Annotated in this window: 43 protein-coding genes (1 of these 43 only partly in view); 42 read left to right on the forward strand and 1 reads right to left on the reverse strand. The window is 40.6% G+C overall.

The features are described from left to right. The 6 genes in view from G601_RS0105465 to G601_RS0105490 are tightly spaced (at most 57 nt apart) and all read left to right on the forward strand, a layout consistent with a single transcriptional unit that may run on beyond the window. On the forward strand, positions 1-312 hold the end of the coding sequence (locus G601_RS0105465; RefSeq protein ID WP_026664743.1) for an alpha-1,2-fucosyltransferase. The gene continues 603 nt to the left of window position 1, outside the view; the window shows 312 of its 915 coding nt (coding positions 604-915); the start codon falls outside the window, past its left edge; it ends in the stop codon at positions 310-312. Positions 313-357: 45 nt separating this feature from the next. Next, positions 358-1,167 (forward strand): DUF4422 domain-containing protein, encoded by an 810-nt coding sequence (locus G601_RS0105470; RefSeq protein WP_026491750.1) that lies wholly within the window; start codon positions 358-360, stop codon positions 1,165-1,167. A gap of 27 nt (positions 1,168-1,194) precedes the next feature. Continuing rightward, a complete protein-coding gene (locus G601_RS24735) occupies positions 1,195-3,960 on the forward strand; it encodes a sulfatase-like hydrolase/transferase (RefSeq protein WP_051205620.1) in 2,766 nt (921 codons plus the stop codon). Between the two features lie 57 nt (positions 3,961-4,017). Further along, complete coding sequence (locus G601_RS22055; protein ID WP_051205621.1) at positions 4,018-4,947, forward strand: LicD family protein; 930 nt, start codon at positions 4,018-4,020, stop codon at positions 4,945-4,947. A 24-nt stretch (positions 4,948-4,971) separates the two neighbouring features. Next, complete coding sequence (locus G601_RS0105485; protein ID WP_026491751.1) at positions 4,972-5,697, forward strand: IspD/TarI family cytidylyltransferase; 726 nt, start codon at positions 4,972-4,974, stop codon at positions 5,695-5,697. Then, complete coding sequence (locus G601_RS0105490) at positions 5,694-6,533, forward strand: LicD family protein (protein WP_026664744.1); 840 nt, start codon at positions 5,694-5,696, stop codon at positions 6,531-6,533. Before G601_RS0105485 ends, G601_RS0105490 begins: the two co-directional genes overlap by 4 nt. Positions 6,534-6,577: 44 nt before the next feature. Here G601_RS0105490 and G601_RS24740 read toward each other — a convergent pair whose 3' ends face one another. Then, positions 6,578-7,531: a glycosyltransferase family 2 protein gene (locus G601_RS24740; protein WP_051205622.1), complete on the reverse strand. Its 954-nt coding sequence runs from the start codon at positions 7,529-7,531 to the stop codon at positions 6,578-6,580. Between the two features lie 110 nt (positions 7,532-7,641). Between G601_RS24740 and G601_RS0105500 the strand changes: the two genes are divergently transcribed. From G601_RS0105500 to fliW (G601_RS0105680), 36 genes are all read left to right on the forward strand, one after another. Then, the gene (locus tag G601_RS0105500) at positions 7,642-9,357 is read left to right on the forward strand and encodes a CgeB family protein (RefSeq protein ID WP_026664745.1); all 1,716 of its coding nucleotides are present in this window, start codon (positions 7,642-7,644) and stop codon (positions 9,355-9,357) included. An 80-nt stretch (positions 9,358-9,437) separates the two neighbouring features. After that, positions 9,438-10,241 carry an ABC transporter permease gene (locus G601_RS0105505; protein ID WP_051200879.1) on the forward strand — a complete coding sequence of 268 codons (804 nt, stop codon included), beginning with the start codon at positions 9,438-9,440 and terminating at the stop codon, positions 10,239-10,241. 23 nt (positions 10,242-10,264) lie between these two features. Next, complete coding sequence (locus G601_RS22065; protein ID WP_081673397.1) at positions 10,265-11,206, forward strand: ABC transporter ATP-binding protein; 942 nt, start codon at positions 10,265-10,267, stop codon at positions 11,204-11,206. 1 nt (position 11,207) lies between these two features. Then, positions 11,208-12,308 carry a glycosyltransferase family 2 protein gene (locus G601_RS0105515; RefSeq protein ID WP_026664746.1) on the forward strand — a complete coding sequence of 367 codons (1,101 nt, stop codon included), beginning with the start codon at positions 11,208-11,210 and terminating at the stop codon, positions 12,306-12,308. Continuing rightward, positions 12,305-13,354: an NAD-dependent epimerase/dehydratase family protein gene (locus G601_RS0105520; protein ID WP_026664747.1), complete on the forward strand. Its 1,050-nt coding sequence runs from the start codon at positions 12,305-12,307 to the stop codon at positions 13,352-13,354. Before G601_RS0105515 ends, G601_RS0105520 begins: the two co-directional genes overlap by 4 nt. A gap of 22 nt (positions 13,355-13,376) precedes the next feature. Continuing rightward, positions 13,377-14,591, forward strand: a complete 1,215-nt coding sequence (locus G601_RS22070; RefSeq protein ID WP_051205623.1) for a CDP-glycerol glycerophosphotransferase family protein — start codon at positions 13,377-13,379, stop codon at positions 14,589-14,591. Then, on the forward strand, positions 14,591-16,588 hold the full coding sequence (locus tag G601_RS0105530; protein WP_026664748.1) for an LTA synthase family protein: 1,998 nt from the start codon (positions 14,591-14,593) through the stop codon (positions 16,586-16,588). The genes G601_RS22070 and G601_RS0105530 overlap by 1 nt, the downstream gene beginning before the upstream one ends. A gap of 9 nt (positions 16,589-16,597) precedes the next feature. After that, the gene (locus tag G601_RS24745) at positions 16,598-19,063 is read left to right on the forward strand and encodes a CDP-glycerol glycerophosphotransferase family protein (RefSeq protein ID WP_051205624.1); all 2,466 of its coding nucleotides are present in this window, start codon (positions 16,598-16,600) and stop codon (positions 19,061-19,063) included. A gap of 158 nt (positions 19,064-19,221) precedes the next feature. Beyond that, positions 19,222-20,268: an ATP-binding protein gene (locus tag G601_RS0105540; RefSeq protein WP_035790371.1), complete on the forward strand. Its 1,047-nt coding sequence runs from the start codon at positions 19,222-19,224 to the stop codon at positions 20,266-20,268. Between the two features lie 309 nt (positions 20,269-20,577). Continuing rightward, positions 20,578-21,987 (forward strand): hypothetical protein, encoded by a 1,410-nt coding sequence (locus G601_RS0105545; protein WP_026664750.1) that lies wholly within the window; start codon positions 20,578-20,580, stop codon positions 21,985-21,987. Between the two features lie 248 nt (positions 21,988-22,235). Continuing rightward, on the forward strand, positions 22,236-23,930 hold the full coding sequence (locus tag G601_RS22080) for a DUF6020 family protein (RefSeq protein ID WP_035790372.1): 1,695 nt from the start codon (positions 22,236-22,238) through the stop codon (positions 23,928-23,930). Between the two features lie 119 nt (positions 23,931-24,049). Next, positions 24,050-25,174, forward strand: coding sequence for a right-handed parallel beta-helix repeat-containing protein (locus tag G601_RS0105560; protein ID WP_026664752.1), 1,125 nt, complete (start codon positions 24,050-24,052; stop codon positions 25,172-25,174). A gap of 97 nt (positions 25,175-25,271) precedes the next feature. Further along, positions 25,272-26,069 carry a hypothetical protein gene (locus G601_RS0105565; protein WP_026664753.1) on the forward strand — a complete coding sequence of 266 codons (798 nt, stop codon included), beginning with the start codon at positions 25,272-25,274 and terminating at the stop codon, positions 26,067-26,069. Positions 26,070-26,097: 28 nt separating this feature from the next. Further along, a complete protein-coding gene (locus G601_RS0105570) occupies positions 26,098-27,975 on the forward strand; it encodes a DUF6020 family protein (RefSeq protein ID WP_026664754.1) in 1,878 nt (625 codons plus the stop codon). Positions 27,976-27,977: 2 nt separating this feature from the next. Continuing rightward, positions 27,978-29,594 carry a glucosyltransferase domain-containing protein gene (locus G601_RS0105575; protein ID WP_196808820.1) on the forward strand — a complete coding sequence of 539 codons (1,617 nt, stop codon included), beginning with the start codon at positions 27,978-27,980 and terminating at the stop codon, positions 29,592-29,594. 12 nt (positions 29,595-29,606) lie between these two features. Then, on the forward strand, positions 29,607-31,484 hold the full coding sequence (locus tag G601_RS0105580) for a hypothetical protein (protein ID WP_026664756.1): 1,878 nt from the start codon (positions 29,607-29,609) through the stop codon (positions 31,482-31,484). A 139-nt stretch (positions 31,485-31,623) separates the two neighbouring features. After that, complete coding sequence (locus G601_RS22085; RefSeq protein ID WP_035790373.1) at positions 31,624-32,598, forward strand: glycosyltransferase family 2 protein; 975 nt, start codon at positions 31,624-31,626, stop codon at positions 32,596-32,598. Then, on the forward strand, positions 32,591-33,025 hold the full coding sequence (locus tag G601_RS0105590) for a GtrA family protein (protein ID WP_026491764.1): 435 nt from the start codon (positions 32,591-32,593) through the stop codon (positions 33,023-33,025). The genes G601_RS22085 and G601_RS0105590 overlap by 8 nt, the downstream gene beginning before the upstream one ends. A 10-nt stretch (positions 33,026-33,035) precedes the next feature. Beyond that, positions 33,036-35,861: a right-handed parallel beta-helix repeat-containing protein gene (locus G601_RS0105595; RefSeq protein ID WP_026664757.1), complete on the forward strand. Its 2,826-nt coding sequence runs from the start codon at positions 33,036-33,038 to the stop codon at positions 35,859-35,861. A 28-nt stretch (positions 35,862-35,889) separates the two neighbouring features. Next, the gene (locus G601_RS0105600) at positions 35,890-37,737 is read left to right on the forward strand and encodes an aminotransferase class I/II-fold pyridoxal phosphate-dependent enzyme (protein ID WP_026664758.1); all 1,848 of its coding nucleotides are present in this window, start codon (positions 35,890-35,892) and stop codon (positions 37,735-37,737) included. Next, a complete protein-coding gene (locus G601_RS22090) occupies positions 37,734-38,981 on the forward strand; it encodes a CDP-glycerol glycerophosphotransferase family protein (protein WP_035786063.1) in 1,248 nt (415 codons plus the stop codon). The genes G601_RS0105600 and G601_RS22090 overlap by 4 nt, the downstream gene beginning before the upstream one ends. A 52-nt stretch (positions 38,982-39,033) precedes the next feature. Next, entirely contained in the window at positions 39,034-41,793 is a 2,760-nt protein-coding gene (locus G601_RS0105610) for a YidC/Oxa1 family membrane protein insertase (protein ID WP_026664759.1), read from the forward strand. A gap of 59 nt (positions 41,794-41,852) precedes the next feature. Continuing rightward, entirely contained in the window at positions 41,853-44,204 is a 2,352-nt protein-coding gene (locus G601_RS0105615; protein WP_026664760.1) for a YfhO family protein, read from the forward strand. A gap of 299 nt (positions 44,205-44,503) precedes the next feature. Then, positions 44,504-44,782 carry a flagellar biosynthesis anti-sigma factor FlgM gene (gene flgM / locus G601_RS0105620; RefSeq protein WP_026491769.1) on the forward strand — a complete coding sequence of 93 codons (279 nt, stop codon included), beginning with the start codon at positions 44,504-44,506 and terminating at the stop codon, positions 44,780-44,782. A 211-nt stretch (positions 44,783-44,993) separates the two neighbouring features. Beyond that, positions 44,994-45,515, forward strand: a complete 522-nt coding sequence (locus G601_RS0105625; RefSeq protein WP_155834471.1) for a flagellar protein FlgN — start codon at positions 44,994-44,996, stop codon at positions 45,513-45,515. 197 nt (positions 45,516-45,712) lie between these two features. Continuing rightward, complete coding sequence (gene flgK / locus G601_RS0105630) at positions 45,713-47,398, forward strand: flagellar hook-associated protein FlgK (protein ID WP_026664762.1); 1,686 nt, start codon at positions 45,713-45,715, stop codon at positions 47,396-47,398. Between the two features lie 101 nt (positions 47,399-47,499). Beyond that, a complete protein-coding gene (gene flgK, locus G601_RS0105635; RefSeq protein ID WP_026664763.1) occupies positions 47,500-49,356 on the forward strand; it encodes a flagellar hook-associated protein FlgK in 1,857 nt (618 codons plus the stop codon). 14 nt (positions 49,357-49,370) lie between these two features. After that, complete coding sequence (locus G601_RS24750) at positions 49,371-51,566, forward strand: flagellin N-terminal helical domain-containing protein (RefSeq protein WP_051205625.1); 2,196 nt, start codon at positions 49,371-49,373, stop codon at positions 51,564-51,566. A 146-nt stretch (positions 51,567-51,712) separates the two neighbouring features. After that, the gene (gene fliW / locus G601_RS0105645) at positions 51,713-52,174 is read left to right on the forward strand and encodes a flagellar assembly protein FliW (protein ID WP_026491773.1); all 462 of its coding nucleotides are present in this window, start codon (positions 51,713-51,715) and stop codon (positions 52,172-52,174) included. A gap of 52 nt (positions 52,175-52,226) precedes the next feature. Further along, positions 52,227-52,445, forward strand: coding sequence for a carbon storage regulator CsrA (csrA, locus tag G601_RS0105650; protein WP_026491774.1), 219 nt, complete (start codon positions 52,227-52,229; stop codon positions 52,443-52,445). 230 nt (positions 52,446-52,675) lie between these two features. Next, complete coding sequence (locus tag G601_RS24755) at positions 52,676-53,134, forward strand: flagellar protein FlaG (RefSeq protein WP_051205626.1); 459 nt, start codon at positions 52,676-52,678, stop codon at positions 53,132-53,134. A gap of 194 nt (positions 53,135-53,328) precedes the next feature. Then, the gene (fliD, locus tag G601_RS0105660) at positions 53,329-54,930 is read left to right on the forward strand and encodes a flagellar filament capping protein FliD (RefSeq protein ID WP_026664764.1); all 1,602 of its coding nucleotides are present in this window, start codon (positions 53,329-53,331) and stop codon (positions 54,928-54,930) included. A gap of 42 nt (positions 54,931-54,972) precedes the next feature. After that, complete coding sequence (fliS, locus tag G601_RS22105; protein ID WP_242834386.1) at positions 54,973-55,404, forward strand: flagellar export chaperone FliS; 432 nt, start codon at positions 54,973-54,975, stop codon at positions 55,402-55,404. Positions 55,405-55,559: 155 nt separating this feature from the next. Then, the gene (locus G601_RS0105670) at positions 55,560-56,018 is read left to right on the forward strand and encodes a flagellar protein FliT (RefSeq protein ID WP_207638025.1); all 459 of its coding nucleotides are present in this window, start codon (positions 55,560-55,562) and stop codon (positions 56,016-56,018) included. Between the two features lie 8 nt (positions 56,019-56,026). Beyond that, positions 56,027-57,025 carry a hypothetical protein gene (locus tag G601_RS0105675; protein ID WP_026664766.1) on the forward strand — a complete coding sequence of 333 codons (999 nt, stop codon included), beginning with the start codon at positions 56,027-56,029 and terminating at the stop codon, positions 57,023-57,025. Positions 57,026-57,064: 39 nt separating this feature from the next. Further along, positions 57,065-57,520 (forward strand): flagellar assembly protein FliW, encoded by a 456-nt coding sequence (gene fliW / locus G601_RS0105680; RefSeq protein ID WP_026664767.1) that lies wholly within the window; start codon positions 57,065-57,067, stop codon positions 57,518-57,520. Positions 57,521-57,671 lie beyond the last annotated feature (151 nt).

A 57,671-nucleotide genomic window follows, 5' to 3' on the forward strand; every position in this document is an offset into this window, starting at 1 on the left:
ACACATTTTTATATTTTTACAAATGACCCTGAGTATGCACGCCAAAAATATGCTGACCCGGAGAGATACACAATTGTGGATCACAACACGGGTAAGTATTCGCTTCTGGATATTCAGCTCATGAGTCACTGCATGGGAAATATCTGTGCAAACTCAACATTTTCCTTCTGGGGAGCAAGACTGAACCGCAGAAAGGATAAGAAGCTTGTAAGGACTCTGACCATGAGAAATAATCAGCCTGTAGACCCTGAACTTATGCATGATTATTGGGCTGGATGGGTGCTCATGGACAAAGATGGCAAAGTGCGCTAAAATAGTCATTTAGGTATTGATTATAGTAAGAAAAGGAACTGGCGAATGCCTGATATTAAGATCATTATTGCGACCACAAAAAAATACAGAATGCCTGATGATCCGGTCTATATGCCTTTGCAGGTGGGCGCGGTTAATAAGAAGGCCGCGAATACCCCTTATGAGAAGGATAACACGGGAGAGAACATTTCTGAGAAGAACAGCAGCTATTGCGAGCTGACAGGTCTCTACTGGGCTTGGAAGAATCTTAAGGCAGATTATATAGGTCTCGTACATTATAGAAGATATTTTGCTTCACCTGAGGCAAGGGGAGAGGATGATCCGTTCAATAAGATTATTGGCGGTGAGGAAGTTAAGAGACTTCTTGAGAAGAACTGTATCATAGTTCCCAAGAAGAGGAAGTATTATATAGAAACTCTTCAATCACACTATGCTCATACACATTACGTGGAGCAGCTGGATGAGACCGGCAAGGTAATTAAGGACCTTTGTCCTGAATATATGGAGTCCTTCGAGAGAGTTATGACTCAGACTTCAGGTCATATGTTTAATATGATGATAATGCGTAAGGACATACTGGATAAGTATTGCGAGTGGCTGTTCAAGATCCTTAATGAGGTTGAGATCAGATATCCCGAGAACAATCTCAGTGCTTATCAGGGCAGATATATAGGTAGAATTGCGGAACTCATATTCAATGTGTGGCTTGATTACCAGGTTACAACAGGAGCTATCCCGAGGTATCAGATTCAGGAGCTTCCATGTGTACACATTGAGAATGTCAACTGGTTTAAAAAGGGAGGAGCATTCCTTGCTGCAAAGCTCTTCCATAAGAAATATGATCACAGTTTCTGATCATTGAGAATTAGTGAGAAGTATAAAGTGGAAAGAAAATCAGGAAAAAGTGCTGCATTTGGCATAATATATTTAATATTTGTATTGATTGTTTCAGGTATTGCGTACAAGCACGTAACTGATTTCACCGGAAAAAGATATATTTTAATAAGTGCGCTGCTGTTTATATTCTCAGTCGCTGCACCTTTCACGTTGGGAAGGAAGAAATGGAAATCCTCTAAGGCAGTAACTGCTGTAGCGCTACTTATTTATCCGCTGTTATGCTTTTACTTCACTGAAAAAGCGTTAAGTACCGGATTTGGTTTCATAGAAGCCGGTAAAAAGATTCTTATTGGTAATTATGGACTGTATGCTCTGATCATATGGTTCATATTTGCTTTAACCTTATCTCTTGGCATATCGTTTTTCACAAGCGGTCTGCTGTTTATTTCTTTTGGACTCGCCAATTATTTTACAATTTTATACAGACAGGTTCCTATTCTTGCGGGAGATGTAGCTACTGCAGGAACAGCCCTTAACGTTGCAGGTCATTACACCTATGAGATGGAAATATGCCAGTTTATGGCGATTCAGTTTCTGCTTGCGACTTTGTCATTTGCTCTCTTTTATAAAGTTGAGCGTGAAAACAGGATAAGCATAGGGAAGAGAATTGCTGTAGCAGTCGTTGCTATTGTGATATTTGCAGGTGCTGCAAGATGCGTGGCATTTACTGATTTCCTTGAGAATCAGGGGATTTCCGTCCATGTATGGATTCCGATTAAGACCTACAGACAAAAGGGAGGACTGCTTACCTTCTGCAGAAGCATAAGGAATATGGTGGTTGATAAGCCTGAGAGCTATGATCCTGATAACATTAAGGGACTTATGGCGGAATATCCTTCAGATTCAATATCTGATGAAAAGGTAAGGCCAAACGTAATCGCCATTATGAATGAGGCATTTTCTGACCTTCAGGATGTTGGAGATCTTCCTACAAACATGGAAGTGATGCCCTTTTATGACAGCCTTACAGAAAATACCATTAAGGGCTGGAGCTATGTATCTGTTTTTGGCGGCCAGACAGCCAGCAGTGAGTATGAGTTTTTATCTGGAGATTCCATGGCATTTTTGCCCGCAGGAACTACTCCCTATCAGCTTTATATAAAGAGGTTTATGCCGACTCTTACAGGGAACCTTTTACTTGATCACTATTTTAGGGCTATTGCACTTCATCCCTATAAACCAAACGGATATAATCGCAATAACGTATACCCTATTCTTGGCTTTGATGAGTTTATTTCAGCTGAGGATTTTCCTGAAGGTACTCCCATGATGTCAGAGCATATCACTGACAGCGCGGATTATAGCAGGATTATCGAGGAATACGAGAAGGCGAAAGCAGAGAGTGATGAGCCCTTCTACGTATTTAATGTGACCATGCAAAATCACGGACCTTTTTCAAATGATATGGAAAATGTCCCGGATGAAGTAAAGATTACAGATGAAGAGCTTAACATGGACGGAGTTCAGGATTATCTGAACCTTATTCATGAGAGTGATAAGGCCTTAAAGGACCTGGTTGAGTACTTTGAAAAGGTGGATGAGCCCACAGTTATAGTGATGTTTGGCGATCATGAGCCCGGAGTTGGCAATGCCTTTTATAATAAGCTCGTAGGTGGTAACAAGAATAACCTTGAGGGAGAGGAGCTTTTAAACCTCTACCACACAAAGTTCGTTATCTGGGCTAATTACGATATTCCTGAGGCTGATTACTCTGAGGAAAACGGAATCAGTATCAACTATCTTCAGGCGCTTATGCTTGATGCGGCAGGCATGAAGATGAGCGGCTATAGCAAGTACCTTCTGGATACCATGAAGGAAGTTCCGATCCTTACTGCAAACGGTTATATCGGTGCAGATGGGAACTTTTATAACACAGATGACGAGAGCTCACCATATTATGAGAGACTGCAGCAGTACAGATCCATTGTGTATAACCATCTCTTTGATAAAAAGGGAAGAGTTGATGAATTCTTTGAATATTCAACAAAGAATACCGCTGAAACAGCGAAGGTCAGGGAAGAGCTTATAAAAGAAAAGCATATAGTTCATGCGGGAGGCTTTATAAATTCCGCTGATGGAACTGAGTATAATTATACAAGCAGCGTTGAAGCTATAGAAAATTGCTATAATAAAGGAAATAAGTTTTGCGAGCTGGATTTTTTGATGACAAAGGATAACCAGCTCGTCTGCGCTCATGCGTGGAAGCAGCTTTATAAAGACGGGACGCCTCTTGAGGATGCGGTAAGCCTTGATGAGGCTTTGTCCTGTAAAATGGAAAATGAGTTTACTCCCCTCTGGCTTGGAAGTCTGGTGGATTTTCTAAGGGGCCATGAAGGAATGTACATCGTTACTGATATAAAGCAGGACTATAACGCAGAGGGCGCAAAGCAGATAGCGGAGTATTGTCCTGATCTTATGGACAGATTCATAATACAGGTTTACCACGAGGAAGAGGCTACTGTCATGGAAGAGCTGGGATTTAATAACATAATCTTTACTCTTTACAGAACCGAGGAGGAGGAGAGAACTCCAGAGGCCCTTATGGAGGCAGCAGGTAAGCACGATTTCGTAGCATGGACAGCAAAGAAAGCCTTCATAAATGAAGATTTTGTGGCAAGTATTAAAGCCACAGGTGTTCCGCTTTATACGCACACCGTCAATGATCCACAGGAGATAAAGGATTTTATGGCACTTGGCGTTGATGGATTTTACAGCGATGTTGCTGATTTTGATACTGTGCTTAAGGATTGATGATCCGTAAGTATGCGGGATATGACACTAAAACAAAACAAGAAGGAAAATTGGTAAATGGGAAATAATAAGGCTATGGGAGCGGCTGATAAGCGGCACTTTTTCAAGACCGGCTTTCGCGGAGCCCCCGGTACCTTTGAGCTTAATAATGAACAGCTAAAGGAGCTTCAGCAGACACTTCTTGAGATGCTTAAGGATTTCATAGCGGTGTTTGACGAAGAGAACATATTCTATACACTAAGCGGCGGCTCTGTACTCGGCGCTATAAGGCATAAGGGCTTTATTCCCTGGGATGATGACATCGACATAAATATGCCAAGAAAAGATTTTGAGCATTTAAAGCGCATCTTTGATGAAAAGCTCGGAGATAAATATGTACTCTGCGGACCTGAGTTTGGCAGAGGCTATGGCATGAGCCATGTTCAGATAAAGAAAAAGGGCACTACCTACAAGGCCTTTAATGAGCTTACCATGAAGGATACCGGAATTTTCATAGATATATTTGTTCTGGAAAACACCTATGACAATAAGCTAAAAAGGGAGCTTCACGGAACCTGGTGCCTTATGCTTGGATATATTCTGACCTGCAGAAAAACGGCTGAGGATTGGAAGGCACTTGAGCCCTATCTGTCGGTGAATGAGGTGTTAAAGGAAGCTTTTGCAAAGAAGATGAAGATAGGAAGACTCTTTAAGTGGCAGAGCCTTGATAAAGTTGCCAAAAGGGTCATTTATTGGTATTCTTACTGTGGTTTGGAAGACTCGAAGCAGGTTTGTATCCCTAGCGGAAGAAAGCACTATTTTGGCGAGATGTACAATCGCGAGGATATGTGTAAGGCACGGGATGCGGTATTTGAAGGAGTTAATGTAAAGATTCCCAAGGGAACAGAGACTTATATGGAGATTCTCTATGGGCCTAATTACATGCAGATTCCGAAGGAAGAGGACCGCGAGATACATTCAGCTGTCGAGCTCAACTTTAATAAATAATGCGGGGGAAAGGGAGAAGTTAAAATGGCTAATATTGCAATAATTATCGCTGGCGGTTCAGGACACCGTATGCAGCAGGATATTCCGAAGCAGTTTATAAACGTATATGACAAGCCTGTTCTTATGTATACACTTGAGGGCTTCCAGAAGCACCCTCAGATCGATGCTATCGAGCTTGTGTGCATCGATGGCTGGCAGGATATGGTATGGGCTTATGCGAAGCAGTTCAATATAACAAAGCTTAAGTGGATCGTTCCCGGCGGCGAGAGTGGCCAGGAATCCATAAGAAACGGTGTATTTAACCTTGAGGGCAAGGCTGAGGATGATGACATTATCATAATCCACGACGGAATCAGACCTCTTGTGGATGAGATGGTTCTTTCCGACGTAATCGTTGTTTGTAAAAAACACGGCAATGCTGTTACATCCCTTCCTTATAACGAGCAGATCTTCGTGGTAAATGATGAGGAAGAGGGAACAACAAGGAAGTACATCCCAAGAGAGACACTTAGAAGAGTATCTACACCCCAGGCTTATAAGTTTGGCAAGCTTGATTGGGCATATCATGAGGCCTTTGAAAAGGGAATCGGTATCAAGGGAAGTGCATACACCAACACAATGATGGTTGATCTTGGCGAGAAGCTTTACTTTGCAGCAGGTTCCGATAAGAATATCAAGCTTACCACCAAGGATGACCTTGAGATGTTCAAGGCTTATCTTAAATCAGATAAGGACAACTGGTTAAAGTGAGAAATAAAGAGACTTTAGGGAAGAGACTTTCCCTTCAGGAAATAAAGGATACACAGCTTAATATCCTCCTTGAGTTTGAGAAGATATGTGATAAAAAGGGACTTACCTTTTATCTATGTGGAGGAAGCCTTCTGGGGGCAGTAAGGCATAAGGGCTTTATTCCCTGGGACGACGATATTGATATCTGCATGACAAGACCTGAGTACAACAGGCTTTGCGAGCTTGCAAGAAACGATGAGCTTGATGGTCCCGAGTGGCTGAAAATTGTCTGCTATGACAATGGAACCTCCAGATATCCCTTCATCAAGGTGCTTGATAAGAGAACTGTGGTATATAACGATTTCTTCAGGGAAGAGGAGTATGACAACCTTTGGATCGATCTTCTTCCGGTGGATGGACTTCCGGATGATGAGGACAAGGTTGCCGAGCTTTACAGGAAGGTTACTACCTATAGAAAGTATGTGCAGATGAAGCACATCAGACCCTTTGAGGGAAAAAGTCTTTCAAAGAAGCTGATAAAGCCATTTCTTTTCCTGTTTGCAAATATAATAAATACTGATAGATATAATGACAAACTGATCACTATTTCTACAGCTTTTCCCTATGAGAAGGCTAAGAACGTGGGAATCGTGACGGAAGGGCTTTACGGAATACATGAGGCTATACCGAGAGAAGCCTATGAAAAGGCCATAGAGGTGGAGTTCGAAGGACATACCTTCAAGGCAACCTCATATTGGCATGAATATCTGTGTAATCTTTTCGGGGATTATATGCAGCTTCCTCCCGAGGATAAAAGAAAGACACATGATATGAAAGCCTACAGGTTAAATGACTGATATATAACATACAATATAGAAAAGCAAAAAAATAGGAAACGAAATCATTCGTTTCCTATTAGTTCTTTAAAGGCTGACCATTTGCTCTTTTCTCCCTGAGCTTCGAAGTATTTAATGAGATCATCGGAGAAGAGCTCCTTTATGGCGAATTTGTGTTCCGGAAGTACGGTACCTTTTTCGTTGAAGATTTTGTACCAGCCGAATACATTTTTGAGCTCGTGCTCAAGGATTTCAAAGCGAACCTTATCGTTTACATTGTTATCGTTACAAAGTGCTTCGCAGAGCCTGAAGGAATTTAAGTCGCAGTCAAAATGAGCAGCTCTTTTTCCTACAAGGGAATCACCGTTGTTCTTTCTGTGGAAAACAAAGGAGGGTCTGGTGATCATAACACGCTTAGCCTTTATGCAGACTGCGACATAGAAGGATCTGTCATTTGCGCAGAACAGATCGTTGAATCTGATGTTCTTTTCCAAAAGAAAGCTGCGCTTGTATATACCGTTCCACGGAACTACGTTTATGCAGTAGAGATCCTCGGGTCTGTTATGGAAATCAAGAATTGTATCATAGAGCTCTGATTTGAATCTCGCAAAACGATACTGCTTTCTAAGAGGCAAGCCGTTTTTGGCATTAAATGCAATGCAGCGGGTCTTAAGCATATCAAGGTCATTAGCTACAGCTTTTTTATAGAGCTTTGCGTAGGAGCCGGGGATTACAAAATCATCGGAATCCATGAAGTGAACATACTCGCCCTTTGCAACTTCGAGACCGCGGTTTCTTGAAGGACCGGCGTACAGATTTTTATCATTTCTAAGTACAGTTACATTTGAGTGATTTTTGGCATACTCCTTAAGGATATCCGGTGTGGAATCCGTGGAGCAGTCGTCAACACAAATAACCTCCAGCGGGAAACGCTGAAGGAGAATGCTGTTCAAACATTTACGTATATATTTTTCCGCATTGTAAATCGGAATTATGACCGAAATTTTTGGATCGTTCATTTTAACCTCAAACCGTTTTTATAGTATAGTATATTCTACCAAAGTAATTTGATTATATCTATGCTTTGAATTAGAATTTGAAAAAAGGACATTATTAAGGATATTTTTTTATGCTTTCAAAGGTGAAAAGGGGAATACTGTCCCTGGAGGCGTATGCTGCCAGAGCTAGGGACAAAATGAAAATACAGGAGAGGCTAAGAGGCATACAGGATTTTTCCGGTATGTCTGTTTCTGTAATATATCTTCCGGTTGACAATGCTGATGTAAAACGAAGGTTTGATGAGAGTATTGCAAAGGCTAAGACGAATATTAAATACGAGATGGCAGCCGATGCAGAGACGGCAAAGGGTGAATATCTGGTATTTGTAAACGGTGTGGATGGCGTCTGTGACGGATGGCTGGATTTTCTTGCAGAAGCCTTCGTCAGGGATGAGAACACCGGAATAGCCGGTGGAGTCACCTATTATTCTCCGCAGATGCGAAAGGGAAAGGCCTATAAAACAAGATTTAAGGGTGTTCAGTATCTTCAGAACAATACAGAGACACACGGAATATCCTGTAAGCTTTTAAATGCGGATATAGATAGTGGTGAACAGGGCTTTTGTATCACAAAAACAGATATTCCTTCTATAAATATAATAATGATCAGAGCCGATTTTTATAAGAAGCTTGGAGGGCTGTGCGGTTTATACGAGAGTAACTCCTGGGATTTTGCTATTGCTGATCTGTGCTTCATGTCAAAAGCCTATGGAAAGGATAATTATCTTTGCGACTGCTGTCTTGTTTCTGTTTTCAGGGATAAGGCGATACGTAAGGCGAATAATGCAGGAAGACCGGTACTTCCGGGAAGATGGAGAAAAAATGCTCTGTCCGGAAAAAGACCAAAGCTCAATAATATGGAGATAGATATATGTGCCTCAATGCCGGGAAATGAGGATGGTAAGTACTGGGGTGATTATCATTACTCCTATGCTCTGCGTGCAGCTCTTGAGAGACAGGGATATATAGTCAATGTCCTGCCGGTAGATGACTGGTACAGAGAGAGCTCAGCCAGAACAGTGATCGTACTCAGAGGAAAACGAGGCTATTACAGGAAAGCGCTGGGAGACGGACAGAGGCTTATCTACTGGACAATATCCCATCCTGCGGATATAAGTGCACCTGAGCTTAACCAGGCTGATTACATTTTTTATGCCTCGGAAATAATGAAGCAGAAATTCTCTGAAAAGGTAGACGTTCCTTCAAGCGTTCTGATGCAGTGTACAGATCCTGAAGCTATGCTCTATAGCGAGGATATAGTTATTCCTACAGGCAATTATTCTCCGGAGCTTCTTTTTGTGGGAAACAGCAGAGGAGTGTTCAGGAAAATACTAAGAGATGTGCTTCCTACAGACCATGACCTTCATGTATATGGAAGACACTGGGAAAAATTCCCGGAGGTTCAGGAGCATGTGATTGCCAATTACATAGATAACGACAAGGTTGCCGGGGTATATCACAATGCAAGGATACTTCTTAATGATCACTGGGATGACATGAGGGAGTATGGCATAATATCCAACAGAATTTTTGATGCCATGTGTGCAGGAGCCTTCGTAATAAGTGATGATGTTCCGGGGCTTGAAGAAGCCTTTGGTGAATGTCTTGTGACCTATACTGACAGAAAGGACTTAAGCGATAAGATTGATTACTATCTCACTCATGAATTTGAGAGAATGAGAATTGCCAGGGCTGGAAGAAAGAGGGTGCTCAATAAGCACACCTTTGATGACAGGGCTGAGAAGATAGCAGAAGTCATAGAAGCTGATAAGTATGCGAAGCTGTAGTGAAGGTTGTAAATCGGAGGAATAATTGCTATTATAGTGGATTAGAATGCCAATAATAGTGATTAAAAAACAAGAGAATTATGAAAATTAGTACAAAAATCAAAAAGAAAATCAGAACAGCAAAGTCCTACAAGTTCTTATTTGAGGAGCTTGTGCAGAGAGACTTTAATCAGAAGTATAAGCGTACAATACTGGGAATGGCGTGGAGTATTCTATCTCCGCTCCTTCATCTTCTTGTAATGAAGGTTGTATTTACGCAGTTCTTTGGAAGAGGTAAGAATTCACTCTATTACACTACCTACCTTTTCTCAGGAAATATAATAATGTCCTTCTATAAGGAAGCTACCAAAAACGGTATGAGCTCCCTTTTCAAGGAGAGAAGGATTTTGCAGAAGATAAATGTACCAAAGTACCTGTTCCTTCTGTCCAAGAATGTGTCGGCATTTGTTAACTTCCTGTTGACGCTGGTAGTGTTCTTTGTATTCTGTTTCTTTGACAAGATACATTTTGGACCTCATATGATACTGATCATCTATCCTATATCAACACTTCTTGTGATGAACATTGGAATAGGAATGATCCTTTCAGCATTATATGTATTTTTCAGAGATATTCAGTATCTGTACGACGTATTCCTGACACTTTTGGGATATCTGTCAGCTATCTTCTATCATGTAGAGGATTTCAATAACATAATGGTACAGAGAGCATTTTTGCTTAACCCTGTTTATGTTGTAATAAAGTACATCAGAACCGTAGTTATTGATTGTCAGATTCCTTCTTTGGAATGTCATGTATTATGTGCTTTTTATGCACTGTTTTACCTGTCAATAGGCTTGTGGATCTACAAGAGATATAACCACGAGTTTGTTTACTACCTGTAATTTCAGGAATAATAGGAGTTTTCATGTCAGTTATTGAATGTAATGATGTCAGTATCCGCTATATCACCGGAGACTTAAAGGCAATCGGATTAAAAGAATTTGTGGTCCGCAAACTCACAGGCAATTATCATGTCGAGGAGTTTTGGGCTGACAGACATATATCCTTCAAGCTTGAGAAGGGAGATATGCTTGGAATCATCGGTTCAAATGGTGCAGGAAAAAGTACCATTCTCAAGGCTATATCTCAGATCCTTCTCCCGGTTGAGGGCTCTATTAAGGTTAATGGTACAATTGCAGCTCTTCTGGAGCTTACAAGTGGCTTTGATGAGGATATGACCGTAAAGGAAAATGCTTATCTTCGCGGAGCCATGCTTGGATATACCAGAGACTTCATGGATGAGAGATATGAAGAGATCATTCAGTTCGCCGAGCTTGAAAAGTTCGAGGACTATCAGTTTAAACAGTTATCAAGCGGTATGCGAAGCAGACTTGCTTTCTCTATTGCCTGCCTCGTTGATCCGGACGTACTCATCCTGGATGAGGTTTTGTCAGTAGGTGACGGAGCTTTCCGTGAGAAGAGCGGTAACAAGATGAGAGAGATCCTTAAAAAGGGTATCACAGCAATTCTCGTATCTCACTCAATTTCACAGGTAAGAGAGCTTTGCGACAAGATACTCTGGCTTGATCATGGTAAGCAGATAGCATTTGGATCTGACGTAGAGAGACTTTGTAATGCGTATGAGGAGTTCCTTCAGACTCAGAAGGTGCCTCAGTCAGAGGCTGAAATAGATAAGCTTGCCGCTGATTTCAAGATCCGCAAGGAGAAGGAGATCAAGGAGCAGACCTCTGAGCTTAGGAAGATGATGGGGACAGTTCCTGAGGATGAAGCTTACAGAGCAGCAATAGGATTCCTTAAGGAAAAATATCCCGAAACCCTCAGGGATATTGATAAGTTGAGAGATTAGTATGGAAAAGAAAGTTACGGTTGTTGTTCCTTCATATAATACGGAGAAGCAGATCGAAAAATGTCTCGATACTATCTGTGCACAGACACTTAGTGGTATAGAGATAATCGTAGTTGATGACGGTTCTACAGACAATACTGTTTCTGTTGCAGAGGAATATGCCAAAAAGGACAGCAGAATATCTGTTATAAAAAATCAGCATTCAAATGCCGGCGAGGCAAGAAACACAGGACTTGACAGGGCAGAAGGCGAATATATTGTTTTCTGGGATTCGGATGATTTTTTTGCTTTAACAGCTTTGGAGAAGCTTTATAAAAAGTGTAAGGCAGAGAATGCTGATATCTGTATCTGTGACGCTTTTCATGTTGATGATAAAAGCGGAAAGAGAGTGCTCGGAAACAAGAATAATTATCAGTACCTTGTAAAGGGCAATACCTATAATAGGAAAATCAACCCTGACTACATCCTTAATATAACGACGAATGTACCGTGGAATAAGATGTTCCGCACAGGGTTTATCAAAGATCAGGGGATTCGCTTTCAAAGCATCGAGAGAGCAAACGATGCTTTTTTTACTATGTCAGCGATGACTCTTGCCGAGAGAATAACGATAATAAAGGATCCGCTTATCTACTGGAGAACTAATCAGAAGATAAGCACCACCAGTGATAAATCAAGATCTCCTATGTGTGTATTTAAGGCCTTCGAGGAGACGGAGAGGTTCTTAGAGGAGAGAGGCGTCTATGACGAGGTAAAGAAGAGCTTTTTAAACAGAGCAGTAGACAGCTATCTTTACAGTCTTAAATGTCAGAAAAGCCTCAGCACCATAGATAATTTCAGAGAGTCCTTTGACTATATCAAGAATGAGGCCTTTGGAAAGCTTGGCTGGGATAAAATAGAGCCTACAGATATTTATAAGCAGAATAAATATGAGACATTAAAGCATGTCACTGAGGGCAGCTACGAGGAATACATGATATTCATGGAAGGAGAGCTCCAGGAAAAGTACAATAAGACCATCAATTCCAAGGTGTATAAGCTTGCTAAAAGGATTGCATGGTTTCCGAGAATGCTCAGAAAAAGGATGGGGAAGAAGGTATGAGTTTACTAAATAATCCTACATATATAGAGGATATTACGTATATAACAAAGCAGGAGCTCCCCTGGGATAAGCTTACAGGGAAAAGCTTTCTGATATCCGGTGCAACAGGACTTATAGGAAGCTGCCTTATCGATGCACTTACAGCTCTTAATAAGGAGAAGAACCTTGGAATAAAGGTTTATGCCATCGGAAGAAACAGGGATAAGATTGCAGCAAGATTCGATGCTGGCACAGTAACTCCGGTTCAGCAGGATGTTAATAAGCCCTTTTCAGATGAGATAAAGAGTGTGAAGGCAGACTATGTACTTCACCTTGCAAGTAATACGCATCCGATGCAGTATTCCACAGATCCTATCGGAACTATCATGACTAACCTGATCGGTCTTAACAACATGCTCGAGATAAGTGAAGGCGCAGAGAGATTCCTCTTTGCTTCATCAGTTGAGATTTATGGTGAAAACAGAGGCGATGTGGAGCGCTTTGACGAGAGCTATCTTGGATATATCGACTGCAATACTGCAAGAGCAGGCTATCCTGAGGGTAAGAGAGCCGGAGAAGCTCTTTGTCAGTCATATATTTCCCAGAAGGGCATGGATATAGTTATTCCAAGACTTTCAAGAACCTATGGACCTACAATGCTCCAGTCAGATACCAAGGCTATTTCACAGTTCATTAAAAAGGGTGTTGCGGCAGAGGATATCGTTCTTAAATCCGAGGGCACACAGCTCTTTTCATACAGCTATGTGGCAGATGCCGTTACGGGACTTTTGTATGTGCTCTTACTTGGTGAAAATGGCGGAGCCTACAATATCGCTGATGAGGAGTCGGATATCACACTTAGAGACCTGGCAGCTATAATTGCTGATTATGCAGGTAAAAAGGTTATTTTCGAGCTGCCGGATGCTACAGAGGCAGCGGGCTATTCCAAGGCAACCAAGGCTATTCTTGATTCTGCAAAGCTTAAGAAGCTTGGCTGGAGAGCCGGATATGATATGAAAAAGGGACTTACCCGCACAATTGATGTACTAAAGGCAATTAATGCTTAATACAGACGAGGACTAAATTGCAATGAAATTTAAGGCGTGGATGCAGTCCACTGAGGATTTTTTAATAAGATGGGTTTCAAGGAAAATCGTGTTCCCTGCAATGTATTTAGCGGGGAGTATGAAGCCGCTTAAGGAAAACAAGGTGGTTTTTCTGGAACTCAGACTCCTTTCTCTTTCGAACAATCACAAGGAATTGTACGAGAGACTTACAAGGGACTATGATCTCGATGTTCACTGCATCTTTTTTAAGATAGGAACAGCCAGACGCCGCGAGATATATAAGCGCTATGCGCAGTATATCAGAGAGGCAGCAGATGCCAAGTACCTGATTTTCAGCGAGGGTAATGATGTTCATGCCTGTGTATGGAAGAGAAAAGGTCAGCATCAGCTTAATACCTGGCATGCGGCAGGAGCCTTCAAGAGATTCGGACTTTCCACAGCCAGGAAGCTGTTTGGAGATACTGCAGCAAACATGAAAAGATTCCCTTCCCACGGTGATTATGACCTGGTGACTGTAAGTTCTCCGGAGGTTGAGTGGGCTTATATAGAGGCCATGGGTAAGGAGAAACACCCTGAGTGCATTAAGGCAGTTGGACTTTCAAGAACGGATATCTTTTACAAGGATGGCGAGAAGGCTGCAGCTTTCGAGAGATTCTATCAGCAGTTCCCTGAAGCAAAGGGAAAGAAGGTAATACTCTATGCACCTACCTTCAGAGGTAAGACTGTTGGCGCAGAGACACCGGATAAGCTCTCTGTACAGAAGTTTTATGAAAAGTTCCACGAGGACTATGTTCTTGTGTTTAAGCATCATCCTATCGTTCATAAGAGACCTGCGGTACCGGAGGAATACAGCACCTTTGCTAAGGATTTATCCGATACCATGACGATTGAGGATCTCTTATTTGTAAGTGACATCTGCATAAGCGATTATTCATCCCTTATATATGAGTATTCTCTTTTTGAGAAGCCGATGATCTTCTTTGCTTATGATCTGGATGATTACTTTGACTGGAGAGGCTTTTATTATAATTATGATGAGCTCACACCGGGCCCTGTCTATAAGACAAATGAAGAAATAATAGATTATATCGAGCATATCGATGAGAGATTCGACAGGGAAGAGGTAAGGAAGTTTAAGGAGCGGTTTATGAGTGCGTGCGATGGCCATGCCACTGACCGCATAATGGAGATGTTCTTTGAGCCATCACTTGAGAAGTACAAAAAGAAAGATAAATAATGACAGGAAATAAGATTTTCAAAACTATATATCTGATATTTGCGGCGGTTGTTACAGCTGTTGGACTGAGCCTTGTTGCCGATTACACAGGAAAAAGATACATTGCTCTTACAGCATGTTTTCTCGTTTTTGCCTTTGTTTTTCCTTTTATCAGCGAAAAGACAAGGGGAATGCTTGATAAGTGGCCAAGATATGTGCTGCTTTTGATTTTCCCTTTTGTCTGCTATTTTCTAACTGAGTGTGCACTTGATACATCTTATTCGATATTTGGAAGTAAGCTCAAGGCGATAGTTGGTAATTACGGACTTTATGCACTTATTTTGTGGTCCATTTACTCGTTTACGTTATCTCTCAGATGGTCTGTTTTTCTGACAGGTGTTTTGTCCGGAATGTTTGGAGTTGTTAATTATTATGTTATCAAGTTCAGACAGATTCCGATTCTGGCAGGAGACATTGCAACTACAGGTACAGCGCTTAATGTTGCCAGTGATTATGAGTACTCATACACCATAAAGCAGTTCATGATGATTGCCTTTCTTCTGGCATGTACAGCGTTCCTCCTGTTCTACAGATCCGGTGAGGAAAAGAGAAGAGATGTGCGTTTCAGACTTATCGTGGCAGGTCTTGGTGTGATGGTACTTTGCGGATCGGTTTATACACTTGGAGCAACAGATTTTCTTAGAAACCATGGTATTTCAATAAATACCTTCATGCCTATAAAGTCCTATAGGAATAATGGCGGACTTCTCACCTTTACAAGAAGTATTCGCACAATGGTAATTGATAAGCCCAGGAACTATAGCGTAGATACAATAACAGAGCTTCAGCATACCTACAGCTCAGACTCAGTTACAGGGGACAGCGAGGCTAAGAGACCCAATGTTATCGTGGTTATGGACGAGGCCTTTGCGGATCTTCAGGATGTGGGAGAGCTTCATACTGACAAGGAAGTGATGCCCTTCTACGACAGCCTTACAGAGAATGCTATTAAGGGTAGAAGCTATGTATCAGTATTTGGCGGACAGACAGCGAACACTGAGTACGAGTTTTTGAGTGGTGATTCTAAGGCGTTCCTTCCTGCGGGAACAACGCCCTATCAGCTTTATATAAAGAGCTTCATACCGACACTTACCCAGAACATGATCCTGGATAATTACAGCGGTATCCTGGCTCTCCATCCCTATAAGGCCAGCGGTTATAACAGGCAGAATGTATATCCCTACATGGGATTTTCAAGATTTATCACGATTGATGATTTCTCAGAGGATACTCATACTATTGGCGGACATATTGATGACAAAGAGGATTTTAAAAGGATAATCGAGGAATACGAGGCTGCTAAGGCAAAGAGCGACGAGCCCTTCTATATCTTCAATGTTACAATGCAGAATCACAGCCCCTATGAGGGTGAATGGGAAAACCTTCCTGATGAGATAGATATCCTTGATGATAATCTTCAGCAGGACGGAGTGGAGAACTATCTCAATCTGATTCATGAGAGTGATGATGCGCTTAGAGAACTTGTTGAATATTTCGAGAAAACAGATGATCCCACGGTAATCGTATATTTCGGAGATCATGAGCCCGGATTATCAGATGAGTTCTACAATGAGCTTCTCGGGACAGATAAGAGCAGCTTAAAGGGACTTGATCAGATGAACCTCTATCATACAAAGTTCCTCATCTGGGCTAACTATGATATACCTGAAGAAAATTATAATTTTGAGGATGGAATAAGCATTAATTACGTTCAGTCAGTTATGCTTGATGCCTGTGGAATGAAGAAGAGCGGTTACAATAAGTACCTTCTTGACCTTATTAAGGATGTTCCGATAATCAATGCGAACGGTTACGTTGGTGCTGATGGTAAGTTCTATGAGGTGGATGATAAGACATCACCTTATTATGATCAGATAAATGTGTATAACACACTTTGCTACAACCATCTTTTTGATAAGAAGAACCGGGTTGATTCGTTCTTTGAGTATGGGGAGTGATAAGCGCGAATGAGTTTTTTTGATAACAGGCATGTAAAAGGAGGCAGCTTTAAGAGCTCAGCCTCAGCAAATACCAGTCTGTCGGCTAATTTCAACAGGATTCTTACAAGGAAGATTATCTTTCCGATAATCTATCATTTTCATGCATTAAAACCTATAAAGGATGACAAGGTAATTTTCCTTGAAATCAGATTTGGAGAGCTCACTGACAGCTACAGGGAGCTCTTTAACTATCTGGTAAGAGGATATGAGATGGATATCCACTGTCATTTTTTGCGTCAGGGCTTTGTGAATAACAGACAGGAGCTGAAACGACAGATTGATTTCCTGAAGGATGCTGCAACCGCACGTTATCTTATATTTAACGATAGCAGCGATACACAGGGTTCTTTCAAAGCCAGGAGAGGAACGCATGTTATGAATGTATGGCATGCGGCAGGTGCCTTCAAGAAGTTTGGTAACAGCACTGCTGACAAGCTCTATAACGATGGTAAGAAGGGAGTAGTTTATAAGCTCCATCAGAATTACGATCTGGTTACTGTATCAAGTCCAGAGATAGAGTGGGCTTATGCCGAGGCTATGGGTATGGACTCATCCTGCGTAAAGGGTGTAGGAATATCAAGATCAGATGTTTTTTACAGGGAGGACTTCAAGGCAGCAGCCTTTGAGCACCTGTATGATGTGATGCCTTCTGCAAAAGGGAAGAAGGTTATTCTCTATGCACCTACCTTCAGAGGTATTCCCAGAAATGCCGTAACGCCAGATATGTTTGAGGTGCGTAAGTTCTATGAGCACTTTAAGGATGAATATGTGCTTCTGTTTAAGCATCATCCTCTTGTAAAGAATAAGCCTCAGGTACCGTCTGAGTTTGCGGGTTTTGCTGCGGATATGACCGACAGCATGAATATCGATGAATTGCTTTGTGTGACAGATATCTGTATTACGGATTATTCTTCACTTATTTTCGAATATTCAATATTTGAAAAGCCGATGTTATTTTTTGCCTATGACCTTGCAAACTATTTTGATTGGAGAGGCTTCTACTATAACTTCGAGGAGCTTACGCCGGGACCTGTGTGCTTTACCAATGCTGAGATGATTGAGTACATCGAGCATGTGGATGAGAGATTTGATAAGAATAAGGTTCATGAGTTCAGAGAGAGATTTATGAGTGGCTGCGACGGTCATGCTACTGAAAGAATAACAGCTGAATTCTTTGGAGACAGGATAGATAAGTATAAGAGACCTAAGCCTATTGAGGGTGATTTCTGTGATCTTCCGGAGGTGAAGAGACTCTTTAGTGCGGAGGTTAAGCGTATTGATGAGATGGAAAAGCTCAGGAAGAAAGCTAAGAGTGCTTATAATGCCGGGAAAAGAAGACCTGTGGCTACAGGAAGAGTAGTATTCCTTGGTGATGAGAATTCTGATTGGGATGCTTTTCTTGGAGTTCAGAAAATTCTGGTAGAAGAGACGAAAAATACCGGTAAGAATTTTGAGATAATAGCTGATATTAAATATAACAGCGACAATATTAAGGAGTTTTGCGAAAAGCTCGCAGCAGCTGAGCGAATCTACTGCGCAGGCGAGCCTTACATTCTGAGGATGCTTGATGTAAGAGAAGAAACTAAGGTTATACAGATAAGCCCTGAGCTCAGGCCTGCATATCCCATGTGGGGAGCATCTAAAGAGGCTCGAAGCGGCTATAAGGTAAGAGAGAGCAGACTTTTCCCTGTAAAGACAGAGTACGATGTTGTATATGGCAGTACTAAGGAGGAAGAGGAGCTTTGGAAAAGGAATTATAAGCTTAAGAATGGTGGAATGGTAACAAGCGATATCAATCCCGCGCTTATAATGCTTAAGGATGAAAACTATAGGAAAGAAGCAGAGGAAAGGCTTTGCCAGATGATTCCCTATGCGAAGGGCAAGAAGATAATTGCTTTTATCTGTACGGATAGAGAGCAGCTTGGTAACCATCTTGGCAGACTTTTGACAAAGATGCATGAGGACTTTGCAAGAACCCATGTATGCGTATGTATGGCTGTAGGCGGGGCTCCCGGAAGTACGGTTGCAATTCCTGATTACCTTGAGGGCTTTGCCTTTGATCCCAGAAGGAGTCTTTCTGAGATGATAGCGATGAAGAGCGCTATGGGAACAGATTCTGAGAAGCTTCAGATGTCAGAAGGAAATTCTGAAGATAGAGGAGCTCTTACTTCAGAATCTGGTAAGCAGGTTGATTATAAGGATATGGCACCTCTTTCTGTGAACGAGCTTATTTCAGTAGCAGATGTTGTGGTTACGGATTATTGCACCAGAGCGCTCGCGGCAGAGACCGCAGGTAAGCCGCTTTTCCTGTGGATGCCTGACAGAATAGGCTATGGAAGGGCTCAGGAGGCCTATATTGATCTTGCAAAGGAGCTTCCGGAATTACTGGCATCCTCTGATGAGGATTTGATAGACAGATTGATAAGTGTATGAGTGCTCGTTGACAAAAGTTATTAAAAGTTATTAAAATAAAGAAAAGTTATTAAAACTTATTAAAAGTTATTAAAGCATCCAAAAGTTATTAAAACTTATTAAAAGTTATTAAAGTATACAAAAGTTATTAAAACTTATTAAAGTTGGAGAGCGAGTACATGGCTAGTGAGAATATAAAGGATAACCCATTCAACATCAATTTTGGTAAGGAGCCTTCGCGTATGATATCCAGAGAGGCTCAGATTTATGAGGTTGTAGATACATTTAATTCTGTTACTCCTTCATCTCAGGTATATGTGATTACAGGTGTGCGCGGATCTGGGAAAACAGTGACCATGACTACTATTTCGTCTGAGCTGTCAAAGTCAAAAAAATGGATTGTGATAAATCTTAATCCTACAAGAGATTTGCTGGTAGGTCTTGCTGCCAATTTGTATGAGCATCCTCTTATAAAGCCCGCTTTTATAAAAGCGGATTTGAACTTTTCGTTTGTTGTTGGGGCTTCTATTTCATCAGATGGACCGGCTGAAGATGTCGAAGTTCAGCTTAGAAAAATGTTTAAGATTATTAAAGCAGCCCATCTTAAGGTTTTGATAGCAATAGATGAAGTAACTAACAATGATAATTTAAAAGTTTTTTCAAGCGCATTTCAAATATTTATGCGAGAGAATTATCCTATCTTTCTTTTGATGACTGGATTATATGAGAATATAAAATCACTGCAGAATGAGAAAGCTCTGACATTTTTGTATAGAGCTCCCAAAATAGAGTTAAAGCCACTTGGAATTAAGGCTATGTCAAACAATTATCGAGAAGTGTTTGATATTCCTGAGGATGAAGCAGATGATATGGCGAAATTTACTTGTGGTTATTCCTATGCTTTTCAGGTTCTTGGATATCTCAGATTTAAATATAAGATGCAATTAACAGAGCTGATACCATATTTCGACGAGATTATGGAAGAATATGCTTACGAAAAAATATGGTCAGAGCTCTCTGAAAAAGATAAAACCGTGCTCTTAATATTGGCAAAAAACGGAAAAACTAAGGTTGCCAGGATTCAGATGGAGGCAAATCTTACTTCGAGTTCTTTTTCAACATATAGAAGGAGACTTGGTAAGGCTGGTCTAATAAATACAGCTGAATATGGTTACTGTAGCCTGACACTTCCCAGATTCGGAGATATCATAAGGGCTTGGGAATAACAAAAAAGAGATTATGAGGTCTGCATTGTGAAAGGTAAAAGGTTTGTTCATGCTATTGGAGCTATTATTTCGAGAAATAATTTTTCGGGATACACTATGAAAAAGTTGAAAAGACCGACAGAATAAGAGGAATAATGCAGGTGATTTATGAATATTACAAATGGATCTAAAAAATATCCATATACAACTATGGACTATATTAACATTCTGGTATTGGTCTTGATTTTTTTTGCCATTGTAATACGTTCACTATTTAGCTTTTGTCAGTCTGACGAAAGCTTTTATATAGCTTTAGCGCACAGGTTCTGGTTGGGGGATTGCCCTATTGCGGATGAGTGGCATCCTGCTCAGCTTATAGGTGTTATTCTGCTGCCATTTTATTCAGCATTTAAATTGCTTGTCCCTTCTGGAACAGGTGTCATGCTTTATTTTCGCATTCTTCAGAATATAAGCTCATTATTATGTGCAATTCTTGTTTATTCAAACCTTCGTCGTTTTCAAAAGAAATGGTGGACGCTTATTTGTGCTGTCCTGGTTCTTGTATTTGCCAGAGAAAACATACTTGGAATGAGCTATTATCATCTGTTTGCCATGTCTGCAGTGGTGATAGGAACATGCTTTTGCGTGATAGCAGAAACAGATGACGCCATAATTCAGAATTCAAGGATAGTATATATAGGTATATGCTGCGTTATCGGAACTCTGTGTATGCCCTTTTTTATTTTTGGATTTCTAGGTATTTCCATACTACTTATTGCTATTCATAAACGAATAATTGATAAAAAAAGATTTTATTTCAGTTATCTGCTGAGTCTTTTTTTGATGTCTGTATATCCATCCGTTATCATTATCCGCGGAATGCTTAAGGATACATTCATGAAATCCCTTCCGTATATTTTCTCTGATCCCGAGCATCTCAGAAGAATGCCTTTTTTCACGATGCCTATGCATCAGATTATAAAAAAGTCATTTTATATGGAAGCAGGTAGCGAAAACATCTTGCTTATTGTGATATTCTTTTTTATGGTAATACTGTCAATTATCAGCTTATTCATGAAGGGAAGACACGACTGGGTTTATGTAGTAGAGATACTGCTATTTTGCCTGGTAATTATTGAGAGAAGAAGATTGTGCCTTGATAGACAGTGGAGTACATTTAGTATCTTTATTCCCTGGAGTATACCGCTTGTTATTTGTTCTATAAAGAAGGCAAAACATAAGATACCACTGTTTTTGTATCTGTATGGATTTATCTGCTCTGTTTTATTTAACTTGGGAAGTGATGCTCCCAGTTCATTTACGGTAGGAGCACTTACAGTTTCAATGGCCACGGTTATGGCACTTGGAATTCTTGTAGATAGCTTGGAGCTTCAGATAAATCCCGGGACTAAAAGGATTTTATATACTGCTACGCTGGTCGCTTTCCTTTTTGCTTCTTCACCCATACTGGTTACCAGAATACTGGGGGTTTATCGTGATGATGAATTACAGAATCTTACTGAAAGAATTGATAGGGGACCTGCAGCCGGTCTCTATACCAGCCCGGAGCATAAAGCTCAGTATTATGAGGTGTGCAGAACCCTTGATAATCTGCAAAAGAGAGAGCCAGAGGGAAAGGTTCTGTATTCTAAAGTTCTTCCCTGGGCATATTTTATACGGACTATCAGTTTGGAGCACCTTCTCCCTGGAGAAACCGTATATCCAGTAGACATTTGGTGAAATATTATGAAATTCAGCCTGAGAAGAAGCCGGATATAGTTGTTGTTTTTAATCCTGATATAGGAAAATATGAAGAATCAAAGTATGACAGTATCATTAGAAAGAAGAGACCAAACAAAAACAAACGGTTTGGTCGATTTTACAAAGAATTAAAGAATGACTACAAAATGGAACGAACAGAGTGTGCTACTATTTATATAAAAAATAAGTAAATGGGATAATTCAGATAAGGTAATTAAACAATTATTATGAAAAAAGTGGAAAAGGCCAACAGGATAAAAGGAATATTATTTGCGCTGCCATTTGCTGTGATGCAGCTAATAGGTAAGGATTTAAGTGCTGATAATAAAATAAATGATCTTGCATTAGGCAAATTCTACATAATGAGGGCGCTTATCCTGTTTACAGGATATTTTGTTGTGGCTTATGTGCTTAGTGTTTTGGGATTTTACATCATAGAAAAGCTAAGAGAAAAGGTAGCTGCCAATAAGGAAAATACGGTAGAGCGAATTTATATCAAGAGCTATTTAAAGTCAGTCCTTGGTGTTTTTGTGTTCTGGATTCCCTACTATATCTTTTTCTTTCCGGGAACAAGTAATATAGGAGATACAGATAAGCAGATAAGGATGTTTTTCCACAGACCTGTCAAGTTTCCGCTCAATGTATCACCGGTGCAGGGGCCGGATATTTATATAACCGATCATCATCCGTTTTTCACTACATGGCTTTATGGCAGCTTTGTTAAGCTTGGTATAACCTTGTTTGGCAGAGCATGGATGGGAGTAGCTATCTTTTCATTTCTGCAGATGCTGCTGTTTTGTGCTTTTCTTGTATTTATTTTGTTCAGAGTACGCAGCTTTGGGCTGCCATCTAAGATATTCAAGCTTGGGATTGTGTTTACAGCGCTATTTCCGTTTTATCCTATGCTGGCAGTCTGCATGGTAAAGGATATGACATTTTCCTTCTTCTGCCTGACTACAGTGTGGATGATATTTGAGATATCCATGTCAGAGGGAATGCTTCTGAAGAATAAATGGTTTGTGGCAGGATTTGCCATATCGAATGTTCTTTTTATGCTTTCTAAGGGGCAGGGTAAGTATTTTGTTATGGTACTTGCCGTAATGATGATGGCGGTGTATTGGAAATACTGGTACTCTGTTGCGATAACAACTGTTTTGCCGATTTTCTTTGTTGTTGTGGTTTGGGGAAAGATCCTTCTTCCAGTGTGGAATATTTCTCCCGGTGGTAAGCAGGAGGCTATTGGCACTCTTCTCCAGCAGTCTGCCCGCTATGTGGTAACCTATCCCGATGAAGTGACTGAAGAGGAAAAGAACGCGATAGCAGCAGTTATTGATTATGATAATATTGCTGAGAATTATGATCCCACAGTTACAAATCCTATAAAGATAACCTTCAACCAGAAAGCGACAAAGGAGCAGATGCGAAACTACTATAAATGCTGGTTTGCTATGTTTCTTAAGCATCCGGGCTTATATTTTGAGTCAACACTTAATACCTGCTATAAGTTCTTTGATATGACCTGGGAGGGAAATCCGTTCTTCGTATGCTTTAACATTGATGTGGAGCAGGATGATGAGCTTTATGTGGAATCCTTCTTTACAAGCGGAGAGATAGGAAACAGTATCAAATGGTTGTTTACTGAGATAAGGGCGATACCAATCATCGGAATTTTGTTTAAGACCTCTTTTTATACCTGGGTTGTATGGTTTTTATTCTTGGTAAATCTGAAAAGAAGAAATTCCAGGATGCTGGTTTTCTGTACGATACCGATTTTATCTATAATGATCTATGCAGCATGTCCCAGAAGCCTTCCAAGATATGCTGAGCCGGTGATCATGATGATCGTTCCGATGTTAATGGCGACTATTGTTACCGGGACGGAAGTGAAGATAAGCGATAATTCCGATGTAATAAAAGTTTAATAGTTGTTTTATAAAACGTAGATTTGCAAGTGTTATAATGAATATATATTATATCTAAAATGGTGCAGATTTTTGATTAAAGCGCCCAAATAATCTTATGAGGAATAGGAGGATATTTTATGAGGGATGTTAAAAGACTTGCAAAGTACGGGATGGCAGCGGCTGCCATGGCTTTTTCAATTATGCTTATAAGCCCGGTGCAGGCAAAGGCTGCATATCTGGTTAAACATAATGAGAAGTGCGTTCAGGAGGATGAGAAGAACTCAAATGACCAGAAGGCTATTCAGGAGGCACTGGAGAAGTATAAGGATATTAAGCTGGAATCCGGAAAAGAGTACTATCTTCAGGGACCTATTGATGCGGTTGATGGCGGAAGCATAGACGCTACAGGAGCTACAATCATCTGCCGTAAGGTTATTATTCATAACAAGACAGAGAGTAAGTCTATAGCTAATTTCAGCATTAAGGGCGGTACATGGAAGAGATCTAACAAGAGTGAGGCGGATGGATCTTCCTTCAGATTCCATTATGGTGATAATCTTAAGTTTACTGATATGACAATTGAGCATGCAAAGATGGAAAACCATGCTATTGAGCTGGTGGCATGTTCGAACGTTCTTATAGAGAACTGCAAGATTACCGGACAGGGAGATTATAGTAAGAAGAGTGTTGAGGAGCAGATCCAGATTGATGTTGCTACTGAAAGGACAGCTCCATTCCTGAAAGATAAGAATTCAGGACTGTTAAATGGAACAGGCTGTAAGAATATTACAATAAATAACTGTGAGGTTACAGGCTGCAGAGCGGTTTGCGCCAACTATGACAAGAGTAAAAAGAAAAATGCCAACAAATATCACAAGAATATAAAGGTTACCAATTGCACACTGACAGGTGAGTCTGCTGAAGGCCTGATGATTTTCAACACAAAGGGAATCACAGTAAAGAACAATACAATTATCAGTAATGCTCCAAAGTCAAGGAAGTATTTCTCGCCCGGACTTCATATTCAGGTTTATGGAAATGGAAAGGGTGGCTTTAATAAAGGCAAGGTTAAGGTGACAAACAATACAATTAAGGGCGGAATGTTCGGAGCTTTCATTTCAGCAAACACCAGTAAGACCAAGTTTGGTAAGATTACCTTTAAGAACAACAAGCTCTATAGCAAAGCAGGGAAAAACAATGCTTATCACATTGATACCTACAAGAAGCTTACAGATAAAGGTAATAAGAGCAAAAAGTGGTAATCAATCAATGCTTTAATGCTGTATAATCTAGGATATAACAGAAGAGGGCAGCCAGAGAAATTTGACTGCCCTCAGTTTTTGAGGGGGATAGTAACTCGTGAGAAAAATGATCAGAGTATTTATTGCAGCGCTGATAATAGTGGCACTTATGCCCTGTAAGCATGTTAATGCTGCTTCGAAATTAGCTGACAGCCTGAATGACAAGAAAATAGTTCATGCCTGTGGTGGATTTAACGGTATAAGACATGCAAATTGTGAGGAGTCTCTTGTAGAAGCAATCGAATCAGGGAAGAAGGTCATTGAGATAGACTTTATGTTCACATCTGATGATGTGCTTATATGTGAGCATGGCTTTTTGGGCTATGGAAAACAGGTTTTGTCCTATGATGAATTCCTGCGAAGGAAGCCAATGGAAGAAGGAACGGCAATGACAGCGCAAAGAGCCATAAGTCTTCTGAAAAATACGGATGTCAAGCTGATAGTAGATACTCAGGATACAAAGCTCGTTAAGGTATATAAGGAGCTTCGCAAAATTTGTAAAAAAGAGAATGCAGAAAAGTATTTTAAGAATATAATTCCTCAGATATACTATGAGGGACAGTATAAAGAGATGGAGGCTTTTTATAAGTTTCCGGAATACATATTTGAAGCATATCGTATCACAGGTAGCCCTAAGAAGGGCGGACATGCTGACTTTAAGTATTTCCAGAAGGTATGTAAGCGCCATAAAAAGATAAAATATGTTGCGTTTTACAGTAAATTTGTGACAAAAAAGGCTGTAAAAATGTTTGAAAAATACAATGTCGGTGTTATTGCACACCCGGTAAACACTAAGTCTGACTTTAAGAGACTTAAGAAGATGGGTGTGAAAGCCGTCATGACAGATTTCTTATAATTAAGAGTCTTCGCGGAAAGGTATCAAAATGACAGAAAAGCTTAAAAAGTGGAACATAGGAAAGGCGATTAGCGTGATCATTACTCTGGCTGCTATTACAATCAAGCCAGAGTATGATCTTAAAAATCATTTCCTTAAATACAGCTATCAGAATATCTTCGCCACGTTATTTGTAATAGCGTACGTGGCGTTTTTTTATGACCGCATTATGGATTTTCTGTCAGACAGGAAGAACAGAATAGTATGTATTATTATGGGGGCTTTTGCCGCTTTTGCGATTGTGGTGGGATATTCCTTTGATACTACCGGAAGTATAGATGTGGTTAGAGGGGCGCTGATTAAGAATGCTATAAGGTTCATGGCGCTTGGTTATGCCTTCACGACTCTTTTCGCTCTTGTTTTTATCAAGATAAATGACCTTTTGGCGTCGGGTGCATTTATGTTAAATACAGAGCGTAAGCTTAAGGGACTTTATAAGTCCTATATAGATATTCTTCATAAGAAGCCTTTTATTACAGCTGTTGTTACAGTTTTCATAATCCTTATTCCGTGCCTTATCGCAGCTTATCCTGCGATTTTCATGGGTGATACCAGAGTGCAGCTTGCACAGGCATTTAATTCATCCTCATATAATCACTATGATGTGGAGTATGGTGCTACCAAGCTGGATAATCACCATCCTCTTGCTCACACAATGCTCATGTATATCTGTGTGAAAATTGGTGTGGCTGTAACAGGTTCATGGAACGTGGGAATGTTCATATACACTCTGATTCAGTACGTGTTCATGCTTGTTTGCATAGGTTATGTAGTAAAGACCTTCGTTGATGAAAAGTTTGGGGATATTTGTTCAATTCTTTTCATGCTGTATGTGGTATTTGCAGGCGGTCATTCAGGAAGATATATATTCCTTGCCACAAAGGATATTATTTATTCAGGCTTTTTGATCTTATTTACAATCGGGCTTTACAAGGCTCTTAAGGAACAGAAATTTGGAAGGTTCATTTATATTGGCGGCATAGGTATGCTGGCGTTTAGAAAAGAGGCCTTCTATATCCTCCTTTTGACTATCGTATTATGCATGATTCTGGCACTTTTTAGTCGCAAGAAGCTGGCGCTGTTATTTGCTGGCGTTGTGGTTATCCATGTTATGTGGAATAACGTACTTGTTCCTGCTATGGGAATACATGCAGGAAGTACAAGAGAGGTCCTCTCACTTCCTCTTCAGATGACAGGAAGATATGTCCTTAATTATCCAGATGAAGTTACAGATGAGGAAAGGGAGGCGATTGACGCAATCGTCAATTATGAGAAAATTGCGGAAAACTATGATCCCAAGCACTCATCACCTATAAAGAATACCTTCAGGGAAGATTCGACAAAAGCAGACCTTATGAATTACTTCAAGGTCTTTTTCAAGATGTTCCCAAAGCATCCGCAGATATATTTATATGCACTTATTGAGTTTAAGTATGAGCTGTTTTACCCCAAGGCCTTTAACAAGGCTACTTATCTGTACAGCTATTCTGCGAACCGCATGGAAAGAGCTAACGAATTCATGGGTGATGTGGGAGCTGACTTCCATTATCCCGATAATGCCGCATTGACTAAATTCAGAGATAGTCTGTGCGATGCAATGGTCAGATGGAATGGCTATCCTATAATCAATATGTTTAATTCAGCTGCTACCTATGTGTGGTGGGTGATAATTGCATTTGCGCTTTCAATTATAAAGAAAAACAAAGGCGTGTTTATTATTACACTGCCCCTTATTGCCACAATTCTGTTTTGTATTTTGGGCCCCCAGTCAGGTGGACATATCAGATATATGTATCCCCTGCAGATGGCGCTTCCGTGCATAAGTGCGTTTTCACTTAGGCTGTTAGGCATGATGGAAAAAGAATGATTATGAAGAATGCATTTAAGAAAAACTATATATACTTTACTATTTATGTGATGTTTGGATTATGCATATATTATTATTTTTGGAGGACGGAATTACCAAATCCGGATGCAATTGCGACAGAAAGATTTTCTAAGCATGGATATAAATGGGAAATGAGCTTGGGAAGATACATGCTTGGGCTTTGGCAAAAGTTGTTTTTTAATCAGATTCATCCCATGCTTTTTACGATATTAACAATTATCGTAATAAGTTTTATTGCATGTCTGACTCTGAATTTTCTAAAAATTGAGAGTAGGGTATTGAAACTTACACTGGGGATGCTGCTAATTGCTAATCCTCATGTAATAAGTGGATTAAGCTATTATTACTGCTTTTTTTATTATTCTATAGCATGGTTGTTCATGGTGCTGGCAGTCATAGTTATTGAACGATGTAAGGGGAAACAAATAATAGGGGGCATTATAGGTGCTGCCACGATGGTTTGCGTATCTCTGGCAACCTATCAGGCTTATATGTCTGTCTACATAGGGCTTGTAGCATTGTGGATGGTTTCCGTAATATGTGATTTTAAGGAATGTATAAACAGTTTACGAAAAGTTATCTTGAAGTTTATCTCGTTCATAATAGCATTTATTCTAGGTGTGGTTCTGTATTTATTATCTAACAGAATTATACTGGGGATATTTGGTGTTGAACTTGAGAAAAATCGAGGGTTTTCTTCCATGGGAACCTTAGATATAAAAATGGTTAGTGATGCAATTGTAAAGGGATATTATGCATATGCAGATTACTTTTTGGGAAATGGAATGTTGGCGAATGACAAGATCAAATATGCCAATATATCATTAAAAACAATTAACTATGGCTGTTTGGCTTTATTACTATTGACGTTAATGTTGTTTTTATATCAGTTATACTCTTCAGATATACTCCTTATTCAAAAAGTAATTGGTTCTTTATTTTGTTGCATTTTGCTGGCAATATTCCCGCTGTGTTTAATGGTGATAGTAGTTGCAGCACCTGAATGCGATATATATGACACAACTGGCGTGTTGATGATACCAGGTATGACCTTGCAATACATAATGATTGGGAAATTAGTAAGTGCTTTTGGAAAAAATGAGATAACTGTTTTAGGACAAAAAGTTTTGTCTGCCATAAAGGTATCTTTTATATGTGTGACTATTATCTTAATAATTGTTTTTTCGTTGTTTTCCTGGGATACACAAAAATATGCGCTCAATAATATGGAGAGAACATATAATGTGGGTACACTCATGGCTGAAGATATAAGGGTGTTCAAGGAAAACGGAGGGAAAAGGGTTTGCATTTTAGGGATGATGGAAAAAGGTAATTTTCCAGATGATAAAGAAGAATTAAGGGAAAAATTGCAATGGACAATAGCATACTATAGAACGTTTTGGGAAAGTAGAAAGCATACTCAGAAATTATGGAATAAGTTTTTGGAGAACTATATAGGAATTAATTACAAGAAATGTGAAATAGATAAGGTTGAAGAGATTTTTGAAAGTGACAAATTTAAAGCTATGCCAAATTATCCTGAAAAGGATAGTGTTGTAATCATGGATGATGTTTTAGTTATAAAGTTATCAGACTGAAGGATTTGAGTAATGATAGGTGCAACAATAGCGGTTGTATTGCCGATAGCAGTGTATATTTTTATGAATTTAATAACGGTAAGAGTGACCAAAGTTAAGTTTGGAGAAGCAATGCCTGTGACGATGATACTTGCTGTGTTCATAATGATTATTAGTCATTTTGTGTTATCTTCATTCTATTATGCTATCAGTTTTTTTTATGTATTATCTTTTGTTTCACTTATCTATTTATTATATATGGTAATTAAGCCTAGCAATGAGGATGAAAAAAATGTTTTTTTGAAGAATGCTTTTTCTAATGGCTTTTTTGCATTTATTATTTTGTGTGTAGCTATTATCATATGGGATAAAGGAAGAAGATTAGCTTTTTTTGATGAGTTTTCACATTGGGGAATGATGGTGAAAACTATGTTTAGGTTGGATGATTATTATACAGTAAATGAATCTAATCTAATAGTTCATAAGGACTATCCTCCATTTTCTTCCTTAATTAATCTTATATGGGTGATGATTAATAGAAATTATAGTGAAAAAGGATGTATACTATCACTTCACTTTTATGAACTTTCAATATTGATTCTTCCTATTGTCGAAAAATATAAAGAAGAAAAAAGGATATTTTCAGTTTCTTTAATGACAACGGCAATGCTGGCTATTGTTATGCTGATTATGGCTGGAACTCAGGGATATTTCCCTTCGATATACGCTGATACGCCACTTATGTGTACAATTTCTTTGGCTATGTTGCTGGCAACGGAAGATGATTTTTTTGATAATAAGTTTTATCAGTTCTGCTATATTATTACATGTGCAGCGGCAATGCTGTTTAAACAAACGGGAATTGCTTTGGTACTTATCCCATCTGCAATGCTTGTTTGGAGAATAGTATTTACTGGTAAATATTATGGAAAAAGAATAGGGCTCATATTATATACGGTTTTTTTTGCTTTGCCGGGACTGGCATGTATAAAAATATGGAATGGGTATGTCAAACCATATAATATTAGTAAAGAATTTGACATGGCAAGGGTTGATTTTAAATCAGCATTGAGAGACATTTTTTCTAATGGTGGTGGAGTATATAGCACAGATTTTAACACTTTTATGGATGGCCTGATTAGAAGGAATGTTATGGGATTGAGAGTATCAGTCTCTTTTCTTGGAGCATATTTGATTCTTATAGCTATAATAGCTTTAGTTTTGATTTTGCTTAGAAAAGAATATCCTGTGAAGGACACAATAGGTGTTTGGTTTTCACTGACATGTGGGACGGTGGGATATTATGTGATAATGGCAATTACATTTGTGTTTTTTATTGTTCAAAGAAATCTGTCAGGATATGGGAGATATGCATCAACGTATCTTAGCATGGAATTTCTGGTAGTGATATTGCTCATTATCAGGATTTTAATAAAGAAGAACAAAGTATCATTTGGTATTTTGGGGATGGCCTTTATCATCCTGGTTTTAGCTTTGGTTATAAATCCTAATCGAATATACAAGATTACACCTTCATATTTTCAAAAAGAAACAAAGTTTGACAGATGGAAAGTGATTGCTGGCAGTATTGACGAGAAGCTTCCTGATGGAGTAAGCTTTTATCTTTTAAATGATCCAAAAGAAGATATAAAATATGTAGTTCATTACATGAATGATACGAACCCACTGAATATTAAATTTTGCGATTATACATTTAGTGCTACACAAGAAGATACTGAGTTGGTTAAAGGTATAATGGATTCAATAGCTGCTGTTGACTATCTTTATGTAAAGGATGTGCCGGAGAAAATTGAGAGTTTATTTGTTACATCAGATGGGAAGCAAATCAAGTCGGATGCATTATATAAAGTAATAAATACAGATGCGGGAATGATTTTGGAAAAACAGTAAGAACCTATTGGATAAATGTATTTTTGGTGGCTGAAGAGTGATAATATTTTTAGTATTCTGATTATTTTGTTTTTTCTTGCAGTATATCATAATAACTATTACTATATAGAGATGATACTTTTTGAAACAGGAGATTTATATGAAGTTAATTATACAGATTCCCTGCTTTAACGAGGCTGAGACACTTGAGGTTGCGCTCAATGACCTTCCGAAGCACATAGATGGAATCGATACTATCGAATATTTGATCATAAACGACGGCAGTAAGGACAACACAGTAGAGGTTGCTAAGAACTGGGGCGTTCACTACGTTGTTAATTTCAAGAAAAATAAGGGACTTGCCAAGGGATTCATGGCAGGTCTTGACGCATGTCTTAGAAACGGCGCGGATATTATCGTTAATACGGATGCGGATAATCAGTATAACGGAGATGATATAGAGAAGCTGGTTCGTCCTATCATTGAAGGTAAGTCTGATATTGTTATCGGCGCAAGACCGATAGACCAGACTGAGCATTTTTCACCTCTTAAGAAAAAGCTTCAACACTTCGGAAGCTGGGTTGTAAGAAAGGCTTCCAAGTCAGATATTCCGGATGCTCCCAGTGGATTCAGAGCATACAGCCGCGAAGCTGCCATGAGACTTAACGTGGTAAATGAGTATACATATACTCTTGAGACCATCGTTCAGGCAGGTCGTGAGAGAATTCCCATGGAGTCAGTGGACATCAGAACCAATGCTGAGCTCAGACCTTCAAGACTTTTCTCAAGCATGATGGGCTATGTTAAGAAGTCCATGCTTACTATTATCAGAGCATATATGATGTATAAGCCTCTGCAGTTCTTCTCAATCTGCGGAGCAATTCCGTTCCTTATCGGATTTATTTTAGGTGTGCGTTACCTGGTATTTATTGCTCTTGGTGTAGACGGAGGACATGTTCAGTCCCTGATCCTTGCAAGCACACTTATGCTGCTCGGCTTTATGACCTTTATTGTGGGACTCCAGGCAGACGTTATTGCAGCTAACCGTAAGATCCTCGAGGATGTTCAGTATCATGTAAGAAAGCTTGACTATGACAAAGATACATCTGAGAAGAAAGATAAAGCAAATGATTGAAAAGATTTTTAAAAAGCTGGTAAACAAAGAAACAATACTATATACAATATTTGGCGTGGCTACAAGTGTTTTAAATGTAGCCATGTTTCATGTTTTGGATTTGCTGGGAATGGAGTACAAGCTGGCAAATCTGATCACACTTATTACAGTTAAGCTGGCAGCTTATATATGTAATAAAAACTTCGTATTTAAGAGTAAATGCAACAATTTTCTTGAGCTTGTCATGGAATTTGGACGCTTCGTGTTCTGGCGTGGCGCTACCATGATACTTGATTATGTCGGCCTGATTTTCCTTGTAGAGATAGTTCATATGAAGAAGCTTTATGGCAAGATCATTGTAACTGTTTTTGTCATTGCGCTGAATTATGTTACAGGTAAAAAGCACGTATTTAAGAATCAGGTAAAAGAAGAGACAGATAACGTGTGAGGAGACTTTTATGAAGAGAATTTTGGCGGGAATACTTGCAGGAGTCATGGTGGCGACCTGTGTTGGAACCGGTGATACTGCGAGGGCAATTACTGCTGAGGAGTTTTTTGAATCAGTATCTGACGGTAATGCACAGGATGAAACTACCGAAGAAGAGAAGAGCTCAGAGGAAAAGAGTGATTCTGAGGATGATGCAGATAAGCCGGAAGAAGATGCAACTAAGGTGTCTGACGATAAAGAAAATACAGATTCTAAAGAAACAGAATCAGAGGATACAGACGAAACCGTATCAGATGGAAATGCTGATTTTGCGGATGAGGATGATCCTGAAAAGGAAGTATCATCAGGTGATGCAGGAGATATAGAAGACTCTGATGATGACTTCGAGAGTGCCGCGTTTAAGTATGAGGAAGAGGTAGACGGATATCAGTTCGTACTTACCGCGGATGAAAACATTCTTCCTGAGGGCACAGAGGTTCAGATCGTGAAGCTCTCAGAGGAGGATGAAAAGCTTATAGAGAACGATGTTCAGGATATGTCTAAGACTAACGTTATGGAGACAGAGTCCTTTGACATCAAGCTCTACGATGAAAATGGAGTGAAAATCCAGCCAAGAGACGGAAGTGTTCATATTTCTGTGAAGCTACCCGAAGAAAAGGCCTACTCAATGGAGACCTATGGCGGTGGTGCGGAGTTTAAGATTTACCATGTTCATGATGAGGATGAAGAGGCACTTCCTACAAAGGTAAATGAGGAAGATTCAGATATAGCCCTTCCTACAGAGGATGATACAGAAATTTATGTGGATGAGGAGGCTTTTGACCCCGAAACCCATGAGCTTAAAAAGGACAGCGTATTAAAGTTCTTAAATGCTGCTGTTCATGAGGAAACAGAGTACCTCAAGGAATATACACTTGAGTGCGATACTGACAGCTTCTCAGTATTCTCAGTTGCAACTGTGCTCAAGTATTCATACGACACAGTCGAGGCAGGCGGTGAGACAGTTTATAACCTTTCAAGAGCTGAGCTTAGTGGTAACTTCAGAGGCTATGTAAATGGTGCGCTTTCAGATGCCTGGAATAATTACAAGGCTGATAACTCAAGATTTTTCAGAGTTGTGCTGGCTTCCGGAACATATACATTAAGCGGTGGCGTACTTCGTATAGGAAGTAATACAACCCTTGATATGAGCGGTGTTACTATTAAGAATAATAACGGCAGAATGCTCACAACTTCTCTCATGGACGGCAAAAAAGGTGTTGGCGGATATGCTGACTACAAAAATATCACTCTGTCAGGCGGATGCTGGGACGCAGAGGGAACAACAAAGGTTCCGATAAGATTTGCCCATATGACAGGTCTTACAATGAAAAATGTTACCTTTGAAGATACAGCTGCTACCCATACAGTGGAGATCGGTGCCTGCAAGGATGTTCAGATAACAGGCTGTACCTTCCAGAACACCAGACATCCCAGCGGCGAGCTGGAAGCTCTGCAGATAGACGTTATGCATGAGTATAGCTATTCCTCAGACGATAGTGAGGATTCAGATGATACAGGCTATACCATGAAGTATTATCCGGATCAGGTATATGATGATACCTGCTGCGAAAATGTCACCGTAACAGGCTGCACATTCCGCAACCTGAAGAGGGGCTTTGGCAGCCACGGAGCTCTTGTTGGTAAGTATTATTACAATAACATCACAGTTAAGAACTGTGTTTTTGATAACATAGAAAACACGGCGATTATGTGTACCATGTGGAAGGATTCCGTTATTTCAGGTAACACCTTTACAAACGTAGGACGAGGTGTGGATACAACTACTTATCCCTGGTATACACATTACCCTGATGATCATGAGAGTAAGAAGGCATTGGGATATAATGCCAACATCACTATTTCCTCTAACCAGTTTAGCCTTGGCGGAGCAGACAGAGACAGTGCGACTCTTGCAGCGATTCTTGTGAGCGGATATCACAGTTCAAATGAAGGTGATGATTATCCCGCAGGAACCTACACTCCTACAGGATTCACAATCATCAACAATACTGTAACCGGTTATAATGACTGGAATAATTATCACGAGGATAATGTTTACGCAGATGTTTACGTGCTCTATGCAAGGGGAGTTAAAATCGATAACAATGACCTCAGATATGGAAAGTACGGCGTTCTTGTTCAGAGTAACAGTGAAGCTTCTTCAGTAAACGGTAACAAGTTTTCAGAAAACGATGCTGCATCAATTGCTGTAAGAAACGGTGGAACAATCTCAGATATGCGTGATAATGCGCTTCTTGGGGCTGCTCCTTATGTTCTTTATGCAGATAACGAGTCAACCTGCAACGGAACCATCAATGCTGACTTTAAGATGGGTGCCGGTGAAAAGGTAAACCTTAAGTATAAGGAATTACCCCATGTAACATCTGACCTTGCAAATATAGAAGGACTTAGATACAAGTCCTCCAAGAAGGCAGTTCTAAAGGGTGGTGGATCAAAGCTTAGTGCCAAGAAGAAGGGAAAAGCCATAGCGAGAGCTTCCTGGCAGCGTGGAAACGGCACTGTAAACCTGGAGATTTCAGTTCAGGTTAAGAAGGCGCCCACAAAGCTTAAGCTTGGCAAGAAAAAGATAACCATTAAGAAGGGCGAAAAGTATCAGCTTACACCCAAGGTAAATACTGCATGTCACACCTATACTTACAAGTCTTCAAATAATAAGATTGCAAAGGTGTCCAAGAACGGCGTTATTACAGCTAAGAAAAAGGGCACAATTCAGATTACGGTTAAGACATATAACAATGTTACCAAGACCATAAAGGTAAAGGTTAAAAAATAAACTATCGTTTATGGAGGAGAGATAAGTAATGCAGGGAGTAATCTTAGCTGCCGGAATGGGTAAGCGCCTTAAGTTTTTAACAAATGACAATACAAAGTGCATGGTGAAGGTAAACGGTGTCACCATGATAGAGCGTGCGCTCAGGATTCTCGATAAGAAGCATTTGTCCAAGATAGTTATAGTTGTGGGTTACAAGGGAAAAGAGCTCATCGACTATATAGGAACTCTGGATATCAAGACGCAGATAGTTTTCATTGATAATCCTGTGTACAACAAGACCAACAATATCTATTCACTGGCTCTAGCCAAGGATTATCTTTGCGCAGAGGACACACTTTTATTAGAGTCTGACCTTGTATTTGAGGAAAGCGTCATCGACACTCTTCTGAACGATAAGAGGGAGAATCTTGCTCTTGTTGATAAGTTCGAGAGCTGGATGGACGGAACCTGTATGGAGCTCGATGAGAACGACTGCATTACCAATTTCATTCCCGGAAAATATCTGCAGTTTTCAGAGAAGGATCACTACTACAAGACAGTTAATATTTATAAGTTCAGTGCATCCTTCTGCATGAATACCTATGTGCCCTTCCTTACAGCCTATGAGAAGGCCATGGGTGAAAATGAGTACTATGAGTCTGTTATCAAGCTGATTTCTCTCCTTGAGACAAAGGAGATAAGAGCTAAGAGGCTTGATGGCCAGATCTGGTATGAGATCGATAATATTCAGGATCTTGATATAGCTGAATCACTGTTTTCAAATTCAGACGAGGAGCATTTCCAGAAAATAGCTGCCCGCTACGGCGGTTATTGGAGATATCCCAAGCTCCTGGATTTCTGCTATCTTGTTAATCCCTACTATCCTCCGAAGAAGATGATAGAGGAGATGAAGTCCAATTTCACAGAGCTTCTTACACAGTATCCTTCCGGAATGGCGGTTAATTCACTGTGTGCAGCCAGTGCCTTTGGAGTAAGACAGAACCATATCGTAATCGGAAACGGTGCTGCCGAGCTTATTAAGAGCCTTATGGAAAAGCTGCTTTCCGATCCGGAGATGAAGATAGGCTGCATTTCTCCGACCTTTGAGGAGTATCCTAACCGATTCGACAGAGACAGGATTGTGGGATTTGTATCTAATGCTCATGATTATCATTATACTGAGGATGATCTGATAGCCTTCTATGGAGATAAGGATATAAGTGCGCTGGTTCTGATAAATCCTGATAATCCGAGCGGTAATTACATCAGTAATGACGGTCTTATGAAGCTTATCGACTGGGCTAAGAGAAAGGGAATTATCCTTATTATCGATGAGAGCTTTGTTGATTTCGTAGATATCGAGGATGGCGAGGGGATCGAGAGCGTTACGCTTTTAAAGGAAAAGATCCTAGGATTATATGAAAAGCTCTATGTTGTAAAGAGTATCTCAAAATCCTATGGTGTTCCCGGTGCAAGACTTGGGGTGCTTGCCAGCCATGATGAGAAGACTATTGAATTTATCAAGAAGGATGTTGCTATCTGGAATATCAATTCCTTTGGCGAATTTTTCATGCAGATAAAGGAAAAGTACGATAAGGATTACTTTAAGTCTCTTGAAAAGATGAGAGCTGCAAGAGCTTCTCTTATGAAGGAGCTTGCGGCAATTCCTTATATTACACCCTTTGAGTCACAGGCCAATTACATCATGTGCAGACTCTCTGATGTGAATTCAAGGGAGCTTTCCATGAGACTTCTCAGGGAAAATATTTTCATAAAGGATCTGACTCCCAAGATCAGGGACGGAAATCAGTACCTGCGTCTTGCAGTCAGAGATGAGACTGATAATAAGAAGCTTATCAGTGCTCTTAAGCGTTACATGAAGGAAAAGATGAAATGATGATGCCTTTATATATAGACCCCGGCACGGGAAGCATACTGTTTGCGGTGCTTATAGGTATTCTCGGGGCTATAAGATATGTTATAAGAATTGGAATAGTAAAGCTGAAGTTCATGATGAGCGGAGGCAAAAAGGTGGATAACGATGGAGAAGTCCTTCCCTTCGTAATCTATTCGGACAACAAAAGATACTGGAATGTATTTGAGCCTATATGCAGAGAGCTTGATAAAAGGGGAATGAAGGTTGTTTACATGACCCAGTCTCCGGATGACCCGGCTCTTAATAATCCCTACGAGAATATCAAGGGTGAGTTTATCGGTGAAACAAATAAAGCCTTCGTGAGACTGAATTTCCTTGAGGCTACAATGCTTTTATCAACCACGCCAGGGCTTGAGGTTTATCAGTGGAAAAAGTCCAAGGGCGTAAAGCATTACTGTCATATCCTGCACGCAGCGGGAGAGGTTGTGCTCTACAGAATGTTCGGAATCGACTACTATGATTCCCTGCTTTTATCAGGTGAGTATCAGGTTGATGAGGTAAGGCAGCTTGAAAAAATGAGAAATCTTCCGGAGAAGGAGTGCTACGTAGTGGGACTTCCTTACATGGACGAGATGGTTAAGCGTCTTAAGGAGAGCGGCCCCAGTGAGCCTCATGAGAGAACCGTTCTTCTTGCTCCTTCATGGGGACCGAGCGCTATTTTCTCAAAGTTTGGAGGAGATATCATAGGTAAGCTCCTGGACACAGGGTATCACGTTATTGTTCGTCCTCATCCCCAGTCCTTCGTATCCGAGAAGGAAATGCTGGATAAGATCATGGAAAAGTATCCTGAATCCGACAGACTTGAATGGAACAGGGATGTCGATAACTTCGAGGTATTAAAGAGAGCAGATATTCTGATCTCAGACTTTTCAGGTGTTACCTTTGATTTTGCACTTGTTTACGATAAGCCTATCATCTATGCGGATACTGAGTTTGATACCGCGCCATACGATGCATGGTGGCTTAAGAAAGAGGTATGGACTCTCACAGCTCTTCCAAGAATCGGAATGAAGCTGGAGGAGAGCAAGATGGATTCTCTTAAGGAGATGATCGATACCTGTATCGAGGATCCTAGGTTTGCTGAGGGAAGAAAAGAGGTCAGATCAGAGACCTGGTGCTACTACGAAGAGGGCACAAAGAGGACTGTTGACTGGCTTATGAATAAGTATGAGGAGCTTACAAAGGAGAATGCAGAGAACGCCTGACCGGGTGCTTTGCATTTGATGTGAGCTTTCGAATTAGAAACAGGAAGTAAAAATGAGTATTTCAGAAATAATATACACATTGCTTATCAGACCACTCAGAGTTTTTTTTGAGCTGGTCTTTATAACTGCCAATAAGGTGATCGGTAATCCCGGCCTTTCAATAATTGCGCTGAGTCTCGCTATCAATTTTCTGGTACTGCCTCTCTATAAGAGAGCTGACGCAGTTCAGGAGGAGGAGAGAGACATCGAAGCTAAGCTCCATGACGGCATTGCTCATATAAAGAAGACCTTCAAGGGCGATGAGCGTATGATGATGCTTCAGACCTACTACAGGCAGAATGATTACAGACCGACAGACGTTTTCAAGGGATCCATATCACTGTTTCTTGAAATACCCTTTTTCATTGCTGCATATCAGTTTCTGTCTAATCTTTGGATTTTACAGGGAGTTTCATTTGGCATAATTTCTGACCTTGGAGCTCCGGATCAGCTTATAAAAATCGGTGCACTTGGAATAAATCTTCTTCCGATTCTTATGACCGGAATTAACCTTATTTCCTGTGCGATTTTCACCAAGGGCTATCCCCTTAAGACCAAGGTTCAGCTGTACTCAATGGCGGTGTTCTTTTTCATCTTTTTGTATGATTCACCGTCAGGCCTGGTATTTTACTGGACGCTGAACAACCTGTTTTCACTTATAAAAACTATTTTCTATAAGCTTAAGAATCCCAAAAAGGTGCTCAGCATCCTTTTTGCGGTTATCGGAGCAGTGACAGCTGTTTATGGTGCTGCCTTCTATAGTAGCGATAATATGAAGCACAAGGCTCTTATCGTTGTCCTGGGCCTTGGCTGCATGGTTCCGCTTTTCGTGATGCTCCTTAAGAAGAAAAAGGCTGAGCTTGTGAAGGCTAATAAGGATCAGCCCAATGCAAAGCTTTTCTGGGCAGGTGCTCTTTATATGGTGGTGCTGGTGGGACTTGTTATTCCTTCAAATGTTATAAAGTCATCACCCCAGGAGTTTGTGGATCTTAACTATTACGTAAATCCTCTGTGGTATATAGTCAGCTCCTTCTGCCTGGCTGCAGGTGCTTTTGTGATATGGATGGGAGTTTTCTACTGGCTTGCAGGAAAGGAGTTCAGACCTTTCTTTGATAAGCTGATCGTAGTTGTAAGTGCTGTTGCTACAGTTGATTACATGTTTTTTGGAAATAATCTTGGAACCCTTACTGCTGACCTTGAGTATGAAGAGGGCTTTGAGTTTTTATTATCAGAGAAAATGATAAATTTCGGAGTGGTGCTGGCGGTTATTGCAGTTTTCATACTGCTTGTTAAAATGCTTCCCAAGCTTACAGCGTCTGTGGTTTCAATAGCGGCACTTGCCCTTGCTATCATGTCAGGCAGCAACATGGTGAAGATTCAGGAGTCTGTAGCGCAGCTCGCTGATGATGTGGCATACGCCAAGGCAGATGTGCCAAGCTTTAGCTTAAGTAAGAACGGCAAGAATGTAATCGTTATCATGCTGGACAGAGCCATGAATGCTTACATTCCCTATATTATGAATGAAAAGCCGGAGCTTAAAGAGGTTTATTCCGGATTTACATATTATCCAAATACAATTTCCTTTGGACCCTGCACCAACTTTGGATCAGCTCCGATTTTTGGTGGTTATGAGTACACTCCTGAGGAGATGAACAAGAGGGATTCCGAGCTTTTGGTGGATAAACAGAATGAGGCACTTAAGGTACTGCCGGTTCTGTTTGATGAAAATGACTATGATGTAACTGTTATAGAGCCGCCCTATGCGGGATATCAGTGGACACCTGACCTGTCAATCTATGATGAGTATCCTGATATTAAGGCATACCATGCGGCAGGTAAGTTCATACCTGCTGAGCAGAAGGAGGACAGCATCGAGAGTAGAAAGGAAGATTTCTTCTGCTACAGCCTTATGAAGGCTACTCCGCTTTTTGCACAGAATTCACTTTATAACTGCGCTAACTATAACAACTATGAGAATCCGTCTGTTCCGGGTAAGCAGGAGAGACATAAGCATGAAGCAAAAGGCTTAAGTGCAAAGTGCATGGATCACTATACCGTATTAGAGAATCTTTCGAATATAACAAACATAACAGATGATGGTAATACGTTTATGATGATGTCTAATGATACAACCCATGAGCCTATGATTATGCAAGAGCCTGAGTTTGTACCATCTGCTTATGTAGATAATTATGAATATGATGAGGAACATGCTGACAGATTTTTGGTAGATGGGGTTCAACTTAATGTGCCTAAGCCTTGGCATCTGGCTCATTATGAGACAAATATGGCAGCATTGCTTAGATTAGGTGAGTGGTTTCAGTATTTGAAGGATGAAGGTGTTTATGATAACACCAGGATTATTATTACAGCTGATCATGCCAGGGCATTAGGACAGCTTGACAATCTTATTCTGGATGATGGTAGTAACTGGTTGCTTGATGCCCAGTTCTATTATCCGCTTTTACTTGTGAAGGATTTTGGAGCTGAGGGAGAATTATCTACCTGTGAGGATTTCATGACAAATGCTGATACACCCACCATGGCGGTTAGTGAGATTATTGATAATCCTGTGAATCCTTTCACCGGTAAGGAAATCAATAACGATGAGAAATTCGCTCATGATCAGTATGTGATTGCTTCACACCAATATGATACGGAAGTAAATAATGGAACACAGTTTTTACCTGATATGTGGCTGGCTGTTCATGATGATATGAGGAAAAAAGAGAACTGGAAGATAGTTCAGGATAGTTCTACAATGCCATATTAAGCTTTTGTAGTGTATAATATGCAATGGAAGAGGAGATAAATCTGTTGTTGGGGTAAGCTATGAAAAATGGTTGCCAGGTGGAAAATAAAATAGATCATTCTGATTTTTGGAAAAAAGCTGCTATTACCGCTTTAATAGCGGCTTTTTTTGCTGTGCTTTTGTTTATGGCGCTTTGCGCAGTGCTGTATATCACGCCCTTTGGGGATAAGACCTTTTTGTATGAGGATATGAAGCAGCAGTACGTGGATTTCTTCTCATATTACAGCAATGTTTTTCATGGGAAGGATGGATTTTTCTATTCTGATAACTGCGGACTTGGAGCTAAGATGCTTGGAATATGGGCATATTATCTGATAAGCCCGTTCCTTTTGATGTTCGTGCTTATTCCTGATAGCTATTATCCTGTGGCTGTAACCTTCCTTATTATGCTAAAGCTTGCGGCCATGGCTGGAACTGGTTCGGTGTTCTTTTCATATATTTCTGATAAGTTTCCTGTTGAACAAGAATTTGGAAGAGTAAAGAGACAGGATGAGAATGGTTGGGCAAGTGGACTTTTTAATTGTATAGGCCTTTCTAATATCATAGCTTCTGTTGCTTTTGCATTTAGCGGCTGGATGATTGCAAACATGACTAATATCATGTGGCTTGATGCAGTGATCATGATGCCGGTGGTGCTTATCGGGCTCTTTATGATGATGCGTGACGAGAAGAGAGGACGAATTATTTATGTCGTCTCTGTCATGATCATGGTGGTGATGAATTATTATATTGCAGCTATGGTGCTGATGTTTGTGGGATTACTTGCAGTTCTGCTGTGCTTTGGCGGCATTTATGAAAATGGGATCAGGAGGTTTTTTGAATTTATAGCTGCAACTTTAGGCTCGCTCCTTCTTGATGCCTGGTTCCTGATTCCAACTGCGATGTCTCTTATGGGCAGCAATAAGGACCACTCAGGCAAAATGGCAAGTGCGTTTGCTAAGTATCTGCCATCCTCAGAGGCAATCGGAAAATATATCTCTCCAATTGCTGTTCTTCCAAAGCTCTTTAGCATGAGCTATGATTCCTTGGAAATCATGGAAGGGATGCCTAATATCTATTTTGGTGCAGCGCTTATTATTCCCTGTGTTTTGTTTTTCTTTAATAAGGCTATTGGCAGAAAGACCAAGGTGCTTATGGGCATTTACCTTTTGGTGATAATGATGTTTTTCTGTATTAAGCCGCTTAATACCCTGGCTCACGGAGGAACGGAGGCCTATGGGTATCTGTACAGGTATTCCTTTGTTTTTTCCTTTGTGTGCGTGACTCTTGTTTATTTGAATCTTGTGAACTACAAGGGGATAGATTTAAAAGGAGTGCTTATATCAGGTGGAATTGCGGTAGTTTTATTTGCAATTGCATTTTTATCAAAGCCTGGATTTATTGGAAATAAGGCATGGGTTGTTAATGCCGGTGTTTTGTGCGCAGTTGAAGTGCTGCTCATTGCGCTTTCTTGTGGCAGGAATATTGTTAATATGGGCGCTCTTGCTATCTTGGCCATTGTCCTTACTGTCGATATATCGATGAATTTTATATGTATATACAGAAATTCATCAATGAATGCGGAGACAGAAACAGGCTACATGGCTAAATGTGAGGAGACGAGGGCTACTCTGGAGGATATTAGAAGCGAAGAAGATTATGCATTGGGAATGGAGTGGTATCGTATAGAATCTACTTCGCCCAGAACTCCTAATGATTCTTTGCACTTTGGGTACCCTGGAACCACAACCTATAATAGTCTTCTAAAGGTTGAGAACCGCCTTTTCATGTATAGGCTTGGCTTTAATGACAATGGTCTCTATACCATGTATGAAGAGGGTAACACCAGATGCGCCGATGCTATTCTTGGTATCAGATACATTATGAATGGTGTTGATTATGAAAAGAGGGAGGCTCTTTCAGCAGAGTTTACTACAGGGGATAAGATTCCGGAGCTTTTAGAGTGCATTGAGGATACAAAGAATCCCTTTGAAGCCCAGGAGATGTTGTGGAATAGATTTACCGGAAGAGATGATGAGGTATTTAAGGAAGCTGAATGCCTGCAGCTTAATGAAGGAGATAATGAGGCGGACGATAAGGGTTCTGCCGATACATGTATATATGAGATACATCCGAAGATAAGTGGAAAGCTTTATTTCTATATGAATCGCGACACTAGAGCTGACAGATCCCTTGAGATATATGTGAATGGAGAGTTCACTAGCGGCTATGGTAATGCTTCCTGCCAGAAGGTTCTTGATCTTGGCTACTTCGATGAAGGAAAAGCAGTAACTCTGGAAATAAGAGCAGCGGATGGAATAGAAGGTCTTCCTGATGGAATGGTTGTTGTGACTGAGGATTTAGGCATTCTGGAGGGTGTTTTCACAGACTGAACAAAATTCTAAAAAAAAAATAAATTTTTTTTTGAAATAGGGGTTAAGTTTTCTAAAGTGCTGTCCGATATTATTATCGGTGGGGAAGAAATGACACAACACCTTGGGTTTTCTAAGGAGACACTACAAGATAGGGTATGCCGGGATGCCTATCCACAAGATAGAGTCATTCGGGGGAGCATTTAGAGGTAGAGTTTAAAATCAATTGATTTTTTTTCATAAACCCTCTAAAGTAAATAGAAAATACGCCGATAAATGTAGTAGAACTAAAGAAATTCTCCAAGGAAGGAGGAAACGATATGCGTATAGAAGCTTACAGCCAGATTCAGCAAGTTTATGGCACCAGCAAAGTGAATAAGACCGCTAAGACTCAGAAGACAGGTAATGTTTCTGATTCTCTGAAGATTTCTTCAATCGGAAAGGACATTCAGATTGCTAAGCAGGCTGTGAAAGAGGCTCCGGATGTCAGGGAGGACGTTACGGCACCTATCAAGAGTGCAATTAAGAACGGAACGTATGACGTTAGCGGAGAGGATTTTGCAGATAAGCTCCTCGCTAGACTCAGCGAATCTATTTGAGAAATATGAAAACATTATATAGAAACTATTAGAGCCGGCTTAATCAAACGGTTTAAGCTCCGATGGAAATTAGGCAGGCTCTATATCTATGCCCTTTTTTGGGACAGTCACCTGACGAGGTATTTACGAGTCTGGTGAATGTGCCAGGTCTGGCGAGCGAAGCGAGAGCAGACCTTCCTTGTTGCTATAGTTATTTAGCGAGGTAATAGACATGGCTAGCTTATTGCAGAATCTTGTAGACGTTCTCGACAGAGAATGTGCATTATATGAGAGACTCCTTGATTTATCAGGAAAAAAGACGCCTGTTATAGTCGAGAGGGACTTAAAGAAGCTTGCAAAGATAACAGAGGATGAGCAGGCGGTGGTTTCTCTTATTTCTGCAGTGGATAAGGAACGTGAAGCAGTAATGGACAGCATTGCAGAGGTAATCGGAGAAAAGGGCAACGATCTTAAGCTTACCGATCTTGTAAGGATGCTTAATTCAAGACCTAATGAACAGAGAAGTCTGGCAATCCAGAGAGATAAGCTTAAATCAATATCAAGCAATGTCCAGAGAGTAAATGATCAGAATCAGATTCTTCTTCAGAGCTCTTTGGAAATGGTGCAGTACGAGATGAATATAATTCAGTCTGCAAGGCGTGCGCCTGAGACTGCCAATTATACGAGACATGCAGGCACCAGAGGCGACCTCATAGCGGTAGCACCTATGGGACGCTTCGATGCGAAGCAGTAAAATTATTGAGATATACAAAATCGAGTGGGATAGCGTATCCTGCTCGATTTTTTATATGGAAAATCCTCACGTTCATAAGGAATTCCTGATATTTTTTCATTTTAATTCTAAGAAAACCCTTTAATTAGCCGATAAAGAATATGAAGAGCTTTGTGTAAAGGCTGAAATCAGCTATTTGATATATACGAGGTAAGTACATGGCATCTTTAATGGGAAGTTTATATATTGGAGCTTCTGGACTTCAGACATCACAGAATGCGCTGAATACCACATCTCACAATATGGCCAATATAGACACGGAAGGCTATACAAGGCAGCAGGTTTCACAGGGCACTCGCCCTTATATCACCACTGAAAAGGATTTCAGAATAATTTCCTGGAAACAGACCGGACTCGGCGTTGTTTACAACAATTGTAAGCAGGTCAGAAGCCTTTTTCTTGACCAGAGCTACAGGCAGGAAACAGGAAGAGAGTCCTTCTATGACGTGTCAGTAACAACCCTTGAAGAGATCGAGGATCAGCTTCAGGAAATGAACGGCACAGAGTTTGCAGAGTCCATGAATAACCTCTGGGTTGCAATTCAGGAGATGAGTAAGAACCCTACAAACGCAGTCAATCAGAGCACTCTGGTAACAAGGGCAAACGAGTTCATTACAAGAGCAAAGAGTGTATATGAAGGCTTTACTAATTATCAGGACAACATGGATCTCAAGGTTGCGGATCTGGTGGAAGAGATAAATGACATCGGCGACAGAATAAAAGAGCTGAACCTGGAGATAGTTAAGATAGAATCCGGACATCAGGAGCATGCAAATGACCTTCGGGACGAGAGGAATCTCCTCCTGGACAGACTTGGAAAGCTTGGAAGGATAAGCTATTACGAGGATGTTTTCGGAAACGTACTTGTACAGTATGAAGGAACACAGTTCGTAACTACAGATCATGTAAATCACATGGCATGCGACAATGTGCTTCCTGCAGATAAGGGCGGAAGTGCTGTTGGATATAACACTCCTTATTGGGAGTTCGCAGCGAAAAAGGAATACGATGAAATAAGAGGCGAATGGGTAGTTACTGATATCAGAGGTGCAAAGGTATTCGACCTTACACAGACCGTATCCACAGCAATGAACACCGATATCGGACAGCTTCGCTCAACTCTTCTTGCAAGAGGTGACCATCACGCCAACTATCACGATATAACAGAGGACGCTTCAGGACAGTATTACAACACAAATATAGCTCAGTCAGTAATCATGAATGTGGAAGCAGAATTTGACCAGATGATCAAGAACATCTGCACAGCAATAAATGAAGTGTTCGAGAACGCCGAAAGTAATCCTGTTACTCTTGGAGAGGCAGAGGGGAAAACTTCAGATTACGATCTTTTCACAGTATTAAACGAAGAGGATTGCCTCAACTACGATATCGATGATGAGCACAAGGCAGGAACAGTAAGAAAAAGCTACATGATCACAAACCTGGCAGTTAATTCAAAATATCTTGAACTGCCTACAACAATGACATTTCTTCTTGCAGATGGAAGTGAGGATCAGGATGCGGTTGAAAAGCTGAAGGTCACTTTTACTACAGCAAAGTATCTGATCAATCCTAACGTGGCAACAAAGACAGACTTCGTTGGATATTACAATATGCTGGTTTCTCAGGTGGCTAACTCAGGTGAGGTTTACAAGGGAATCAGATCCAATCAGGAGCTTACGGTAGATGCTGTATCAAATGCAAGAGAGCAGATAGTTGGTGTATCAAGTGATGAAGAGCTTGAGTTCATGATCGAGTTCCAGAATGCATTTAATGCATCCAGTAGATATATAAATGTGGTAAGTGAGATGCTGGAGCATGTAGTGACAGCACTAGGAAGCTAAAATACCTGACGAGGTATTTTCGAGTCTGGTATTTTAGCATTCTTCTGGCGAGCGATAGCGAGAGCAGAAGTTCCTTTGAAAAAGAAGTAAGGAGATAACATATGCCTTCAACATTTTTCGGATTAAACATAGCTGCATCAGGACTTAGAGCGGCAAATGCAGCACTCAACACAACTGCAAATAACATAGCTAATGCCAATACTGATGACTACAGCCGTCAGAAGGTTGATCAGAGAGCATCGGATGCACTGAGAGTTTTCACAACTTATGGATGTGCCGGTGCGGGTGTTGATACCATCGCTATTGAAAGAGTTCGCGACGAGTTTTATGACGTAAAGTACAGAACTAACGAGACACTTCTTGGAAGAGTAACTCAGCGCAACTACTTCAACCAGCTGGCACAGGAGTACTTTAAGGACGATGGAACAACCGGATTCTCAAGTCTTTTCACCAAGATGCAGTCAGCACTTCAGGATGTTATGAAGGCATCAGGAACAACTGAGACAAAGGCTACCTTCGTATCATCTCTGTCACAGATAACAGATTATTTTAATCACATGTCCGAGTCATTGCAGCAGCTTCAGAACGATATCAACCAGGAAATAAAAATGAGCTGCGATACCATAAATTCCTACGCACAGCAGATCTGCTCCCTCAACGAACAGATAAATGTCATCGAGATGCAGGGATCAAGGGCAAACGAGCTTAGGGATCAGAGAGATGATCTTCTTGATAAATTGTCAAAGATTGTCGATATAGATGTTAAGGAAACTAAGGTGGTAGATGCCAGCAATCCTGAGAGAGAGACCGGTGCCACAAGACTTATAGTAAATATCGCAGGGCAGCAGCAGTTACTGGACGGATATGCTTATAAAAAGCTTATCTGCATCGCAAGAGAAGCAAATGAAAATGTTAATCAGAGCGATATAGTCGGACTTTACGATATCAAGTGGGCGCCCGCCAACTATAAGGAGGGTGATAACACCAGTAAGCTCGATGTATTTGATCTTGATAATAAGCTTATTGGAGGAGAGCTCCAGGGGCTTATCGATATGAGAGATGGAAATAACAGCTTCTACTTCAGCGGAGAGGTTCAGGATTCCATCAAGGATTCAAAAACAGGACTTACAACAGTTACCATCAAGGTTTCAGACCCGAACCTTATGGATATGACAAAGTGTACACTTCCTCAGGCAGGAAAAATCGAAGTGGCAAGTAAGATATACTCCTACGAGGAGTGGCAGTATGACGGCGGTGATACCTACACCTTCATACTTACGGCAGAGAGTACAAGATCCACAACACCTCCTAAATACAGGACAGCAACTGTTGGCGCTGATTTTTCATACCAGGGAATTCCATACTACATGCAGCAGATGAATGAGTGGGTAAGGAAGTTTTCCGAAAGAGTTAACGACATCATGGTTAAGGGCTTCACAGCGGACTCTCAGGAAGGTCAGTACATACTCTCCGGAACCAGCGATATGGATTCCAGCGCACAGTTTTCATACCCACAGCTCACATCACTCTCAAACAACAAGGGCTATTACGAGCTGACAGCAGGTAACTTCATAGTAACAAGAGAGCTCAGAGCTAATTCAGATCTTCTTGCAACCAAGATGGATGTCACAGAGGGTGAATCAGAGTACAAGAATATCGAAAACCTTGGAGAGTTCTTTTCAAAGGAAGATATATTCCGAGGCGCAACAAGCGGTGAGTTCCTTGATAAGGTACTTGGTGATGTGGCACTTAACGCCAGCAATTCAGAGACACTGGAGGGTACATACACAGCCCTTGAAAAGACCATCGGCAACCAGAGACTTTCAGTAATGGGTGTTGATGAGGATGAAGAAGCATCCGCTCTTGTTCAGTACGAGCACAGCTACACGCTTAACTCCAAGATGATAAATACATTAACACAGGTCTATGACAGACTTATCACCCAGACGGGCGTATAAGAAAGGGATTTACCATGAGAATTACCAACAAGATCATGAACAACAACTCACTCTACAACATCAATAACAACAAGGTCGCAGAGGATGAGGTCAACACACAGATGGCTACCGGAAAAAAGATAGCCAGACCCTCCGATGACCCGGTTATTGCTATCAGAGCTTTGAGACTTCGCTCAACAGTTACACAGCTTGATCAGTACTATCAGAAGAATGCGAAGGACGCAAAGAGCTGGATGGATGTTACAGAGGATGCGCTTTCAACTATAACTGACGTTCTTACGGATGCGATCAGTATAGCTAACAGAGGCGCGAATAAAGATCTTACCATGGCAGATTTAAATACTCTGGTAACACAGCTTAGCGCCCTGTCAAAGGAATACTATTCCACAGGAAATGTGGACTATGCAGGCCGTTATGTTTTCACAGGCTTCCGCACAGATACCACACTTTCATACGGAAAACCCACAACTGAGAATTTCACGGATATAAATGATGAGTTCAACGCAGCTGATATCAGCAGATCCTACAGAACCCTGAACATGCAGTATCTGGATGCCGGTAATGTGCTTGATGCTACTACACAGGGCAAGTATGCAAATGAAACCAAAGAGGATGATATCCGTCAGGTGGATATCGGAAGAATAAGACTATCCTATGATGATCTGGATTATACAGTTGGCGATGAGAATAAGGCAGCGCTGAAATACAGGGAAAATCTGGTACAGGAAGCTACATCATCCATAACTGAGACAGACCTTACATATTTTGATCTTAAATTCGTCAACGAAGCAGGTGAGGAGCAGATAGCTTATGTTCCGCTGTCTGACATATATACGGTTACAGTAGGAAACTATCAGTGCACCGCAGAGCGCGCAAGCATTACACATCCTGAGCGAGGCTACATCATCAATGTAACTGATCTTACAACCTTTGATATGTACCAGTTCGAGGTAAGTAAGGATGGAGTTCTCACAGATGGCGACGGAGACGGACAGGTAGATGTTCCGACAGGTATAAAAAGTGCAGTTGTATCTATGCAGACTACAAGCGTATCTACACTGGCATTTTCAGATGAAGACGGTAACAACGAGACAACGGTTCCGCTTCTTGGACCTGTTGGGCAGCAGTACAAGATAGATGTAGATAATGATTTCGTAGCCACAGTAAACGGTGACGGAACATATACAATTGAAAAAGAGACATCCCAGGATGAATATGAAAACAGGACTAAGACAGTTCTTGAAGTGACTGCAAACGGAAGTATGCATTCATCCTATAAGGAAACTACAATAGTTATAGATACAGATCATATTATCTATTCAACATCCACAGAGGATGAAATAGATGAAGCCTACAGACAGCTTAAGGGTGAATATGCACCTAAGAGGAAGGCTTATAACTCCGGAAACGAAGGAGATGATGAGCTGGCATTTGAAGAAGCCTATGAGGAGTTCAGTAAGACCTATAACAACATGGTTTATCTTAATGCGAAAACAGGAGAAGTCCTTCTGAATGATTATCTCTATGATAAGCTTTCAGCACTTCCTTTTATCACAAATGCCAACACAGTTGATGTGGTTTATGATAAGAAGGAGTGGCAGGAGGGTGACATCAGACCTCAGAACCTGTTTGCATGTGTTGATGGAGACGGTGTTATTTACAATGGTGGTAATGCACCTCATGAGATTCAGTACGATGTGGGATATGCTCAGAAAATCACCATAAATACAGCAGCTACCTCAGTTTTCTCGACCACAATAAAAAGAGATATATTCGATCTTGAGCAGATAGCAGCTAATATCAATCTGGTAAATACAACACTTACAACTCTTCAGGATAAGCTTGCAGGACTGACCGATAAGGACGAGATAAGCGTAGTACAAAATGAGATAGATGCCTGCAAGAAGGCTTATGATTATCTCAGACAGAACATCCAGGAGGAGTTCGAGCACAAGATCACAAGCATCCAGGTAGCACTTGATAAGGCAAATGTGGCAGTAACTGATAATGGTACAAGAAGTAAGAGACTCGAGCTAATAAATACAAGACTTCAGGATCAGAACACGACCTTCAAGTCATTGCAGTCTGATAATGAGGATGCTGATCTTGCAGAGACAGCAACCAATCTTGCAACAGCACAGCTGACCTACCAGGCAGCACTTATGGCAACAGGTAAGATTTCAAAAGACAGCCTTATGAATTATATTTAATAAATTTTTAATGGTAATTGGTTATCAGGTTCAAAACCATTTGGCTTGCAAAAAACCGTTAATTTGTTACAATAATTAATAACAGAAAGTTCGAGGAAAATGCTGAAATTCAGCATTCACATATTTTCATATGGAGGGGCACCAGAATGAAATTAAAGACCAGAATTTTCGGAGAGATTGAGATTGAAGATAGCAAGATCATCGAGTTTCCGAAGGGCATCATTGGTTTTCCGGACATGACACAGTTTGCGCTGATGCATGATAAGGATAAAGAATCAAACAACATTAGATGGCTTCAGTCACTTGATGACCCGGTTTTTGCCATGCCTGTTATGGATCCGCTTTATGTTAAGCCCGACTTCAACCCCGTTGTTGAAGAGGAGAGCATAAAGGATATTCTGCCGCTTGAGGATGAGGACCTTCTTATCCTTGTAACAGTAACTGTTCCGCAGGATATTACCAAGATGACAGTTAATCTTAAGGGACCCATTATTATTAATTCGGGTAATTGCAAGGCTTGTCAGATCATTATCGACGATGATGATTATCCTGTTAAATACCCTATTTATGACTATCTTCAGAAACAGAAGGAAGCTGCCGGAAAATAATTACACGAAACTTCTGTGAGGAGCAAGGTATAAAAAAGGAGAGGAAGAGCTTATGTTAGCATTATCTAGAAAAAAGAATGAGTCTATCATCGTTAATAATGATATAGAGATTACAATTTTAGACATCAGGGGTGATCAGGTGAAAGTGGGAATCGCCGCACCCAAGGAAGTGCCTATTTATCGTAAGGAGGTTTACCTTCAGATTCAGGAGGAGAACAAAGCAGCAACAAATGCGGATGGTATTTCTGCATTGGCAGATCTGCTTAAATAATTCTGATAAGTTTAATGGGGCAGTCACGAAGTTAGCTTCGGGGCTGCCTTTTTATTATCCAGGGATAAACATTTTATTAAATAATTATAAGAACCTAAATGTTATGCATTTACATCCGATATAATGGATAGAGGAAACTATAGGTATGTCTGTTTGTAAAGGGGACAGATTTTACCTTGAAAAAAGTGGAAAGGGATAGCCACTGTAAATTACACAAGGAGGTGAGAGTGATGGCTATGGATGCAATCAGTAACGTAGGTGCAATCAGCACAACACAAATTCCTGACATTCAGAAAACTGAGCGAGTAGTATCATTCCAGGAGGGAGCAGGGCAGAATCAGGAGAAACCTGATTTTTCACTGAACCAGCCATCTACAGGTGCACCGGCACCTAAGGTAGAGCTTCAGGAAAATACTAGCAGCAACGTTCCTACCCGTCAGGAGAGGACAAAAGAACAGATCGAAGCTGAGAACAAGCGAATAAAGAATGCAATCAGTGAGATGAACAAGAAAATGTTCAACAACTCTGAGGCAGTGTTCGGAATCCACGAGGATACAAACCGTATCACCATTAAGATCGTGGACAAGACCACCAGAGAGACAATTAAGGAGCTGCCGCCGGAGAAAACACTGGATATGATTGCAAAAGCTTGGGAATTAGCTGGACTTATGGTCGACGAAAGAGGATAAAAAATCACTTTCGAAAGCTATTTTTGAATGTGCAAGGGGTATTCTGCGCTTTTTCAAGACAAGGCTTGAAAAAGCAAAGGATGCACAGCCCGCGATAAGGAGATAATTGCTTCGCAATTCCGCGGGCGCGCAGAGATTTCGCAAGCGAAATCTCATTTTCAGCAGGTTATGCCCCATTAAGAAAGGAGCACCATATGACCATGAGAATAACCGGACTTGCTTCCGGGCTCGATACAGAGAGTATTATCACCGAGCTGACGAAGGTTGAGTCCCAAAAAGTAGATAAAATAAAAAGTGATCAGAAAAAGCATGATATGAAGATGGATAAGTGGAAGGAGCTCAACAAGAAGGTTGTGGACTTCTACAATAAGACATTAAGTAATCTGCGTTTTGATTCAAGTTATACAAAGAAAACCACTGAGTCTTCCAACAATGATGCAGTATCGATCGTAACAAGCGGTACTGCTATGAACAGTGTTCAGAAGCTCTCAGTAGATAAGCTTGCAAGCAGCGCCTATATGACAGGCAGCAAGGTGCAGGCTAAGAGTGGTGATGGCAAGGCAAGTCTTACTACTACGCTGGATAATCTGGTGGGCTATGGAGCAACTACTGACATAGCTGAAGAAGTAAAGAATAAGATTACCATCAAATTTGGTCCAAAGCCTGCTGATGGCGCAACAGATACCAGAGAAGCTTTCCAGATTGAGCTTAAGGGAGATGAGACAATAGCAGATGCCATTTCCAAGATAAAGGAGCTTAAATCCAGCGATGGCTATAGCTTAAATGCCAGCTATGACGCAACTCAGGGACGCATGTATATGGCATCTAACGAATCAGGTGCCGACGCCGGTTTTGAGATAGATCTTGATGCATCTGACCTGAACGTAGTAAATGCGCTTGGCCTTAATGCTTCTGACGGAGCAACCTATAACGCAGGTGAGGATGCACAGATCACACTTAATGGTGTTGAGTATACATCAAATACAAATACCTTTGATATTAACGGATTATCCATTACTGCAAAACAGAAGGCAGAGGATATATCCCTTACAACAAAGGATGACACCAGCGGAATCTATGATATGATCAAGAACTTTGTAAAGGAGTATAACGACCTGATTGGAGAGATGTATACACTTTACAATGCAGATGAGGCCAAGGAATATGACATCCTTACCAAGGAGCAGAAGGATGAAATGACGGATGATGAAATAGAGGAATGGAACAAGAAGATCGAGGATGGTCTTCTGTCCAGAGATCAGACAATCTTCCGTGTCATGAATGAAATGAAGAATATCATGATGAAATCCTATGACTGGGGTGAAACTGATATCAATAAGGAAACCGGTAAGGAAGTTCAGGTCATGACATCATTCTGGTCCTTCCATATTGCTACACCTGGATACTTCGAAGCAGAAGAGGGCGACAGATATAAATGGCACATTTACGGCGATGAGGATGATGATCTTAAGAGTAATGAAGAAGATAAGTTAAAGGCAAAGATCGAAAAGGATCCAGAGCTGGTAACAAAATTCTTCAAGCAGATATCATCCGAGATGTATTCAAAGCTCGGAGATCTTATGAAGTCTACAGAGTTTTCAAGTGCTTATACCTTATATGAAGATAAGCAGATGAAAACGCAGGTTGATAAGTATAAGAAGCAACTAAAGGAAGCTCAGGATAAGCTGGGATCTGTCGAGGATAAGTATTACGACAAATTTGCCCAGATGGAAAAAGCGATGACCAAGCTGAATGAGCAGACCAATTCTCTGGCAGGTATGCTGGGAACAGGCTGATATAAATAATGGCTATCAAGACTACAACATGGAGGTGGTTCTATGCCGGTAACGAGAAATCCTTACGCAAAGCAAATGAATCAGTATCAGAATACTAAAATCCAGCAGGCAAAGCCTGAGGAACTCACTCTGATGCTTTATGACGGCGCCATAAAATTCTGCAATATTGCGATTATGGGCCTTGAAAATAATGATGAAAAGAAGTTCACAACATATCTTCTTAAGGTAGAAAATATTATTGATTATCTGAACAACACCCTGGATATGAAATATCCTGTTGCAAAGGATTTTGAAAATGTATACAACTATCTTATGAAGAGGCTTGTGGAAGCTGATCTTCACAGAGAGGAATCCATGGAGATCATGAATGAGGTGAATAAGCATATTCACACCATGCGTGATACCTGGGTGGAAGCTATCAAGATAGCAAGGGGACAGGCGCCTGCTCCGCAGCGCGTCCCAGCAGGAGCTTAGTAAATCTAAGCCTTCCCCCATTGGGGGCGCACATCGTCCAGGGGACGATGGTTTTGCGCGGACCGGAGCGGAGCGAAGACAGGTGGCACGAAGTGCCGGATGAGGGTTAATAAGAAGAAAGTGGGGAAATAAAAGTGACAGAGTCATATCTGGACATGATGGAAGACAGTCTCAGGGATAAGATTGAAGTTCTTAATGAGATAGTTAAGGAAAATGAGACTCAGAAGGAAATACTTGAAAGTACGACAGAATTCGATGAAAAAGGTTTCGATGAAGCAATTAGTCGCAAAGGCGAACTGATACGGCGGGTCGATAATCTGAATGACGGATTTGAGAGCTTGTACGAAAGAGTAAAAGAAGAGCTTGACCAAAACAAAGAAATACATAAAGAAAGGATAAGGATTTTTCAGGATCTTATAAGACAGATAACTGATTTATCAAACTCCATAGAAGCAGGCGAAAAGCGCAACAGCGCCCTCGCAAAAAATTATTTCAGTGTGGCAAGGAATAAGATGAATCAGGGACGAAAATCCTCCCAAGCTGCTCTTGATTACTACCTTACAATGAACAAGTCCAAGATTACACCGCCTCAGTTCTATGATACAAAGAACTAGGTGATAAAGTGAACGAACTTCCGATTGTAAAGGAATATGAAAACAGAATAGTTGAGATACTTACATGTGATGATATCACGGAGTGCTTTGACGAGATGTTGCAGATCGGAGCACGGATTATTAGCGGTGCGCTATCCACAGAGGGTAAAAAGGAGCTGGCGGACCGCATTAAGAGAAGTGTCTATTTCCTCCCCAGGGAGGAAACCCCGGATATGCTGCGCCATGTGGCATATCTTCATTTAATGGTGCGCCTTACAGACAGTAAGGATTTTTATACCGAATTTCTTACTTATGTAGATGGAATGAGAATAGATGAACGCTATAGATTTTTCCTACTGATGCAGGCAAGATATTTATCCTACCAAAAGCCTTACATAATTACATTAGAGTCTGACAGGCTATTCCACAAAATATTTAAGAGAAGTAAACAATATTATGCCGACAGACTGGGCGATACCGGACCTTTCATGAAGCTGACCAGTAGAAAGTGTGATCAGACGATCATCCTGACCCAGCAGTATCTTACGGATACACACAGAGAGACGCATATTACCAATCTCATAGCGCAGGAGATAATGGTAAGCATGTGTCAGAATACATTTATTATTAATACGAATGATCTCCTTCCTGTTTCAAATGTGGTACCGCTTTTTGGAATAGAGGGTCACAATTCCATGCAGTACCTGGCAAATGCCAATAATGTTTTTGTAAGAGGACTTTCAGTTCCCTACTTCCAGTGCGATGACAGGATGCCTTCAGAGGATGAGATGCATATAATCCTGAGTACCATAAGGGAGCTTAGGCCTGAATACATAATCAGCTGCGGAGACCATGCGATTACAGCTTCACTGGCAGCAAGGATTGTTCCTGTAATACCGGGATACCAGATAGCTCCGGTGGATGATCCCCAGGTAATAAGGGAGAATCTTCTTAATTATAGAAGAATGATCGAAGAAAAGAGATTTTGGCAAATACGTTTTAAAGTTAGCGAAAATAAGATAAAATAATCTTGTAACGTATGAGGGTTTTAGAGAAGGGAGATAAAAATGAAAGTTAATACCAGGATCTTTGGTGAAGTTGACATTGAAGATGAGAAAATTATTACAATGCCTTTTGGGCTTGTGGGATTTCCTGATCTTCAGAAATTTGCGCTTATTCATGACAGCAAAAAGCCTGTAGGTGCGCTGTGGTATCTACAGTCTATGGATGATCCTGATATTGCACTTCCGGTTATCGATCCTTTGACGATAAAGGCTGATTACAATCCTCAGATTGAGGAAGCAGATGTTGAGCTCTTAGAGCCCCTTACGGAAGATAATCTGCTTCTTCTTGTAACAATTACAGTTCCTGAGGACATCACAAATATGACAGCTAATCTGAATGCACCTATCCTTATTAATAGTGATACGGGTAAGGGAGCACAGATTGAAATAGTATGGGGAAAAGAGGAATACATTACAAAGTATCCTATATATGAGTATCTTAAGGGGAAGAAGAGTTAATGGGGAAAGGCGCACTAATTGTGCGTCTTTCGTGCATTTTAAAAGATATTTTTAGGAGGTGGAATCAAGTTTATAAATAATTTATACTTTTTTTGAAAAAGGGGGTTAACTTTATGATAGTTGGTCCGATATAATGTATGTAAGAACACAA

It is taken from the genome of Butyrivibrio sp. FC2001 (assembly GCF_000424125.1).
Classification (GTDB): domain Bacteria; phylum Bacillota; class Clostridia; order Lachnospirales; family Lachnospiraceae; genus Butyrivibrio.

What these genes read in the sequence shown, in the direction of transcription:
- G601_RS0105470 (WP_026491750.1), top strand. Translation starts at nt 358, where the DNA reads ATGCCTGATATTAAGATCATTATTGCGACCACAAAAAAATACAGAATG.
- G601_RS22055 (WP_051205621.1), top strand. Translation starts at nt 4,018, where the DNA reads ATGGGAAATAATAAGGCTATGGGAGCGGCTGATAAGCGGCACTTTTTC.
- G601_RS0105485 (WP_026491751.1), top strand. Translation starts at nt 4,972, where the DNA reads ATGGCTAATATTGCAATAATTATCGCTGGCGGTTCAGGACACCGTATG.
- G601_RS24740 (WP_051205622.1), bottom strand. Translation starts at nt 7,531, where the DNA reads ATGAACGATCCAAAAATTTCGGTCATAATTCCGATTTACAATGCGGAA.
- G601_RS0105500 (WP_026664745.1), top strand. Translation starts at nt 7,642, where the DNA reads ATGCTTTCAAAGGTGAAAAGGGGAATACTGTCCCTGGAGGCGTATGCT.
- G601_RS0105505 (WP_051200879.1), top strand. Translation starts at nt 9,438, where the DNA reads ATGAAAATTAGTACAAAAATCAAAAAGAAAATCAGAACAGCAAAGTCC.
- G601_RS22065 (WP_081673397.1), top strand. Translation starts at nt 10,265, where the DNA reads ATGTCAGTTATTGAATGTAATGATGTCAGTATCCGCTATATCACCGGA.
- G601_RS0105515 (WP_026664746.1), top strand. Translation starts at nt 11,208, where the DNA reads ATGGAAAAGAAAGTTACGGTTGTTGTTCCTTCATATAATACGGAGAAG.
- G601_RS0105520 (WP_026664747.1), top strand. Translation starts at nt 12,305, where the DNA reads ATGAGTTTACTAAATAATCCTACATATATAGAGGATATTACGTATATA.
- G601_RS22070 (WP_051205623.1), top strand. Translation starts at nt 13,377, where the DNA reads ATGAAATTTAAGGCGTGGATGCAGTCCACTGAGGATTTTTTAATAAGA.
- G601_RS0105530 (WP_026664748.1), top strand. Translation starts at nt 14,591, where the DNA reads ATGACAGGAAATAAGATTTTCAAAACTATATATCTGATATTTGCGGCG.
- G601_RS24745 (WP_051205624.1), top strand. Translation starts at nt 16,598, where the DNA reads ATGAGTTTTTTTGATAACAGGCATGTAAAAGGAGGCAGCTTTAAGAGC.
- G601_RS0105540 (WP_035790371.1), top strand. Translation starts at nt 19,222, where the DNA reads ATGGCTAGTGAGAATATAAAGGATAACCCATTCAACATCAATTTTGGT.
- G601_RS22080 (WP_035790372.1), top strand. Translation starts at nt 22,236, where the DNA reads ATGAAAAAAGTGGAAAAGGCCAACAGGATAAAAGGAATATTATTTGCG.
- G601_RS0105560 (WP_026664752.1), top strand. Translation starts at nt 24,050, where the DNA reads ATGAGGGATGTTAAAAGACTTGCAAAGTACGGGATGGCAGCGGCTGCC.
- G601_RS0105570 (WP_026664754.1), top strand. Translation starts at nt 26,098, where the DNA reads ATGACAGAAAAGCTTAAAAAGTGGAACATAGGAAAGGCGATTAGCGTG.
- G601_RS0105575 (WP_196808820.1), top strand. Translation starts at nt 27,978, where the DNA reads ATGAAGAATGCATTTAAGAAAAACTATATATACTTTACTATTTATGTG.
- G601_RS0105580 (WP_026664756.1), top strand. Translation starts at nt 29,607, where the DNA reads ATGATAGGTGCAACAATAGCGGTTGTATTGCCGATAGCAGTGTATATT.
- G601_RS22085 (WP_035790373.1), top strand. Translation starts at nt 31,624, where the DNA reads ATGAAGTTAATTATACAGATTCCCTGCTTTAACGAGGCTGAGACACTT.
- G601_RS0105590 (WP_026491764.1), top strand. Translation starts at nt 32,591, where the DNA reads ATGATTGAAAAGATTTTTAAAAAGCTGGTAAACAAAGAAACAATACTA.
- G601_RS0105595 (WP_026664757.1), top strand. Translation starts at nt 33,036, where the DNA reads ATGAAGAGAATTTTGGCGGGAATACTTGCAGGAGTCATGGTGGCGACC.
- G601_RS0105600 (WP_026664758.1), top strand. Translation starts at nt 35,890, where the DNA reads ATGCAGGGAGTAATCTTAGCTGCCGGAATGGGTAAGCGCCTTAAGTTT.
- G601_RS22090 (WP_035786063.1), top strand. Translation starts at nt 37,734, where the DNA reads ATGATGATGCCTTTATATATAGACCCCGGCACGGGAAGCATACTGTTT.
- G601_RS0105610 (WP_026664759.1), top strand. Translation starts at nt 39,034, where the DNA reads ATGAGTATTTCAGAAATAATATACACATTGCTTATCAGACCACTCAGA.
- G601_RS0105615 (WP_026664760.1), top strand. Translation starts at nt 41,853, where the DNA reads ATGAAAAATGGTTGCCAGGTGGAAAATAAAATAGATCATTCTGATTTT.
- flgM (WP_026491769.1), top strand. Translation starts at nt 44,504, where the DNA reads ATGCGTATAGAAGCTTACAGCCAGATTCAGCAAGTTTATGGCACCAGC.
- G601_RS0105625 (WP_155834471.1), top strand. Translation starts at nt 44,994, where the DNA reads ATGGCTAGCTTATTGCAGAATCTTGTAGACGTTCTCGACAGAGAATGT.
- flgK (WP_026664762.1), top strand. Translation starts at nt 45,713, where the DNA reads ATGGCATCTTTAATGGGAAGTTTATATATTGGAGCTTCTGGACTTCAG.
- flgK (WP_026664763.1), top strand. Translation starts at nt 47,500, where the DNA reads ATGCCTTCAACATTTTTCGGATTAAACATAGCTGCATCAGGACTTAGA.
- G601_RS24750 (WP_051205625.1), top strand. Translation starts at nt 49,371, where the DNA reads ATGAGAATTACCAACAAGATCATGAACAACAACTCACTCTACAACATC.
- fliW (WP_026491773.1), top strand. Translation starts at nt 51,713, where the DNA reads ATGAAATTAAAGACCAGAATTTTCGGAGAGATTGAGATTGAAGATAGC.
- csrA (WP_026491774.1), top strand. Translation starts at nt 52,227, where the DNA reads ATGTTAGCATTATCTAGAAAAAAGAATGAGTCTATCATCGTTAATAAT.
- G601_RS24755 (WP_051205626.1), top strand. Translation starts at nt 52,676, where the DNA reads ATGGCTATGGATGCAATCAGTAACGTAGGTGCAATCAGCACAACACAA.
- fliD (WP_026664764.1), top strand. Translation starts at nt 53,329, where the DNA reads ATGACCATGAGAATAACCGGACTTGCTTCCGGGCTCGATACAGAGAGT.
- fliS (WP_242834386.1), top strand. Translation starts at nt 54,973, where the DNA reads ATGCCGGTAACGAGAAATCCTTACGCAAAGCAAATGAATCAGTATCAG.
- G601_RS0105670 (WP_207638025.1), top strand. Translation starts at nt 55,560, where the DNA reads ATGATGGAAGACAGTCTCAGGGATAAGATTGAAGTTCTTAATGAGATA.
- fliW (WP_026664767.1), top strand. Translation starts at nt 57,065, where the DNA reads ATGAAAGTTAATACCAGGATCTTTGGTGAAGTTGACATTGAAGATGAG.